Annotated in this window: 49 protein-coding genes and 1 pseudogene (1 of these 50 running past the window's edge); 30 read left to right on the top strand and 20 right to left on the bottom strand. The window is 44.6% G+C overall.

Features of this window, described 5'->3' with window-relative positions; all coding sequences use genetic code 11:
• Both RDN79_RS02085 and RDN79_RS02080 read right to left on the bottom strand, forming a co-directional pair.
• Positions 1 to 2,056, bottom strand: the 5' portion of a protein-coding gene (locus RDN79_RS02085; protein ID WP_298546565.1) for a hybrid sensor histidine kinase/response regulator transcription factor. 1,964 nt of this gene lie to the left of the window's left edge; 2,056 of the gene's 4,020 nt are visible here — the first part of the coding sequence; its start codon is at positions 2,054 to 2,056; its stop codon lies off the left edge, out of view.
• The gene (locus RDN79_RS02080; RefSeq protein ID WP_298546563.1) at positions 2,053 to 4,362 is read right to left on the bottom strand and encodes a cation:proton antiporter; all 2,310 of its coding nucleotides are present in this window, start codon (positions 4,360 to 4,362) and stop codon (positions 2,053 to 2,055) included. Before RDN79_RS02080 ends, RDN79_RS02085 begins: the two co-directional genes overlap by 4 nt.
• Positions 4,363 to 4,838: 476 nt before the next feature.
• Here RDN79_RS02080 and RDN79_RS02075 point away from each other — a divergent pair, with 476 nt between their 5' ends.
• On the top strand, positions 4,839 to 6,854 hold the full coding sequence (locus RDN79_RS02075; RefSeq protein ID WP_298546561.1) for an alpha amylase C-terminal domain-containing protein: 2,016 nt from the start codon (positions 4,839 to 4,841) through the stop codon (positions 6,852 to 6,854).
• Between the two features lie 57 nt (positions 6,855 to 6,911).
• Positions 6,912 to 7,886, top strand: a complete 975-nt coding sequence (locus RDN79_RS02070) for a type I phosphomannose isomerase catalytic subunit (protein ID WP_298546559.1) — start codon at positions 6,912 to 6,914, stop codon at positions 7,884 to 7,886.
• A gap of 120 nt (positions 7,887 to 8,006) precedes the next feature.
• Here the strand turns inward: RDN79_RS02070 and xyl3A are convergent, their stop codons facing one another.
• Entirely contained in the window at positions 8,007 to 10,613 is a 2,607-nt protein-coding gene (gene xyl3A / locus RDN79_RS02065) for a xylan 1,4-beta-xylosidase (protein ID WP_298546557.1), read from the bottom strand.
• A gap of 205 nt (positions 10,614 to 10,818) precedes the next feature.
• Here xyl3A and RDN79_RS02060 point away from each other — a divergent pair, with 205 nt between their 5' ends.
• Complete coding sequence (locus RDN79_RS02060) at positions 10,819 to 11,697, top strand: DUF5032 domain-containing protein (RefSeq protein WP_298546555.1); 879 nt, start codon at positions 10,819 to 10,821, stop codon at positions 11,695 to 11,697.
• 5 nt (positions 11,698 to 11,702) lie between these two features.
• On the opposite strand, the gene trmD is transcribed toward RDN79_RS02060, so the two are convergent.
• Positions 11,703 to 12,377: a tRNA (guanosine(37)-N1)-methyltransferase TrmD gene (gene trmD, locus RDN79_RS02055; protein ID WP_298546780.1), complete on the bottom strand. Its 675-nt coding sequence runs from the start codon at positions 12,375 to 12,377 to the stop codon at positions 11,703 to 11,705.
• A gap of 133 nt (positions 12,378 to 12,510) precedes the next feature.
• Positions 12,511 to 13,299 carry a class I SAM-dependent methyltransferase gene (locus RDN79_RS02050; protein WP_298546553.1) on the bottom strand — a complete coding sequence of 263 codons (789 nt, stop codon included), beginning with the start codon at positions 13,297 to 13,299 and terminating at the stop codon, positions 12,511 to 12,513.
• 390 nt (positions 13,300 to 13,689) lie between these two features.
• On the opposite strand from RDN79_RS02050, the gene pheT reads away from it, so the two are divergent.
• The 3 genes from pheT to RDN79_RS02035 all read left to right on the top strand — a co-directional run bounded on the left by pheT (position 13,690) and on the right by RDN79_RS02035 (position 17,834).
• The gene (gene pheT, locus RDN79_RS02045; protein WP_298546551.1) at positions 13,690 to 16,152 is read left to right on the top strand and encodes a phenylalanine--tRNA ligase subunit beta; all 2,463 of its coding nucleotides are present in this window, start codon (positions 13,690 to 13,692) and stop codon (positions 16,150 to 16,152) included.
• 44 nt (positions 16,153 to 16,196) lie between these two features.
• Positions 16,197 to 16,931: a YebC/PmpR family DNA-binding transcriptional regulator gene (locus tag RDN79_RS02040; protein ID WP_298546549.1), complete on the top strand. Its 735-nt coding sequence runs from the start codon at positions 16,197 to 16,199 to the stop codon at positions 16,929 to 16,931.
• Between the two features lie 147 nt (positions 16,932 to 17,078).
• Positions 17,079 to 17,834: a hypothetical protein gene (locus RDN79_RS02035; RefSeq protein WP_298546547.1), complete on the top strand. Its 756-nt coding sequence runs from the start codon at positions 17,079 to 17,081 to the stop codon at positions 17,832 to 17,834.
• A 35-nt stretch (positions 17,835 to 17,869) separates the two neighbouring features.
• Here the strand turns inward: RDN79_RS02035 and RDN79_RS02030 are convergent, their stop codons facing one another.
• The 3 genes from RDN79_RS02030 to RDN79_RS02020 form a co-directional block, all read right to left on the bottom strand.
• Complete coding sequence (locus RDN79_RS02030) at positions 17,870 to 18,925, bottom strand: 6-bladed beta-propeller (protein ID WP_298546545.1); 1,056 nt, start codon at positions 18,923 to 18,925, stop codon at positions 17,870 to 17,872.
• A 78-nt stretch (positions 18,926 to 19,003) separates the two neighbouring features.
• Positions 19,004 to 19,768, bottom strand: a complete 765-nt coding sequence (yaaA, locus tag RDN79_RS02025; protein WP_298546542.1) for a peroxide stress protein YaaA — start codon at positions 19,766 to 19,768, stop codon at positions 19,004 to 19,006.
• Positions 19,769 to 19,801: 33 nt separating this feature from the next.
• Positions 19,802 to 22,480 carry a family 78 glycoside hydrolase catalytic domain gene (locus RDN79_RS02020; protein ID WP_298546541.1) on the bottom strand — a complete coding sequence of 893 codons (2,679 nt, stop codon included), beginning with the start codon at positions 22,478 to 22,480 and terminating at the stop codon, positions 19,802 to 19,804.
• 231 nt (positions 22,481 to 22,711) lie between these two features.
• On the opposite strand from RDN79_RS02020, the gene RDN79_RS02015 reads away from it, so the two are divergent.
• The 6 genes and pseudogenes from RDN79_RS02015 to RDN79_RS01990 all read left to right on the top strand — a co-directional run.
• Entirely contained in the window at positions 22,712 to 22,975 is a 264-nt protein-coding gene (locus RDN79_RS02015) for a carboxypeptidase-like regulatory domain-containing protein (RefSeq protein WP_298546539.1), read from the top strand.
• A 592-nt stretch (positions 22,976 to 23,567) separates the two neighbouring features.
• The gene (locus tag RDN79_RS02010; protein ID WP_298546537.1) at positions 23,568 to 24,617 is read left to right on the top strand and encodes a linear amide C-N hydrolase; all 1,050 of its coding nucleotides are present in this window, start codon (positions 23,568 to 23,570) and stop codon (positions 24,615 to 24,617) included.
• 44 nt (positions 24,618 to 24,661) lie between these two features.
• Positions 24,662 to 25,429 carry an ADP-ribosylglycohydrolase family protein gene (locus RDN79_RS02005; protein ID WP_298546535.1) on the top strand — a complete coding sequence of 256 codons (768 nt, stop codon included), beginning with the start codon at positions 24,662 to 24,664 and terminating at the stop codon, positions 25,427 to 25,429.
• Positions 25,430 to 25,714: 285 nt separating this feature from the next.
• A complete protein-coding gene (gene clpB / locus RDN79_RS02000; RefSeq protein WP_298546532.1) occupies positions 25,715 to 28,303 on the top strand; it encodes an ATP-dependent chaperone ClpB in 2,589 nt (862 codons plus the stop codon).
• A gap of 139 nt (positions 28,304 to 28,442) precedes the next feature.
• On the top strand, positions 28,443 to 28,883 hold the full coding sequence (locus RDN79_RS01995) for a helix-turn-helix transcriptional regulator (protein ID WP_298546530.1): 441 nt from the start codon (positions 28,443 to 28,445) through the stop codon (positions 28,881 to 28,883).
• A gap of 54 nt (positions 28,884 to 28,937) precedes the next feature.
• Positions 28,938 to 29,327 (top strand): annotated as a pseudogene (locus RDN79_RS01990) (GyrI-like domain-containing protein); the annotation flags it as partial.
• 4 nt (positions 29,328 to 29,331) lie between these two features.
• On the opposite strand, the gene RDN79_RS01985 reads toward RDN79_RS01990, so the two are convergent.
• From RDN79_RS01985 to RDN79_RS01975, 3 genes are read right to left on the bottom strand one after another with little or no spacing between them, the layout of a single operon-like run.
• Entirely contained in the window at positions 29,332 to 29,889 is a 558-nt protein-coding gene (locus RDN79_RS01985; RefSeq protein ID WP_298546528.1) for a hypothetical protein, read from the bottom strand.
• A 15-nt stretch (positions 29,890 to 29,904) separates the two neighbouring features.
• Positions 29,905 to 30,054, bottom strand: a complete 150-nt coding sequence (locus RDN79_RS01980) for a hypothetical protein (RefSeq protein ID WP_298546526.1) — start codon at positions 30,052 to 30,054, stop codon at positions 29,905 to 29,907.
• A gap of 35 nt (positions 30,055 to 30,089) precedes the next feature.
• Positions 30,090 to 31,271, bottom strand: a complete 1,182-nt coding sequence (locus RDN79_RS01975) for an agmatine deiminase family protein (RefSeq protein WP_298546524.1) — start codon at positions 31,269 to 31,271, stop codon at positions 30,090 to 30,092.
• 73 nt (positions 31,272 to 31,344) lie between these two features.
• Here RDN79_RS01975 and RDN79_RS01970 point away from each other — a divergent pair, with 73 nt between their 5' ends.
• The 7 genes from RDN79_RS01970 (at position 31,345) to RDN79_RS01940 (ending at position 37,712) form a co-directional block, all read left to right on the top strand.
• Positions 31,345 to 33,099 carry an ATP-dependent DNA helicase RecQ gene (locus RDN79_RS01970; RefSeq protein WP_298546522.1) on the top strand — a complete coding sequence of 585 codons (1,755 nt, stop codon included), beginning with the start codon at positions 31,345 to 31,347 and terminating at the stop codon, positions 33,097 to 33,099.
• 80 nt (positions 33,100 to 33,179) lie between these two features.
• A complete protein-coding gene (locus tag RDN79_RS01965) occupies positions 33,180 to 33,506 on the top strand; it encodes a hypothetical protein (protein WP_298546520.1) in 327 nt (108 codons plus the stop codon).
• 45 nt (positions 33,507 to 33,551) lie between these two features.
• Entirely contained in the window at positions 33,552 to 34,232 is a 681-nt protein-coding gene (locus RDN79_RS01960) for an OmpA family protein (RefSeq protein WP_186930361.1), read from the top strand.
• Positions 34,233 to 34,468: 236 nt separating this feature from the next.
• Complete coding sequence (locus RDN79_RS01955; protein ID WP_298546517.1) at positions 34,469 to 36,154, top strand: leucine-rich repeat protein; 1,686 nt, start codon at positions 34,469 to 34,471, stop codon at positions 36,152 to 36,154.
• Positions 36,155 to 36,319: 165 nt separating this feature from the next.
• The gene (locus RDN79_RS01950; RefSeq protein WP_298546515.1) at positions 36,320 to 36,649 is read left to right on the top strand and encodes a hypothetical protein; all 330 of its coding nucleotides are present in this window, start codon (positions 36,320 to 36,322) and stop codon (positions 36,647 to 36,649) included.
• Complete coding sequence (locus RDN79_RS01945; RefSeq protein ID WP_298546513.1) at positions 36,649 to 36,948, top strand: hypothetical protein; 300 nt, start codon at positions 36,649 to 36,651, stop codon at positions 36,946 to 36,948. Before RDN79_RS01950 ends, RDN79_RS01945 begins: the two co-directional genes overlap by 1 nt.
• 230 nt (positions 36,949 to 37,178) lie before the next feature.
• The gene (locus tag RDN79_RS01940) at positions 37,179 to 37,712 is read left to right on the top strand and encodes a fibronectin type III domain-containing protein (protein ID WP_298546511.1); all 534 of its coding nucleotides are present in this window, start codon (positions 37,179 to 37,181) and stop codon (positions 37,710 to 37,712) included.
• 208 nt (positions 37,713 to 37,920) lie between these two features.
• Here RDN79_RS01940 and RDN79_RS01935 read toward each other — a convergent pair whose 3' ends face one another.
• Positions 37,921 to 38,214 (bottom strand): nucleotidyltransferase family protein, encoded by a 294-nt coding sequence (locus RDN79_RS01935; protein ID WP_298546509.1) that lies wholly within the window; start codon positions 38,212 to 38,214, stop codon positions 37,921 to 37,923.
• A 256-nt stretch (positions 38,215 to 38,470) separates the two neighbouring features.
• On the opposite strand from RDN79_RS01935, the gene RDN79_RS01930 reads away from it, so the two are divergent.
• A complete protein-coding gene (locus RDN79_RS01930) occupies positions 38,471 to 39,124 on the top strand; it encodes a DUF4136 domain-containing protein (RefSeq protein ID WP_298546507.1) in 654 nt (217 codons plus the stop codon).
• A gap of 33 nt (positions 39,125 to 39,157) precedes the next feature.
• The gene (locus RDN79_RS01925; RefSeq protein ID WP_298546505.1) at positions 39,158 to 39,787 is read left to right on the top strand and encodes an outer membrane beta-barrel protein; all 630 of its coding nucleotides are present in this window, start codon (positions 39,158 to 39,160) and stop codon (positions 39,785 to 39,787) included.
• An 80-nt stretch (positions 39,788 to 39,867) separates the two neighbouring features.
• Here the strand turns inward: RDN79_RS01925 and RDN79_RS01920 are convergent, their stop codons facing one another.
• From RDN79_RS01920 to RDN79_RS01890, 7 genes are all read right to left on the bottom strand, one after another.
• Positions 39,868 to 40,509 carry a hypothetical protein gene (locus RDN79_RS01920; RefSeq protein WP_298546503.1) on the bottom strand — a complete coding sequence of 214 codons (642 nt, stop codon included), beginning with the start codon at positions 40,507 to 40,509 and terminating at the stop codon, positions 39,868 to 39,870.
• A complete protein-coding gene (locus RDN79_RS01915) occupies positions 40,490 to 41,296 on the bottom strand; it encodes a metallophosphoesterase (RefSeq protein ID WP_298546501.1) in 807 nt (268 codons plus the stop codon). The genes RDN79_RS01920 and RDN79_RS01915 overlap by 20 nt, the downstream gene beginning before the upstream one ends.
• 156 nt (positions 41,297 to 41,452) lie before the next feature.
• The gene (locus RDN79_RS01910) at positions 41,453 to 42,388 is read right to left on the bottom strand and encodes a phosphatase PAP2 family protein (RefSeq protein WP_298546499.1); all 936 of its coding nucleotides are present in this window, start codon (positions 42,386 to 42,388) and stop codon (positions 41,453 to 41,455) included.
• Positions 42,385 to 43,068 (bottom strand): CDP-alcohol phosphatidyltransferase family protein, encoded by a 684-nt coding sequence (locus RDN79_RS01905; RefSeq protein WP_298546497.1) that lies wholly within the window; start codon positions 43,066 to 43,068, stop codon positions 42,385 to 42,387. The genes RDN79_RS01910 and RDN79_RS01905 overlap by 4 nt, the downstream gene beginning before the upstream one ends.
• Before the next feature lie 17 nt (positions 43,069 to 43,085).
• On the bottom strand, positions 43,086 to 43,592 hold the full coding sequence (locus RDN79_RS01900) for a GtrA family protein (protein ID WP_298546495.1): 507 nt from the start codon (positions 43,590 to 43,592) through the stop codon (positions 43,086 to 43,088).
• Positions 43,577 to 44,050: a phosphatidylglycerophosphatase A gene (locus tag RDN79_RS01895; RefSeq protein WP_298546493.1), complete on the bottom strand. Its 474-nt coding sequence runs from the start codon at positions 44,048 to 44,050 to the stop codon at positions 43,577 to 43,579. Before RDN79_RS01895 ends, RDN79_RS01900 begins: the two co-directional genes overlap by 16 nt.
• 182 nt (positions 44,051 to 44,232) lie before the next feature.
• Positions 44,233 to 45,525 carry an inositol-3-phosphate synthase gene (locus tag RDN79_RS01890; RefSeq protein WP_298546491.1) on the bottom strand — a complete coding sequence of 431 codons (1,293 nt, stop codon included), beginning with the start codon at positions 45,523 to 45,525 and terminating at the stop codon, positions 44,233 to 44,235.
• 402 nt (positions 45,526 to 45,927) lie between these two features.
• Between RDN79_RS01890 and RDN79_RS01885 the strand changes: the two genes are divergently transcribed.
• The 8 genes from RDN79_RS01885 (at position 45,928) to RDN79_RS01850 (ending at position 55,803) form a co-directional block, all read left to right on the top strand.
• Complete coding sequence (locus tag RDN79_RS01885) at positions 45,928 to 46,173, top strand: RNA-binding protein (protein ID WP_298546489.1); 246 nt, start codon at positions 45,928 to 45,930, stop codon at positions 46,171 to 46,173.
• Positions 46,174 to 46,282: 109 nt separating this feature from the next.
• Complete coding sequence (locus RDN79_RS01880) at positions 46,283 to 47,533, top strand: hypothetical protein (protein WP_298546487.1); 1,251 nt, start codon at positions 46,283 to 46,285, stop codon at positions 47,531 to 47,533.
• 150 nt (positions 47,534 to 47,683) lie between these two features.
• Positions 47,684 to 48,283 (top strand): RNA polymerase sigma-70 factor, encoded by a 600-nt coding sequence (locus tag RDN79_RS01875; protein WP_298546485.1) that lies wholly within the window; start codon positions 47,684 to 47,686, stop codon positions 48,281 to 48,283.
• A 79-nt stretch (positions 48,284 to 48,362) separates the two neighbouring features.
• Complete coding sequence (locus RDN79_RS01870) at positions 48,363 to 48,935, top strand: FecR domain-containing protein (RefSeq protein WP_308572800.1); 573 nt, start codon at positions 48,363 to 48,365, stop codon at positions 48,933 to 48,935.
• Positions 48,863 to 49,405 (top strand): FecR domain-containing protein, encoded by a 543-nt coding sequence (locus RDN79_RS01865; protein WP_308572848.1) that lies wholly within the window; start codon positions 48,863 to 48,865, stop codon positions 49,403 to 49,405. The genes RDN79_RS01870 and RDN79_RS01865 overlap by 73 nt, the downstream gene beginning before the upstream one ends.
• A gap of 163 nt (positions 49,406 to 49,568) precedes the next feature.
• Complete coding sequence (locus RDN79_RS01860; RefSeq protein ID WP_298546481.1) at positions 49,569 to 52,898, top strand: TonB-dependent receptor; 3,330 nt, start codon at positions 49,569 to 49,571, stop codon at positions 52,896 to 52,898.
• 11 nt (positions 52,899 to 52,909) lie between these two features.
• A complete protein-coding gene (locus RDN79_RS01855) occupies positions 52,910 to 54,604 on the top strand; it encodes a RagB/SusD family nutrient uptake outer membrane protein (protein WP_298546479.1) in 1,695 nt (564 codons plus the stop codon).
• 23 nt (positions 54,605 to 54,627) lie between these two features.
• Positions 54,628 to 55,803 carry an FN3 domain-containing metallophosphoesterase family protein gene (locus RDN79_RS01850; RefSeq protein WP_298546477.1) on the top strand — a complete coding sequence of 392 codons (1,176 nt, stop codon included), beginning with the start codon at positions 54,628 to 54,630 and terminating at the stop codon, positions 55,801 to 55,803.
• 482 nt (positions 55,804 to 56,285) lie between these two features.
• On the opposite strand, the gene RDN79_RS01845 is transcribed toward RDN79_RS01850, so the two are convergent.
• Positions 56,286 to 56,921 (bottom strand): outer membrane beta-barrel protein, encoded by a 636-nt coding sequence (locus RDN79_RS01845; RefSeq protein WP_298546475.1) that lies wholly within the window; start codon positions 56,919 to 56,921, stop codon positions 56,286 to 56,288.
• Positions 56,922 to 57,084: 163 nt separating this feature from the next.
• Between RDN79_RS01845 and RDN79_RS01840 the strand changes: the two genes are divergently transcribed.
• Positions 57,085 to 57,654: a hypothetical protein gene (locus tag RDN79_RS01840; RefSeq protein ID WP_298546473.1), complete on the top strand. Its 570-nt coding sequence runs from the start codon at positions 57,085 to 57,087 to the stop codon at positions 57,652 to 57,654.
• Positions 57,655 to 57,671 lie beyond the last annotated feature (17 nt).

Below are 57,671 nucleotides of genomic sequence, written 5' to 3'. Positions count from 1 at the left end.
TGTAATCGAGTTCCAGTCCGTTTCCGGAATCTGATGACGATAGCATTTCCTGTGTGTTGGCCTGGACGGAAGTAATATAGACAGGAGGTTTATAGGGATTGATTCTTTTTTGTTCGAGAGACAGTGTCAGGACTCCTTTGTTACCGGGAAAATAGAGTTGCCCGTTATGGAAGGCTGTACCGGCAAATTTGGTGAACTCCATCACATAGGGTTGCTCGACCGGTATGAAAAGGTCTTTCGCAGGCTCTAACTTATAGATATCTTGTGTGGTCGTTACCCATACATTTCCATTTTCGTCTTCTATCAGTTGGGCGATATAGCTGTCGGAGATGCCGTCTTCCTTTTTATAATGTTTTATGACGTTCAGGGAATGGTCGAGGCGGAATAAACCGTTTTTAGTCGTGGATATCCAGATTTGGTTGTTTCTGTCCTGAAGAATTCCGGTGATCTCGCCTGATTGCGTTTTGGAGTTCCTGTGAGACAGTTTGTAAGTCAGGTTTTCCCGTCTCGCCTTTTGCATATCATAGAGATAAAGGCTGTCCAAGCTGGTCCCGATCAGGAACACATCAGGCGATATCTCATTCATGACGGACACATGCTTGAAAAGTTGCGGCCCGTTTTGCGTCGGGAATAAATTGAGGCATCGGCCTTTGTCGGCCAGCACGAGTGCCTTATTGCTGTTGGCCGGAATCCATAGCCTGTTCTTGCTGTCGATGAACAGCGAATTGATATCGTTAAAAGTAAAATCATATAGAAGGGCAAATCGTTTCCGGACCGTATCGAAAGTATATACGGTTCCATAATGGGTGGAACAGTATAGGATATCTCCGTCTATTTTAATGGATTTGATGATATTATCATTTCCTTTGCCGTGTGACTTTTGTATTGGATATAAAGCCTGTTCCCGGGTGTCCGGGTTATAGAAGAACAGTCCGGCTCCTTCTGTGGCAAACCACAGATTTCCGTTTTTATCCACTTCTCCTTTCCCGATGATCAGGTTGGGAAAGTCCTTGGGAGAGATCATGGTTACATCATTCTGGAAGGGACTGTAATAATAAGCCCCGTTCGTATAAGTCCCGATCCATAAAGTCTGGTTCCTGTCGACCAGAAGACTGTGGATGGAGGAGATCTCGGATTCATTATTCGCATTGGTACGAATCGGGAACGGTTTTATCTTCATTGTGGTCAAGTCCATGATGTTTAATCCGTCGAATGTGCCGATTAATAGCGTGCTGTCGTTTAAATAAACGAATTTCCGGACGGCCGGGCTGGACAGGTTCGAATTGGCATTGTCGAAATGGGTGATTTGCCGTGTCCGGGAATTGTATAGATAGATCCCGTGGGCATACGTCCCCATCCATACCAGGCCGTCAGGACCGGCCAGTATCGTGTTGATAATGTCCTGCTGCGTATGGCCTTTTGCCAGTTGTGGAAGTTTGACCTGGCTGACGAATCTCCAGTCGGAAGTATAGATGAACATTCCGTGCTGGGTGGTTCCGATATAAATGGTTCCGTCTTCGGATTGTGAAACGGCATTTATTTCTCCTTGTATCTCTTTTAATGTGTTGAGGGGGCTTAGTGTGTTGTCGCTTCGGCAGACATACACTTTGTTGCCGGAAAAGGTGTATATCGACGAATCGTTCCTGTGAAGCAGAAAACAGCGTATTTCCTGGTTGGGGGAGGCTTCGTTGGGGTAATGGCGGAAGACTTTCTTATCGGCATACCGGATCGAGTTGAGGCCGTTGGTCGTTCCGATCCATATATTCTTTGCTTTATCTTCGGTGATTGCCAGGATATGGCTGTCGCTGAGTGTTGTCGAATCGCTTACTTCGTTTCGATACACCTTGAACTCGTATCCGTTATATTGATTGATCCCATTTCTCGTTCCCAACCATAAATAACCATCCGAATCTTGGAAAATATCCAGGACCGAGAGCTGGGAAAGCCCGTCTTCTATCCCTAAATGATTGAAATAGTCATATTTGAGATTTTCCCCTTGTATTATATATATGACATTGGATAATAGGAGGGAAAGGTATAGGAAATATCGTCTCATTGCTGTTCATGCCGATTTTTATTCAAAATCAATGTCGACGGCATTTTTTGAAGTGCTTCTTTACGGTGTTCGGATACGTCGTTCCAAGTGTCGTAGCTGATCAGCATAAAATTATAACCGTTGAACAATCCCGGCGTCAGGTCTTTGTCCGCCAATATCTTTGCTTGCGGGACAGAAGCTGTAAATTCATCGATCGCTTCGATGATCTTGTCGTATCCGGGAGTCGTCGTGCTTGCTTTATTGACGATGCCGACAGAGCCGTGGGTCGTCTTCAGCAATGTCCTTGTATAGTCAAGCAGGAAGAGGTCTTCTTCGGAGCTGATGATGACCAATGCATTGGAGGCCTTTACGAAATTGCGGTTGATGAACACGCCGACATCGCAATTGCTGCGGGCGATAAACATCTTGGTCTTGTCTTTCAGCAAGGCTCCGGGATAAAACCAGGATTCGGGGGCTTTGAAGCGTTTGAAATAACGGTTATAGAAAGAAGTGCGGTAGCGGGTAGCCTCGATATCGTCCGGCGAGTTGCTCATGGAGATACCGGAACCGACCAGCAGGAAGTCGAATCCTTCGTTGTTGACAATGTCGCAAATATCCTGCCCGGCGTTGTTCGACACCTCGTAGCGCGTATGGATGTGCATGCCTAATTTTTTGGCTCCATACAAGATAGGGCCGAAGCTCACCTCCTCGAAATTGTCCGTATGCAACGGATTGACATCGGAACCGACAGTCAGGTGAAGCGCCGTCAGGTCCAGTTTGTTCTTTCCACGGGCAAACATCTGGTGGGCGACATCGAGCATGATCTGACCGTTTCCGGCACGTCCGAACGAAAGAAGCACCTTGAATGTCCCGTCGGTCGGCTCCGAATAGACCAGATGTTCCTTGATCTTTTCGCGGGTCTTGAAGCATAATTTAATGAAAGAAACCAGCGGTATCGTCATAAAGGTCGTGACCAATGTCATCAAAACCAACATCACGAAAATGGAAGGCGGCAATATCTTCATCTCATAGCCGATCGTCAGCACGACCAGCTCCATCAAACCGCGCGTATTCATCAAGGCCCCGATGTAGAGGCTGTCTTTCCAGCTTTCCCCGACAAATCGGGCGGAGAACATGGCTCCTCCGAACTTTCCGATGATGGCTACGGCTATAAAGATACCGCACATGGCCCAAAGTTCCGGTGTGTTCAACAGGCCGATCTCCGTGCGCAGTCCGGTCGATACGAAGAAGAGCGGCAGGAAGAGCGCCAATGACACGTCTTCCACCTTTTCTGTCATGATCTTGCGGAATTTGATATTTCCCGGCATGACCACGCCTGCAATAAAGGCGCCGAAAAGCGCGTGCAACCCCAATATCTCGGTAAAATAGGAGGATACGATCAGCAACAGGAACATCAAGGCTACCAGCGCTTTGTCGATTACCTCTTTATTATGGTATATGTGCCCGATCATCCGCAAAAAAGGACGAACGGCAAAAAACATGAAGAGGATATACAGGATAGAGAATAATATGTTGTAAACGGCGCTCAGCATACTGCCTGCCTGGGCGATGGCTATCACGACGGCCAGCAGGCACCAGGCCGTAATGTCTCCATTGGCGGCGCTTGCCAGCGAAATGGTTCCCAAATGCGTTTTGGTCAACCCTTTTTCCTGGATAATACGGGCCAGGACAGGAAAGGCCGTGATGCTCATGGCAATCCCGATGAACAGGGCGAACGAGAGGAACGGCGTCCCTTTATGGGCGTAGGATTCATAGACATAATAGGCTGTCAGCATACCGAAGAAAAACGGAACGATCGTGCTGGTATGGCTGATCAGGATAGTCTCTTTCAACTTTTTGCGGACTTCGCCGATGTCCAGTTCCATACCGATGGCGAACATGAAAAGGATCAGGCCGAATTGGCTCAATATGGTAATGTTGCCTAATGATTCGGGGGGAAAAAGAAATGCGGATGCTTCCGGCAGGAGATGGCCGAGCACAGACGGGCCGAGTACGATCCCGGCTACGATTTCACCGATGACGGTGGGTTGGCCGATCTTTTGGAACATCCAGCCGAACAGGCGGCAGACGATTAATATCGTAATGATTTGCAAAAGGAGGATTCCGATTGAAGATTGGATATGATGAGTGACCGAATCCCAGAACACAAAAAATCCTTCCCCCATATTCTGAGGGGCGTTTTGCATCGACTGGATAGCCGTATCGACTTGACGACTTTCTCCTTCTTTGACTATGAAATACATGAGTGAGCCAAAGACCAGGATCATCATCAAATAAAAGGCTATGCTTTTTGTTCCCTTACTCATCTGTTATCTTTAAACGGTTTCTTGCAAAAATAAGAAAAGGAATTAAATATAACTCCTTGTGCGGTGAGAATTTTTATTGGCGATTTTGTTTTTTTGTCAAAATGCCCGATTTTCATTGATATGCCTTTTTTCTACCCTTATTGTAATATAGTAAAAAAAGCCATTGGTCCGAATCGAAACTACTACCGCATCTAATTCGATTTTCTACCCCATATAGCCTCAATTAGTAGCAAGGGTAATATTTTTTAACAAACAGCTGATTTTGTTATGGCGTTAAAAATCAATTATTTATTGTGAATGTTGATTTCAAGGGGGGATATTGTCAGATTTTTACAGGATTTTGATGTGGTTGTATTGGTAAATGAAACTTTGAAGATGGAAAGTTTATATCTGTTGAAAATAGGAAAGTATCCGGACTTTTTGTATATATGTTAGTTTTTTCTTCTATCTTTGTGCGAAACCAATCTCAATAAATCATGGAGTCGCTAAATCTAATAAAGAATGACCCTTGGCTGGCCCCCTATAAGGAGGCAATAGAAGGACGGTACCAATACGTGGTAAACAAAGAGAAGAGCCTGACCGGTAACGGCAAACAGACGTTGTCGGAAATGGCCTCCGGGTATCTTTACTTCGGATTGCACAAGACAAAGAGTGGATGGGTATTTCGTGAGTGGGCACCCAATGCTACCGCTATGTACCTGATCGGAACTTTCAACGGATGGAAGAAAGACGGCCGGTATAAGTTACGACGGTTGGGCAATGGCATTTGGGAGATCGCGCTTCCGGAAGATTTGCTGCATCATGAAGACCTGTTCAAACTTCTGGTCGAGTGGGAAGGAGGCAGCGGAGAACGCATTCCTGCATGGACACGGCGTGTCGTTCAGGATGAAAATACCAAAATTTTCAGTGCGCAAGTATGGAATCCGGAGAAACCGTATGTATTCAAGCGTAAACGGTTCAAGCCCGATGTCTCTCCTTTGCTGATTTATGAATGCCATATCGGTATGGCTTCGAATGAAGAGAAAGTCGGCAGTTACGACGAATTCCGCCGTATGGTGCTACCCCGTATTGCAAAGGAAGGGTATAACGCCATTCAGATCATGGCTATCCAGGAACATCCTTATTATGGCTCGTTCGGTTATCATGTCAGCAGCTTTTTTGCCGCATCTTCCCGTTTCGGTACGCCGGAAGAACTGAAACAGTTGATAGACGAGGCTCATGGCATGGGGATCGCCGTGATTATGGATATCGTCCATAGCCACGCTGTCAAGAACGAAGTAGAAGGCCTCGGACGTTTCGACGGGTCTTACACGCAATATTTCCTGGGCGGTACCCGTCGCGAGCATCCGGCATGGGATTCCCTCTGTTTCGATTATGGAAAGAATGAAGTGCTTCATTTCCTGTTGTCGAACTGCAAGTTCTGGCTGGACGAGTATAAATTCGACGGTTTCCGTTTCGATGGCGTGACCTCGATGCTTTATTACAGTCACGGGCTGGGCGAGGCATTTTGCAATTACGGCGATTATTTTAACGGTCATCAGGATGGTGATGCCATTGCCTACCTGACATTGGCGAATAAGCTTATCCACGAAGTCAATAAGAATGCGATTACGATTGCCGAAGAAGTAAGTGGAATGCCCGGCTTGGCTGCCAAATATGAAGATGGCGGTTATGGCTTCGACTACCGCATGGCAATGAATATCCCCGATTACTGGATCAAGACGATCAAGGAAAAGAAAGACGAAGACTGGCATCCTTCTTCCATCTGGTGGGAGACGACGAACCGCCGTGCCGATGAAAAGACAATCAGCTATGCGGAAAGCCATGACCAGGCGTTGGTGGGTGACAAGACGATCATCTTCCGTCTGATCGATGCCGACATGTATTGGCATATGCAGAAAGACGATCACAATTTTATGGTGGAACGCGGTGTGGCGTTGCATAAAATGATCCGCCTCGTTACGGCATCCACGATCAACGGTGGTTATCTGAACTTTATGGGGAATGAATTCGGCCATCCGGAATGGATCGATTTTCCGCGCGAAGGAAATGGCTGGTCGCATAAGTATGCACGCCGCCAATGGGATTTGGTCGATAATATGGATTTGAAATATCATTTCTTGGGCGATTTCGACCGCGAAATGTTGGAGTTGATCCGTAGCGTGAAGAATTTCCAGTCCACTCCGATACAGAAAGTCTGGGATAACGATGGGGATCAGATTCTGGCTTATAGGCGGAAAGACTTGGTGTTCGTTTTCAATTTCAGTCCGACGAAATCGTTTACCGATTACGGTTTCCTTGTGCCTAAGGGTGAATATGAAGTGGTGCTGAATACCGATGCCACCCGTTTCGGAGGTTTCGGGCTCGCGGATGATTCCATCCGCCATTTCACACAATTTGATCCATTGTATAAAAAAGAGAAAAAAGAATGGCTCAAATTATATCTTCCGGCACGCAGTGCTGTTGTATTGAGGAAAGGAAAAGAAAATTAAGAAATAAGGTTCTTGGCTCTTAATTTTTAAATTTTAAATTTTTAATTCAGAAAAGTCATGTTATATCCAATGACATTTAAGCCTATCCTCAAGAAGATTATCTGGGGGGGGGCTGACATCTGCCCGTTTAAGGGCATCGCTCCGGTGCAGGAAGGTATCGGCGAAAGTTGGGAACTTTCACATGTTGAGGGTAATTATTCCGTTGTAGATAATGGTGCACTCGCGGGTAAAACGCTGGATGAACTGATCCGTACATATGGCAAGCAACTGTTGGGGGAAAAGGTGATCGAACAATTCGGTTCCACATTCCCATTGTTGATCAAGTTTATCGATGCACGTGATGATTTGTCTATCCAGGTTCATCCGGATGACGAACTGGCTAAGAAACGCCATGATTCCTTCGGCAAGACAGAAATGTGGTATGTGATCAATGCAACCAAAGGCGCCGGTTTGTATTCCGGTTTTTCAAAGCAGATCGATGCGGATGAATATGTGAAACGTGTCGAGGACAATACGATCATGGACGTGTTGCAGCGTTACGAGGTCAATCCGGGGGATGTTTTCTTCCTGCCCGCGGGCCGTGTACACGCGATTGGGGCCGGTTGTTTCATCGCTGAAATCCAGCAGACGAGCAATATCACCTATCGTATATATGATTACGACCGTAAGGGACCGGACGGCAAAGGGCGCGAATTGCATACCGAACTGGCAAAGGATGCGATCGACTATACCTTGTACCCGGACTACCGCACCCATTACAAAGCGCATACGAATGCGACCGTAGAACTTGCCGCCTGCAAGTATTTTACGACTAATTTGTTGGATATCGATACGATCATGGTCCGTGATTTTTCCTATTTGGATTCTTTTGTCGTTTACATCTGCATGGAAGGCAAAGCTTCTATCCGTGACAATAAAGGCAATGAAATTTATATTCACCAGGGACAAACGGTCCTGATCCCGGCTGATACGGACGTCGTGACAATTTCACCGGTTCCGGGCGCCAAGTTTATGGAGACGTATATTGGATAAAAACCCATAGGGTTAAAGGGCGTAACCCTATGGGTTAGGAGGTGTAAAGCATAGGGTTATGGAATAGATAGAATGCCGCAGGCTTTTCCGGATGATCCGGAGGCCTGCGGCATTTGTTTTTTATTCGATTGTCAGCTCTAATTGCTGCAACGCTTTGTCGTCGGATGAACCGCCGTAAAGTATCTGGTACTTTCCGGGACGGACTTCCATCGTTTGCGTATTGTCGTTAAAAGAGTGGAAGGCTTCGGGAGCCAGTTCTATGTTGGCTTCCTGGCTTTCGCCGGCTTTTACGTGGACACGCAAGAATGCCTTCAACGCCTTGATCGGCCCTGCCGGATCGTTCGGGTTTTTAATATAGACTTGTGCGACTTCATCGCCATCCGTTTTACCGGTGTTGGCAATGTCGAATGTCAGTGTGACGGATTGGTCTTTGGCGATCTTGCCGGAAGACAGCTTTGCATTCCGATAGGCAAAGTCCGTGTAGCTCAAGCCGTATCCGAACGGATAAAGCGGCGTTTCGGTCATATAGCGATAGGTACGGCCTTTCATGCTATAATCTTCGAAGTCCGGCAACTGGTCGATCGACTTGTAGAATGTGACCGGCAGGCGGCCTGACGGGTTGTAGTCGCCAAACAGGATGTCGGCAACCGCTGTCCCGGCTTCCTGCCCGCCATACCAGGCGTTCAGGATGGCGTCGATGTTGGCGTCTTCCCAGTTCAAAGCCAGGGCGCTACCCGTACAAAGCACGTAAACGATGGGTTTACCCGTCGCTTTCAGCGCTTTTACCATTTCTTGCTGCACTTTCGGTATTTCGATATTGGTTCGGTCTCCTTTTTTGAAGCCTTCCACGTTGACCGGCATTTCTTCGCCTTCCAGGCGGGGAGAAATACCTCCGACATAGACGATCACATCCGCATCTTTGACTTTGGCGGCCGTGGCGGCATAATCGACAGGTCGCCGCGTACCGATCTGGAAATTGAGGTCGGCGCTTCCCGCGCGTTGCATATATTCGATCTTGACAGGGTATTTCTTTCCTTTTTCCGCATTCAGCGTGTAGGTCTTTTCCGCTCCGTATTCGTTTTCCCATACTTCGGCGACTTTTTCATCTCCGATAAAGAGACGGAAGGCGTCGTTTCCCGACAACTTGATCTCGACCTGTTCCGTCTCAGGCGCTTCAAACTCGCCGGTAAAACGTGCCGTGAAATTCGTCAGGTTTACGTTCGGTGCGAACTGCGTGTTTCCACCTGTCGTATAATGCAGCTGGCTTGCCAAACCTTTGTAAGCGGCTTCCCCCTTGAATTCCGTATTGTTGAAGAATTCGGAGGCGAATCCCTGTCCGGCTGGAGAGGTGATGTGGTTGCCCAAGTCCTGGATAACGAAGTCGGCGGCATGATTGCATCCTAATTCGTAGATTACTTCAGTATCGGGCACTTTGTTGCGGATCCCTTCCAGTATCGTTACGGTATGCGTCGGGAAACCGTTGTAGTTGGCCCAGAGCATGGTCGAGTCGGCGGCATTCGGACCGACAACTGCAATTTTCCGGATTGTTTTGCTCAGCGGCAACGTGTTGTTCTTGTTCTTCAGTAATACCATGCTCTTATGTGCCATTTCGAGCGCTTGTGCCACATGTTCGGGGCTTTCCACCACGCTGTACGGGATTTGGGCGTATGGAACCCGTTCGTCCGGATCGAACATGCCCAGTTCGAAGCGACCTTTCAGCAGGCGGCGGAGGGAAACATCCAGATCGTTTTCGGATATCTTCCCGTCCTTCAGGGCTTTGATCAAAGCCCGGTAGCTGTTGCCGCATTCCAGGTCCGTTCCGCTCAGGACGGCATCGGCCGAAGCGCTTTCCGCATCGGGATGGGTTTCGTGGCGGGGCGTACGTTCGTCCCGTTGCCAGAAGTCGTTGATCGCACCGCAGTCGGAAAGGATGATGTTTTCATATCCCCAACTGTTCCGAAGGATGTCGATGAGCAGTTTGTCACTGCTGCAACAGGGCTTGCCTTGATAGCGGTTGTAGGCGCACATGACTTCCTGCACATTCCCTTCTTTTACCAGAGCCTCGAAAGCCGGCAGGTAGGTTTGCCATAAATCGCGGGGCGTCACCGTGACATCAAATTCGTGACGGTTCCATTCCGGCCCGCTATGGACGGCATAATGCTTGGCGCATGCATGTGTCTTGAAGTATTTCGGATCGTCTCCCTGCAAGCCTTTCACTACGGCAACGCCCATCCGTTCCGTCAGGTACGGGTCTTCTCCGTATGTCTCCATGCCGCGGCCCCAGCGGGGATCACGGAAGATGTTGATGTTCGGGGTCCAGAAGGTCAAGCCTTTGTAGCGGTCGTATTCTTTATCCCTTTGATACTGATGGTATTTGGCGCGAGCTTCGTCGCTCACCATCGTGAATGTCTCGTATAGGGCATCGTCATCGAAAGTTGCCGCCATCGCGATTGCCTGCGGGAAAACGGTCGCTTTTCCGGCGCGTGCGACACCGTGCAAGGCTTCGTTCCACCAATCGTATTCGGGAATACCGAGGCGTTCGATTGCCGGAGTCGTATTCATCATTTGTCCGACCTTCTCTTCGGCGGTCAGACGCTTCAAGAGGTCGTCTATGCGTTCGTCGATAGGGAGATCTGGGTTGCGAAACGGATACTCTTCTTGTCTTTGGCTACAAGAAACAGACAGCAATAATGTTAGTGCTGCTACCGTCAGATGTTTCATTCTCATGTTATTAAATTTTAGATATTGTATGATTTACGTTTTATCTTATTGTAAGATGTTTGTTATTAGCTATTTATTATGATAAATTATGTTGCAAAGCTAATGGTTTACTTGCATTACTTCAAGTAGAATTACTTAAAATAGGTTACTTCGTCCGTTATTTTTGCAAATGTCCTATTTTTGTAAGATCGAATAATAAAAAGAAAGAGAGATGAAGAAATTTTTAAGCATGCTTTTGATAGCGGCGGGACTTGTGTCTTGCGGAGATGATGATAAGCCGTCTGTTCCTGAGTTGAATAAACTGACGAACGTAACATGTACGAAAGACGGAAATGCTTTTTTTAGCGCGGATATTACTTACGACCAGGACAAACAAATCAATCGGATAGTATTGAATACGGAAGGAAATCAGTTTACCGATAATTATATTATAGTTGACAAGACGATTTCCGTAAGCGGCGTGAAAATGGTCGACGGCTCTATGACTAATCCGTTTGTTCATACGGTTTACACGTTGAGCGGAAATATGATTGCGACCAAGGAAGAAAAATCCGAAAACAAGTATATGAGTAATGTTGTCTATACGGCGGCAGAAAACAGGTACACGTATAATTCCAATTGGTTGAAATCGGTCTCACAGGTTATACAGTGGCCGAACGAGAACGGTTCGGGATATCAGAAGAGAGAAATGGGTGAAGTGGATCGCTATTCATGGGAAAACGGAAACGTGGTGCACTACGCTTTCCTGCCACAGAAAGAGATTACATATGAATATAATTCCCAATTGCGTCCGGAAAACTTCCCGTTCCGGGTTGTCAATTCATTTCAACCGGTCGGTTTTGATGTGATTTCACCGATCAACCTGTTGTATGGGAAGATGAATCGGGATCTGCCGACCCGCGCCTATTGGTATAATGTCTCCGAGGCAACGGATATCTGCGCCGAATATACATTCCGCTATACGTTGACCGGCGATTATATCACTGGCATGACGATTGAAGAAAAGATCAACCCCGTGAACGGCGCTACTGCGGAAAAGCACACGTATGAATATGCGTTTATCTATAATCTCGTGGTAGAGCAGAAGTAGAACGTCTACTTCAATAAATCGGGGCGTAACCGGGCAGTCCTTTCCTGGGCTTGTTGCAAGCGCCATTCTTCAATCTTGCGTTGGTGTCCGGACAAGAGGACTTCGGGTACTTTCCAACCGTTGTAATCGGCTGGCCGGGTATAGACCGGAGGAGCCAACAAATCATCCTGGAATGAGTCGGAGAGGGCGCTTTGTTCGTCGCCGATTGCTCCGGGGATGAGGCGTACGACAGCATCTGTAATGATGGCGGCAGCCAGTTCGCCTCCAGTCAGGACATAATCGCCAACGGATATTTCTTTTGTGATCAGGTGCTCGCGGATGCGGTAGTCGATCCCTTTGTAATGCCCGCAAAGGATGATCAGATTCTCCAGCATCGACATGTTGTTTGCCATCGGCTGGTTGAAGGTTTCCCCGTCCGGTGATGTGTAAATGACTTCATCATATTCCCTTTCGCTTTTCAAAGCCGAGATGGCCCGGTCGATAGGCTCGATCTGCATTACCATGCCGGCTTCACCTCCGAAAGGATAATCGTCCACGCGCCGCCATTTGTTGGTCGTGTAATCCCGCAGATTATGTAGATGTATTTCAGCCAGACCTTTGTCCTGTGCCCGTTTCACGATAGAGCAGTTCACCATTCCTTCGATCATTTCGGGAAGTACGGTCAGTATATCTATGCGCATCATATATTATTTCAGATTTAGGATACAAAGGTAGGAGATTTATGGTAGTCCGCAAAATATAAGGAGGTATAGCCATAATTTAGGCACGGATTACCGAGTGAATCCGTGCCTAAAAGATCGTGAGCACTTTCACTTAAATACAGTCATCGTCAGTCTTCTTTGCGATGAAGAAGGTATATCCGTAAAATTCTTTATACTTGCGATATAGAACTTCTTCTGAAGATTGAAGTGCGCTGAATTCTTCGGCGGTTTTATTTCCTGCATATTTACTAAGAAAGATCTTCCGGGCTGCAATCTTGGGAACAAAATAATGCTCCGTCCAGCAGGTCTCAGGCAGAACGAATGTGGCAACAGGCAGATATCCAGCCTTGTATATCTTGGCAACCTGGTTGGGAATCGTGTCTATTTCAGGATATGCATCTACCCAGTAATCGTTGATTTCCTTAGGACGTTCGTCTGTAAACCACGAGCTTTCAGAAACAGCGATATAACCTCCTTTTTTCAAATATTTACGCCATTCCTTCAAGCCCCGTTCAAAGCCGATATTATAAATGGCACCTTCCGACCAGATCAGATCAAATTCCTCTTCCTGAAAGGGAAGGTTATCCATTGATCCGACGATCCCTTTTACTCTGTCTTGCCAGCCCGACCGTTTCGCATTACGATTGAAGATCTCAATAAAGCCGGGAAAGAGGTCGACCCCGGTGATTTGTCCTGGTGCATGTCCGGCCAATACCATTGTTTGGCCGCCTGTCCCGCATCCGATGTCGGCGATAAGGGATGTATCGGTGAGATTATCTATAAAGCTCAATGCTTTCAGTGTCACTTCGGGACTTCCGGGTCCCTGCCGTTCCATATTGGAAAAAAAGTCACAGATTAAATTAAGTTCGAAATCGTGAATCGTTTTATTTTCGTTACTCATTGCCTTGATGAATATTGTGCATACGGAAAGCATAACAATGCTCTCTTTATTGTACACAGATTAAACTTGAATTATCATAATAAAAGAAACACTCTCAAAAGAATTTCCGAGAGCAAACGAAGGGACAATCCGTATCGGAAGAACAGATTGTTTAAAGAACCGAATCCGATTTAAATGTCTTTCTCATGCCGCAAAGATACAAATTTATTCATTCTAATTTTCTTCCGCATGGAATTTTAGTTCCATGCTCGTATAATTTTAGTTCCATGGGCATGGAACTATATTTTCGTTTTGCTATTGTCCCATATTTTAAATAATTATTTGTACTTTTGTCCGTCAATTTGGCGTCGGCCGGACGGCCCGTCTCTTTACTGAATAAATTTTAAAGCGATGAATATATCTTACAATTGGCTGAAAGATTATCTTGATTTTGATTTACAGCCTGATGAAGTAGCAGCAGCACTTACCTCTATCGGTTTGGAAACCGGTGGAGTAGAAGAAGTTCAAACCATTAAAGGCGGATTGGAAGGACTTGTCATCGGTGAAGTTCTTACTTGCGAAGAACATCCGAATTCCGATCACTTGCACATTACAACCGTGAATGTAGGCGGCGCGGAACCCCTTCAGATTGTTTGTGGCGCGCCGAATGTGGCTGCCGGACAGAAAGTGGTTGTCGCTGTAAACGGCACTAAATTGTATGATGGTGACGAGTGCTTTACGATCAAGCGTTCCAAGATCCGTGGCGTTGAATCGAACGGCATGATCTGTGCTGAAGATGAAATCGGTATCGGGACGGATCATGCAGGCATCATCGTACTGCCGGCTGATGCGGTAGTCGGTACTCCGGCCAAAGAATACTATAATGTGAAGAGCGACTATGTGCTGGAAGTCGATATCACGCCGAACCGCGTGGATGCCACTTCTCATTTCGGTGTAGCCCGCGACCTGGCCGCTTACTTGAAACAGAACGGTAAGCCTGCCCACCTGAAACGTCCGAGTGTGGATGCTTTCAAGATTGATGACGAAACTCCGGCTATCGAAGTAGTCGTTGAAAATAAAGAAGCCTGCCTGCGCTATTCTGGCATCACGATCAAAGGCGTAACCGTTAAGGAAAGCCCGGAATGGCTGCAGAACCGCTTGAAGGTGATCGGCATGCGTCCTATTAATAATGTGGTGGATGTCACGAACTATATCCTACACGGCGTGGGACAGCCTTTGCACTCTTTCGATGCTGATAAGGTCAAAGGCAATAAAGTCGTGGTGCGCTCGGCGACGGAAGGCTCCAAGTTTGTGACGCTCGATGGTGTGGAACGTACGTTGACCGACCGTGACCTGATGATTTGCAATGTGGAAGAGCCGATGTGTATCGCCGGTGTATTCGGCGGACTCGATTCCGGCGTGACGGAACAGACCAAGAATGTATTCCTGGAAGCCGCCACTTTCCATCCGACCTGGATTCGTAAGACAGCCCGTCGTTTCGGCCTGAATACGGATGCTTCTTTCCGCTATGAACGCGGCCTCGATCCGAACCAGACGGTTGAGGTGATGAAACGTGCCGCCCTGTTGATTCAAGAAGTGGCAGGCGGAACGATTACGGGCGCCATTCAGGACATCTATCCGGCTCCGGTTGCCCCCTATCGTGTGGAACTGACTTACAACAAGGTCAATACGTTGATCGGCAAGGTGATTCCGGTTGAAACGGTCAAGAGCATTCTGGATAGCTTGGAAATGAAGATCGTTTCCGAAACGGCTGAAGGTTTGGTGGTCGATGTGCCCGTATATCGTATCGATGTACAGCGCGATGTCGACGTGATCGAAGATATTCTCCGTATTTACGGATATAATAATGTGGAATTCAGTGACAATGTGAAGTCCAATCTGAGTTATCAGACTCCGACCGACCGCAGTTATAAATTGCAGAACCTGATTTCCGAACAACTTTGCGGTTGCGGTTTCAACGAGATTCTGAATAACTCGCTGACACGCTCGGCTTACTATGACCATCTTTCCACTTATCCGGTTTCTCACTGTGTGATGTTGATGAATCCGTTGAGCGCTGATCTGAATTGCATGCGTCAGACGTTGTTGTTCGGAGGCTTGGAAAGTATCGAACATAATGCGAAACGCAAGAATGGCAATATCCGTTTCTTTGAATTCGGAAACTGCTACGATTACAATATCGACCATAAGAAGGAAGGTGAAACATTGGCCGAATTCTCGGAAGAATACCGTTTGGGCTTGTGGGTGAGCGGTAGCCGTGTGGATAACAATTGGGCGCATCCGAATGAAAAGTCTTCCGTCTACGAACTGAAAGCGTATGTGGAAAATATCTTGGTTCGGCTCGGTGTGAACTTGCAGAAGGTTATCTTCGGCAATCTGGCTAACGATATCTATTCGGCAGGTTTGAGCATTACCACTTCGTCCGGTCGTCAGTTGGGTACGATGGGTATCGTCAACCCGAAGATCTGCAAAGAAATGGATATTGAAACGGAAGTCTATTATGCAGAACTTTCCTGGACATTGTTGATGAAAGAAATCAAGAAGAGCAAGGTTACCTTCTCTGAAATCTCCAAGTTCCCGGCTGTAAAACGCGACCTCGCCCTGTTGCTGGATAAGAACGTCCAATTTGCCGAAATTGAGAAGGTCGCAACCGAGAGCGAACGTAAACTGTTGAAAGGCGTTGCTTTGTTCGATGTGTACGAAGGAAAGAACCTGCCGGCAGGAAAGAAATCGTATGCAGTCAGCTTCTATCTGCAGGATGAAGGGAAGACTTTGAATGATAAGCAGATCGACGCTATCATGAAAAAGATCAGGACGAACCTGGAACAGAAGTTGGGTGCACAATTGAGATAATTGAAAATTAAGAATTAAAAATCAAAAAATAAAGATCATAAATCATGGGAAGAGCGTTTGAGTTTCGCAAAGCGAGAAAGTTTAAGCGTTGGGGCAATATGGCCCGTGTATTTACTAAGTTAGGTAAAGAAATTACGATAGCCGCAAAAGCAGGTGGTCCGGATCCTGAGAACAACCCGCATTTGCGTGCATTGATGCAGAATGCCAAGAAAGAGAACATGCCGAAGGAAAATGTGGAACGCGCTATCAAACGTGCGGTCGAAAAAGATTTCTCCGGTTATAAGGAAATGACTTACGAAGGTTATGGACCTCACGGTATCGCTATTTTCGTAGAAACGGCAACCGACAATACGACCCGTACGGTGGCAAACGTTCGTAGCTATTTCAACAAACACGGCGGTTCACTTGGTACGAGCGGTAGCCTCGAATTCTTGTTCGATCATAAGTGTGTATTCCATATTGCCAAAAAAGAAGGTATCTCGCTGGAAGATCTGGAACTGGAATTGATCGATTACGGTGTAGACGAATTGGATGAAGACGAAGATGAAGTAGTCATTTACGGTGAATTTGCACAGAACTCCGCTATTCAGAAATACCTCGAAGAAAATGGCTTCGACATTACAAGTAGCGAATTTGTACGCATTCCGAACGACTTGAAAGAAGTTACAGCCGAACAGCGTGAAGCAATCGAAAAATTGATCGAGAAGTTGGAAGAAGACGACGACGTCCAGAATGTGTTCCACAATATGAAGGAAGACGAAAGCGAAGACGAAGAATAAGTTCGTCATTGTTATAAAATAAAAAAGAGAGTGCTGGGATTATTAACCCTCAGTACTCTCTTTTTTATTTTATATCCGCCTTTATATCGAAAATTCTTCTTTCCTTTGTCATACTTTATTTCAATACAAATACATTTTTTAGAAATTATGAAAAGTTTTAGAGCTCTACTTTGTGTTATTTTGTTGGCCTTCTCAGGCGCGATTGTGAGTAATGTGATGGCCCAAAAGGAATTGGGAGTGTTTAATTCTTTAGCAGTAGGCGTGGGCGTCGGTACTACCGGTATCGATGTGAATGTGGCGACTCCCATCACTCCCCACTTCGCTTTACGTGGCGGCTTTTCCATTATGCCGGATTTCAGCATGAGTACGGATGTGGATGTTGAAGTGGATGCTGTTCAAGGGATAAGTGTCCCTTCTTCAATCGATCTGGAAGGAAGTATCAAGCGGGTTTCCGGTGAATTGCTTGTGAATTATTATCCCTTTAACAAGGGCGCCTTCTTTTTGACTGCCGGTGCTTACTTCGGTGGGGGTACTTTGCTGAAGATAAGCGGGCATAGTGATGAATTGAAGGAATTGGTAGCCGAAGCCGGCAAGGCCGGTATCGTTATCGGTGATTATACGATTCCGGTAGACAAAGACGGTAACGTGTCAGGCGGCTTGAAGGTCTCAAATTTCCGTCCGTATGTAGGACTGGGGTTCGGCCGTGCCGTACCGAAGAAACGGCTTGGCGTGATGTTCGAATTGGGTGTCCAGTTCCACGGCAAACCGGATGTCTATACGGACTATGGCAATGTAGACAATTTGTTGGATGAAGTCGATCCGGACGATACGTTTTCGAAAGTCATGGATAAGCTGACTGTTTATCCGGTTATGAAGATACGCCTTTGTGGACGGATTTTCTAATTCTGATTTCTAAAAATGAAAGCCTGGCCGTGAAGTCAGGCTTTCATTTTTACTATAAATAAGACGGGATTGCCTTTGTCTGTCCGGTCGGGAAAAGAGTAGGCGAGCTCTTTGCCGCTTTTACAATAACAGTAGGTGTTGCTCTGAAGGTCTATGGATTGAAGTTCGGGGATCTTGCCTGTCTTGTAGAAATTGTCTTCCAGTCCTCCTTGCACGTTATATGCCTTTGTCTTTAGTTGGTCGTAACAAAATGTATAGCTGCGTTCCGGCAAGGTAGGATCGTAGTGTGTGGAGACTAAAAAACGTGTCCCGATCTGCAAGGGAAGAATCTTAGCATAGTCCTCCGTGACAGCCAACTGGTTGCAACTGATAAGATAGAGCGTGTCGTTCAAGATGTGGGCCGGCTGTAAGGATGGAGCTTGTACATACACGTGCCCGTCCTTGACGGCTATTTCGGGACCTGTCTTGTGATTGATATCCATCCGCCCTAAGTCGGCTGCGTCCAGTTTGCGTTTCCCGACTTCTTTAAAACCGAGATCGAACTTATAGAGCCATTGTTCGACTGTCGGAGCTTGCCTGTTTTCTGAATTGACCAAGTCGATTGTCGCCCACAGGTGGTTGTCAAAGTAAGCCATATGCCCGAACGTTTTCCATGAAGCATCTTGAGGGAGAATGCTTTGGAAAAGGAGTTGCCCGTCGTAATCGTAATAATACACCTCATGTCCGGTGCCGATCACGATCAGCCGGTCGTGGACGGGATCGACCGCGTAATCGGCCAGTTCGACAGGCTGTCCCGTTCCCGGCCGGTGTGCCGTTATTTGTCCGAGAAATTGGCCGGAACTGTTGAAATGATAAAGTCGACGATCACTGACAAGGAAGATGTCTTCCCGGTCGCGCTTGATCATCTTGATCTTTTTCAAGGGACAATGTTCATTTGTTTCCAAAGGAATGGCGATCACCTCCTCGGCAACATCGGACAGGCTTCCTTCCGGTTGGCATTGAGGCAAATCTGTATTACAGATCATTTGATATCCGATCCGGCCGTATAAGGCCATCAGGCATATAAATAAAAGATTGAAGGTTTTTCTCATCTCATTTCTAATTTAAAATACTATCCAACCATTCCTTTGTATAAACGGACGATACTGCCGGTTTATTGCAAGGATATTTTAATCTTGCAAGAAAACCCAGTTGCTTTCGGAGGACAATTCTTCCCGGTACCGGAATCCTTCCCAGGTAAAACCTTTTAATGCTTCCGGATCGGTAATCCGGTTTTTAATGATGTAACGGGTCATTTGTCCACGCGCCATCTTGGCGTAGATCACGATTGTTTCGGCTTTACCGTTTTTCCAGACTTTAAAATCCGGTGTGATGATACGGACGGATTGTTCTATCTTTTTCCAGTCGAATGATGGTTGCAGGTCCATGCTGCCCAGGTTGACCAGCAGGTTGTCGTCGGCTTTCACCTCTTCGATAAGCGGTTCTGTTTGCCGGCTACGCCAGTAAGCATACATATTCCCTTCTCCTAATTCGGGCAGTTTTACATCATATTCCATCCGGTAAGGTTTGATCAGGTCTAACGGACGAAGGAGACCGTAACAGATGGAAACGAACCGCAGGTGATCCTGGGCAAAGCGGAAGTCCGCCTCAGTAAAATCTTTGGGATGGATGTTCTTGAATACGACACCCGTATAAGCTAACAAAGCCTGTAGCGGTTTCTCTTCCGCAGAATGGAAATGCTGAAAACGGTTATAACTTTCCAGCATCAACTTGGGGCTGAGCTTTAGCATCCTGCCTAATTCTTCGGCGGGATATTGAGCCATGTGCAATGCAATCTCGATCGCTTCCTGGTTAAACCGGGGTATTGTACCGCCGGGAGCTTTTATTTTGGATGTTCCGGCCATCGTCTTGGCCGGAGATAAGATGATATGCATACTTGTGAATGTCTTTGGTTTCTGTCAGTAAAATTAGTTATTTTTTTTCATAGTGAAGGAATAATGCCCTGATTCGACTTTCACAATACATTCTTTTCCTCTTTCCTTCAAGATTGTGATGCCTTCGGAGCTTGCCAGAGGTTGACCGTTTTCCCGGATGTGGGAACTCCCTTCCGCAGGAAGATAAACGGTTGCTTGTGTATTGATCGGGATCGATATATCCAATTTAAGCAGATTCTCTTTTTTGCTCCATTCGCTTTTGATCGTGCCGTAAAGAGATTCGGTTTCCGTCCGGGCAAATTTCAGGCAGCTGACGGGCGATGGCTTGATAATGAACTGTTGATATCCCGGATGAGCCGGATCGGGACGGATGCCGCCTACGCATTTAATGAACCAGGATGCGATTCCTGTATAACAAGTATGAATGCGGCTCGGCACATCGACATTCCAGTATTCCGGCCAGGTCGTTTCGCCCCGTTTCAGGAAATAACCGTAGCTGGGTTCATTGGTCTCGGACAGGTGACGAGCCATCGTTTCGTTATATTCATGTTTTTCGGTCAGAAATTTCAGCAAGACTGGGAGACCGGAACTTCCCATATCCAAGTACGGGTGGTTGTGGGTGAATTCCTTTTCGAAATGGGAAAGAACGTTTGTGTAGAGGCTGTCTGGAGTAATTTCTCTCAACAGAGGGAAGGCAGTTTGCACTTGATTCCCTTCCATATATAAGCCGGTTTCTTTGTCGAAGAATTGGGATTGTATCTTTTTTTTCAGTGCGTCCAGCCTTTTCCGGTAAAGGGCGGCATCTTCGGGTTTCTCCAACCGTTCTGCGATTTGTGCAACGGTTTCCAGGTTCATGGCATAGACGCAGTTGTTAAAGAAGAATGACTCCGGTGTTCCGCCAAATTCCTTCCTCTGTTCGGGAGCTGCCCAGTCACCCAGGAATTTACCCCCGCCGGCATAGGCTTCAAGTAATCCCCATGCACTGTGTTGATACAGGTATTCGAGCCATTGCCTGGCAGAAGTATAGACTGTTTCCAGAATCCGTCTATCTCCGTATGTCAGGTAATATTCCCAACTGATATTCAATCCGGCACTGCTCCACATCGGTCCGCCATAATGCTCGTTGATTTGCGGGGCCGTATGATGTATCCAGCCGGTCCACTCCTGTACATCTGTCCAGTCGCGGACATGTTTGGCCAAATAGGCGGCAGAACGGTAGTTGGGAAGGGCGATCCCCCATGCTGTGGCGAAAGCGACTTCCCCGTATCCCAACCTTTCGCGATGCGGGCAGTCGGAGGTGTAACCTTCCGTCGTGCACATGCGGTATGTCCATAAATCCGTTTCATATATCCGGTTGAACAAATCATCGGAACAGTTGAAATACCCGCTCTGTTGCAAGTCGGTTGCAATTACATATCCTTTGATATCCGACGTGTGGGGCTTTTGTTTCAAGCCTTCGATATTGATATAGCGCCCGGCGATAAAATTGAAACGGTTGCGGAATGATTCGCCCGGTTCCCCACGGCAGATGTAGAGGTTGCGCTGACCGAAATCCTGCAAGGTTTCCGGATCGTCGGCAACCATGATCACTACGGTGTCGCCGGCAGCCATCCCGTTCATCTTCAGTTCCAGCCATCCGGTGAAGTTCTTTCCCATATCGACTTTGTAAATTCCGCGAATCGTGTCGGTTATCTTTTGCGCCGGGAGTGTTTCGATGATGCGGCTTGGTTCCATCATCTGGGCGGACAGGGCGACATTCAGGGAGGTCTCTTCTGCTGCTTTCCATTGTCTGTCGTCAAAAGCAGGACTGTTCCAATCTGTCTCGTATCTCCGGCCGTCAACACATTCGCCTCCCATATCGGAGTATTGATATTTACCGATGTTCCGGCTGTTGCTGGTGCAGCATTTCCAACTGTTGTCCGTACGAATGGAGAGATGGTTTCCGTCTTTTGTACGGATATCGGTCTGTGCCCGCAGGGCCGGATGAATGCTGCCGGAAAAATAATTATAGCGTGCCCAGCCGGGACCGAACCAGATCGCAATCGTGTTCGAACCGCTTTTCAGTAGCCGGGTAATATCGTAAGTGACGTATAATACCCGTTTGTCCAGCCGTGTGAGGGCAGGAGCCAAAACACGGTCATCCGCTTTCTTGCCATTGACATACAGTTCGTGATATCCCATCGAAGCAATGTGTAATAGTGCTTCCTCTGCCGGTTGTGCCAACGAGAAATTTTTCCGGAACCAGATGTGTTGCTCGGCGGGTGCGTCGGGATGCTTTATCCATTGGCTTTTCCAATCGGAGGATGAAAACAGGCCGGTAGAGAAACGGGCGGTCGGGCTCCAGTCGGTCGCTTGGTTGTCCTTGTCGAACGCCCGGACCTTCCAATAATAAGTTTGATCGGAAAGGAGCTTTTTCCCTTCGTAGGCGATAAGAGTGGATTGATTGGAAGAAATTGTTCCGCTGTCCCAGATATCAGCTTCGTCCCGGTCGAGCAGGGCGGGGCTGCTGGCTATCAATAGCCGGTAGGCGGTTTGCTTTTGTCCGCGGGTTAGTACATTGTCGGACAGTTTCCAACAGAAACGTGGCGTTTCCGTGTCGATGCCTAAAGGGGCGGTTTGATATTCGCACTGCAGGTCGTATATATGCATGCTGCTTTCCGCCATACCGTAAATGGGGAACAAGCTGATTAGTAAAATCCAGAGTATTTTCATGACGGTTGATTTGTCTGTTAAACAAAGAAAGATGATTTATATACAAATATAGAATTTCCCTTTGGACTCTTACTCATCTATTGGATTATATTCTTTAATACTTGCTGTTCTTTTCGATTAATTATGTATGTTTACGGCGTATTAGAAAATGATGGACAGCTGATTATGTCCGGTGAGTGATGAATACCCCTTGTTAAGGGAGAGTGGAAATTAATACAAACTTTATATTAGATGAAAATCGGGATCGGTATTTTACTATTATTCTTTGTTGCCTCCTTGCAGGCACAGAATATCACAGGAAAGGTTACGGACAATGAAAACCAACCGGTAGACGGTGCGACCATCGTTTTGCAGGCAATAGATTCTACTTATATAAGCGCTTCTATTTCAGAGGTAGACGGGACTTTTATGCTGGAGAGCCGGCCGGAAGAATATCGCTTGATCGTGCAACATAAAAATGCAGGTAGGATTAATTGTATCTCCCCCTTATTGTAAATAAAAGATTATTTCACAATTGGACAGCCTCCCGGTTGTAAGATTTAGAAGCTTCTTTTTAGAGGGTGAAAAACGGCTTTTTTTATTTATTTGCCGGTTTGCTGCCGTGAAGACGGTCTTCATCGCTCTGATGAGGGACTTTGTCGCCATGAAGACGGTCGTCATTACTGACAATCTCGGCACTTCGCGGCACTGACGACCGTCTTCGTGGAAATAAACTGCGCACCTCACAGGAAAAAGGATGGAAAAATCCATTGGCATAAATTGGGGACGTTTCCTCTTTGTCCGGGAATATTCGATTCTCCGGGAGTTAAGTTTTACCACATTGTTACATTTATTACGTTTAGACTGACAAAACAAAAACGACGTATGGATGAGATGCCTGCTTCATGATGCCTGTGTTATCTCGTAAATACTTGAACCGGACAAAATGTAAGAACAAAATGAGCCGGAATTCTCGATGAAATAGAAAAATGGCGCAAACAGGGGTTATTGTCGATTTTATTCTGTTATAAGTTGTTCTGAACAACCGGAACTATCATGCACGTATCCCTGTTATAGGTATAGTTTGGAGATATTTAAAATTATAGTTATGACAAAGAGAAATAAGTTGGCAGCCTTATCTGTGGCGGTTGTAGGCCTGATGTTTTTGGCAGAGCAAAGCAATGCCTGTACGCGTGCGGTCTATCTGGGCCCGGATGATATGATCGTGACCGGAAGGACGATGGATTGGAAGGAAGACCCGCAGTCGAATATTTATCTCTTTCCGAGGGGAATGGAGAAGCGGGGAGGGATTACGGATAATACGGTAACGTGGACTTCCAAATACGGGAGTGTCGTGACCGCCGGATATGATATCGGGGTTTGTGACGGTATGAATGAAAAAGGCCTGGTGGCGAACTTGCTTTTCCTGACCGAATCTTCCTATCATCGTCCGAATGATCATCGTCCGGTGATGGGGCTGAGCATCTGGACACAATATGTCTTGGACAATTTTGCGACGGTGGACGAAGCAGTGAATGAACTGAGCCGGGAAATTTTCCGTATCGACGCTCCGGATTTACCCAACGGAGCCAAATCTACCTTGCACCTTTCCATTTCGGACGCGACCGGGAATAGCGCCATCTTTGAATATATTGATGGCAATCTGATTATTCATGAGGGACGTGAATGCCAGATAATGACAAATTCTCCTACCTATGACAAACAGTTGACTTTGAATGATTACTGGAAGCAGATCGGCGGTTTGGTTATGCTACCCGGAACCAACCGCGCTTCCGATCGTTTTGTCCGTGCATCGTTTTATATCCAGGCACTGCCGCAAACCGGTAATTTCCGGCAGGCTGTCGCCGGTGTTTTCAGTGTGATGCGCAATGTTTCGGTTCCTTTGGGGATATCTATTCCCGAACAGCCCAATATCGCTTCGACACGCTGGCGTACGGTGGCAGATCAAAAGAATAAAGTGTACTATTTCGAGTCAACGCTTAGTCCCGATATTTTCTGGATCGACTTCAAAGACCTGGATTTTAGGGCCGGAGCTCCGGCGAAGAAGCTGACGCTCACGGATGGGGAGATTTATGCAGGCAATGCCGCCGGAAAGTTCCAAGCCGGAAAGACACTTCATTTTCTGTTTGGAATATAAGAAACTGTTTTGTATTTTTATATCCAAATAAAAAAGAGAGCAATATGATAGGAGCAATAGCCGGGGATATTGTCGGTTCCGTATATGAGTTTGATAATATAAAGACAACGGCTTTTCCGTTATTTACCAGAAAAAGCAGTTATACGGATGATACGATTATGACGGTCGCCGTGGCCGACTGGCTATTGCATGGAGGGAATCTGGTGCAAGTTATGCACCGTTACGGCAGGGAGTTCCCGTGTCCGATGGGTGGCTATGGGGCACGTTTCGGGCAATGGCTTTGTGAAACGAATCCGCAGCCTTATAATAGTTGGGGCAATGGTTCGGCTATGCGGGTTAGCGCAGTGGGATGGATGTTCGATTCGTTGGAAAAGACGTTGCAAGTGGCTGAAGAGACGGCTGCCGTTTCCCATAACCATACGGAAGGGATCAAGGGGGCTCAAGCTGTGGCTGCCGCTATCTATCTGGCTCGTACAGGAAAAAGCAAGCAAGCTATCCGGGAATATATTGAAGCGACTTTCTTCTATGATTTGAATTTTACCTGTGACGAAATCCGGCCGGATTATCACTTTAACCCAAGCTGTCAGGGAACCGTCCCGGAGGCAATCGTCGCCTTTTTGGAAAGTACGGATTTTGAAACAGCAATCCGTTTGGCCATTTCTCTCGGTGGTGATTCAGACACGTTAGCCTGCATTACGGGAGGAATAGCAGAAGCCTTTTATGGAATATCCGAAGACTGGAAAATCGAAGTGTTGAGACGGCTGCCGGAGACTTTTGCCGAAGTTATTGAAGAGTTTTATCGAAAAATATGATTATCGGATTTTTTCGTATATCTACGATATTCTTTATTGATGATCAAAAGTTAAGTAGAAAAAGTCCCATCTTGACAAGGCAAAAGTAAACCTTTTTCCCTACCGCCTTGTTCTTTTCCCGACAACATGTAAAAAGCGGCGTGAAACGAGACTGTTCGACAGGTTCGTCAAATACGTAGTTTTAAAATATGTGACAAAATGACATATTTTGTTTCTGGTATTTGTTTTGTAGGAATGTATGTGAGAATTAGAAATGAAAAATAGAATTGAAAGGAGTATAACTATATGAATTTAAACAATTTTACAATTAAAGCACAGGAAGCCGTTCAGCAGGCCGTGCAACTTGCTACTCAGAACGGGCAGCAGGCGATTGAAGCCGTGCATTTGCTGAAAGGTGTCATTATGACGGGTGAAAGTGTGACCAATTTCATCTTTCAGAAACTGGGTGTCAATATCCAGAATCTGAACCGTGTGTTGGATGCACAGATCAGTTCGTTGCCGAAAGTATCAGGCGGAGAACCTTACCTGTCGAGTGAAGCGAATGCCGTTTTGCAGAAAGCAATCGACTATTCATCCAAAATGGGAGACCAGTACGTTTCTCTGGAGCCGATCATTTTGGCCTTGTTCACGGAAAAGAGCACAGCTTCCCAGATTCTGAAAGATGCCGGTGTGACGGAAAACGAATTACGCCAGGCCATTGAAGAGTTGCGGAAAGGAAATAAAGTAACCAGCCAGTCTGCCGAAGATACATATGATGCGCTGGGTAAATATGCAATCAACCTGAACGAACGTGCCCGTAGCGGCAAGTTGGACCCGGTGATCGGCCGTGACGACGAAATCCGCCGTGTACTTCAGATCCTGAGCCGCCGTACGAAAAACAATCCGATCCTGATTGGCGAACCGGGTGTCGGTAAGACGGCGATTGCCGAAGGTCTTGCACATCGTATCGTGCGGGGCGACGTGCCGGAGAACTTGAAATCGAAACAGATTTTCTCTTTGGATATGGGGGCTTTGGTTGCCGGTGCCAAATATAAAGGTGAGTTTGAAGAACGTCTGAAAGCCGTAGTCAATGAAGTGACTAAATCGGATGGGGAAATCATTCTTTTTATCGATGAGATCCATACATTGGTCGGTGCCGGCAAGGGCGAAGGCGCAATGGATGCCGCCAATATCCTGAAACCAGCTTTGGCCCGTGGCGAATTGCGTTCGATCGGTGCTACGACACTGGATGAATATCAGAAATATTTTGAGAAGGACAAGGCGCTCGAACGTCGTTTCCAGATTGTTATGGTAGACGAACCGAACGAATTGGATGCCATTTCCATCCTGCGTGGTTTGAAGGAAAAATACGAGAACCACCATAAGGTTCGTATCAAAGATGATGCAATCATCGCCGCCGTCCAACTGTCTACACGATACATCACCGACCGGTTCCTTCCCGATAAGGCGATCGATCTGATGGATGAGGCCGCAGCCCGCCTGCGTTTGCAGATCGACTCCGTGCCGGAATCCCTCGATGAGGTATCCCGTCGTATCAAACAGCTGGAAATCGAACGTGAAGCGATCAAGCGTGAAAACGATAAAGGAAAACTGGAACAACTCAATAAGGAAATTGCTGACCTGAAGGACGAAGAAACGAAACAGAAGGCCCAGTGGCAAAGCGAAAAAGAGCAGATCAACAAGATCCAGCAGAATAAGATCGATATCGAAAACCTGAAGTTTGAAGCCGATAAGGCCGAACGTGAAGGCGACTACGGTAAAGTAGCCGAAATCCGTTACGGAAAGATCCAACAGAAAGAAGCGGAGATAGAAGAAGTTCAGGAAAAACTGAAGACGATGCAAGGCGCCGCCGCCATGATCAAGGAAGAAGTAGACAGTGAAGATATCGCGGATGTAGTATCTCGTTGGACCGGAATTCCCGTCAGCAAGATGATGCAGAGCGAAAAGGAAAAATTGCTCCATCTCGAATCCGAATTGCACACGCGTGTGATCGGGCAGGAAGAGGCGATCAGTGCGATTTCCGATGCCGTGCGCCGTAGCCGTGCGGGATTGCAAGACCCGAAACGACCGATCGGCTCATTTATTTTCCTCGGTACGACAGGAGTCGGTAAGACGGAACTTGCCAAAGCGTTGGCTGAATATCTGTTCGACGACGAGAACATGATGACACGTATCGACATGAGCGAATATCAGGAAAAGTTCAGTGCGACCCGTTTGATCGGTGCGCCTCCGGGATATGTCGGCTATGACGAAGGTGGCCAGTTGACGGAAGCGATCCGCCGTAAACCCTATTCGGTCGTTCTGTTTGATGAGATTGAGAAGGCCCACCCGGATGTTTTCAATATCCTTTTGCAGGTGTTGGATGACGGACGTCTGACCGACAATAAGGGACGTGTCGTCAACTTCAAGAATACGATCATCATTATGACCAGTAACATGGGTTCGTCCCTGATTCGTGAAAACTTCGAGAAGATGACACCCGAAACACACGATCAGGTAGTGGATGAAACGAAGATCCAGGTGTTGGAATTACTGAAGAAGACGATCCGTCCGGAGTTCCTGAACCGTATCGACGACATCATCATGTTTACTCCGCTCAACGAAGAAGAGATCCGTAAGATCGTCACCGTTCAGCTGAATAGTGTGAAAAAGATGCTGGCTCAGAACGGTATTGCCCTGGAATTTACAGATGCAGCTCTGGCGTTTATCTCGGACAAAGGGTTCGATCCGCAGTTTGGCGCCCGTCCTGTAAAACGTGTTATCCAGAAATACGTGCTGAACGAACTGTCCAAAGAATTGTTGGGCGGAAAAATCAACAAAGACCGCCCGATCACAATCGACAGCGACGGCGCAACTTTGGTCTTTAAGAACTAAAGATGGTTTGATTGATATATATTATGTGAAAGGCTCTGCTCCCGAAAAGGGGGACAGGGCTTTTTTTGTTACTTGTACGTAAATAGATTAGAGAGGGTATCGTGGATATTACTTATATTTGTCTGGTTAATAAATTACCATGAACTACAAATCACATATAGAGACCGTGTTGCATTATATAAATATGCAAATACACCGTGATTGGTCTTTGGAGCCTGACGGAGCCTTTAATGAATCAATCTGCATCAATGCGCTTTCCAAAGTGGCTTGCTTGTCAAAACGTAATTTCCAATTAGTTTTCAAATCCGTTATGAAGGAATCTCCGGGGCGGTATATCAATCGTGTCCGGCTTGAATATGGATTACAATTGTTGAAAGAAAAGCGTTATACTCAAAAAGAAATCGCTGAACGTACAGGTTGGACGAACGATACCGCTTTCTATAATGCTTTTAGGAAAAGATATTGGCAGTCGCCAACAAAGTATAAATTGGATAAATTTGCTTCGGATGTGGTTTTGGACAAGATAGGCTGTTCTCTTCTTGAATTGACGGAGAGACCTATTATCTTTCTCATTTATTAAGGTAGTTATGTCGATTGTGCTTCCGAATGTTTTGAAGAAAGAAGTTGGGAAAGGCTTTATGAGTATGCCCTGTCGCACGATTTACTACCAGAGGCGGTAGAATATTGGGGTATATGTTATGATGACCGGGAAATAACGGTTGATGAAAAATGTCGTTTTTATGCTGGACTGACGGTTCGTCATTTACCGAAACTGAAAGTGACAGATGAAATAAAAACGATGCTTTTGCCTAAGTCCCGATATGCCTTGTATGTGCATAAAGGGGCTTATGACGAACTTGATTCTTTTTATGATGCTATCTTGCAACAAATTCCTGATGGTTATCTATTGGGTGAAGACTTGATTTTAGAACGGTATTTGAACAGTGTCGCAGATACTCCGGAAACGGATTTATTGACCGAAGTCCTGCTACCTGTCGTTGAAGTCCGTTCTGAATTATTGTAAATAGTTATTTTTTACAATAAAATAGATATTCAGCATCAATAAAATGGACGAAATTTAGATAGTCCTCTTTGTACTTGTTTTGGGCTTTTGCTTGGTTTGTTTCGTCATCTTTATTGAAGTTGATTTTTCTCTTTTTGCTTAAGATCTCTTTCTCTATTTTTTCATTACATACGATTAATGGATATTCATCTCGTGTCATGTTGAATGCATCGAAAAGATCAAATAGTATCCAAGAACATTTTAAAGGGCCTAAAATAATTTCATCGCCGTGTTTGAGGCTTTTGATCAGAATCCCGCCATAGTTTTCAGAATCACTTTTGAATGTCAGGTCTACACCACTCTGGTGGAAAAACCACTTACCTGCTTCTGTGATTCGTGGATAAGTTATGGCATCTTTATGTCCATTTGTGTAGTAATAGAACTCTATTTCGTGAAAGTCATATGCCTCATTTCCTTTTTGGATGTGATACTCTTGAAATAATAATTGGGCAATATTTTTGAATCTGTTTTCGAGTTCTTCAACATTGACATCTCTCAAATCTAATAAACTTTGCAATTTCATATTGTATTCTTAATTTTAGTGTTTATCATCTTGTTTTTTCAACTCATGCAAAAGCTTTTTCTGGTTCTTGGCAATTTTATCAGTGCCGTTTATCCAGCGTTGTAGCTTAACTCCGATTCGAAATAAGACAACAAAAATAACGATAAATAATAGTAACTCTTTCATTTTTCTTCTGTGTTTATATATTTTTTGTATTCCTGTTATTGAACAATGAAAATCTCGTATTGATGGGTGTTTTTCATATATTCTAAAATCAAATCAATGGTTTGGTCTACAAGCTCCATTGGGATAGGATTGGGAAAATTTTGATAAGTCTGTTCTTGTTCAAGAAAGAGATGTACTTGGCTTTTTATATTTTCATGTCCTAATTCAATCCCTGGTGCTATGTTCCAAACGGCTTCAAAACATTTTACTATCTGCAAGTAATCGAAAGTAGACAAATAAGTACCCAATCTGCTTAATACGAACAGTCCTTGCTCTGACTTGTCAAGTCTTTTTTCGGGTATATTATTTTGAGGAAGAAAATAGGGATTTGTTTTTATATTCCATGCAATACAATTGAGGACACCTCCGTCAACAGCAATTTCGTTGGATTTTATAGGAATGACTCTGCAATGCGGGAATAACTTTCTTGTTTGTGTTAAAGCATAGTCGTCTGTTTCCAAATCGAATAAAGGAAATAATAAACAATTTTCAATCTGTAAAAAATTGATATATGTTCCTTTGGCGGTGTAATCTCCATCTTTATTTTTTTCGTTTATAGTTTGGGATGAATATGGAATGATGTTTAATCCGGTTTTTTCCAAAGCCTTGTCCATTTTTATGCGCCAACTTTTGCTTTCGTTGGAATAATCGGCAACGAGCAGGTCTGTATCGTTCATGAACCGAACCATTCCATCGGCGTGTCCGGTTATGTCGTAGGGCAACTGGGGGATTATAAAGACATTATCAATATCGATTTCTTTTTTCAATGTGCTACAAATTGTTTCTTTACTGAGTTTCAGATTTTCTTTCAGGACTTTTTCTGTTAGTATGACATTCGATGCCGATTTGACGAAATTACCTCCGTCAATAACCATGTCGATATGCTTGGGTGTTATTTTGTGGTGAATCCTGATTTCGTCTTGTATTGTCAGCTTGGAAATGTGCTGCGGCGTAAGGCAATAATCCGGAAAGAAGTTGAATTGTATGAATTTATCCGTGTCTACCTGAATGGGCATATAGTCTCTGCACCAGATATCGCGTGTGTTTCGGATAAAACCGTAACCGATTCTTTTTCTAATTAATATCCTTTCCAACCTTTTCCAAAGCGGGGCATATTGTTTGTTCTCTTTTATCAAGGAACTGAAATAAACGAAATTTGTTTCTTTGTCTGTTATCATGTTTTCAAAGTTTGATGAGGCTAAGTTCGGTTCAAATGAGATATTGAAGGCTATTCAAAAGTGCAAAAAGAATATGGGTTTTGCGACAAACCATCCTATCTTTGCAGAAACGTTCGATAATATGCACAATCCATTACAAGTTCTGAAGCACAACTGGGGCTATGACGGGTTCCGGCCGGGACAGGCGGAAGTCATAGATAGTATCCTGTCCGGGCATGATACATTGGCGCTTATGCCGACGGGAGGTGGTAAATCTATTACTTTCCAGGTTCCGGCATTGGCGATACCGGGTATTTGCCTTGTGATCAGTCCGCTTGTCGCTTTGATGAAGGACCAGGTGAAGAACCTGCAAAAGCGAGGGATTTTGTCGGCGTTTATCAGTTCGGAAATGCAGCATTGGGAGATTTTGCAACAACTGGATAATTGCATCTTGGGAGATTATAAGTTTCTTTATATCGCCCCCGAACGGATATCTTCTGATCTCTTTCAGGGGAAATTAAAGTTTTTGTCTGCAAAAGTGAATTTGTTGGTTGTAGATGAGGCGCATTGTATCTCACAGTGGGGGAATGACTTCCGCCGGGATTATCGTCTCATCGCTGATATTCGTGATGCCATTCCCCGTGTTCCGGTAATAGCCGTTACGGCTTCTGCTACGGCTTCTGTAGTCGCAGATATCTGCGAACAGCTTCATTTTCGTCGTGGTTATAAGATTTTTAAAACCTCTTTCCAGCGGAATAACCTTTCCTTCGTGGTTCGTAAAACGGATAATAAATTGATGGAGATTTGTCATATTTTATCTTCCGTCCCCGGTTCCGCAGTGATCTATAGCCGTACGCGCAAAGGGGTGGAAGAGTATGCCGGAAAACTCCGTGCGGCGGGTATCTCGGCCGAATATTTCCATGCCGGATTGGAGCCGGGCATAAAGACGGAGCGGCAGGCCGGTTGGCAGAAAGGGGATATCCGCGTATTGGTTGCCACTAACGCTTTCGGGATGGGGATCGACAAAGGTGACGTGCGGGTGGTCATCCATACGGAGTTTCCCGATTCGATGGAAGCCTATTACCAGGAGGCGGGGCGTGCCGGTCGTGATGGAAAGCGGGCCTATGCCGTGGCTTTGTTGGGACCGCAGGATATTACAGACATAAAGGGGCGCCCTTCCAAAACTTTCCCTACAATCGAGTATATCAAGCGAGTATATGAGGCTCTTTGTAACCGCTTTCAGATTGCAGAAGGAGATGGGGAAGGGACTGTCGTTTATTTGGATGAACAACAGTTTTTGCGGGATTGGCATTTCGATAAAGGCCGTTTGCGTGCTTCTCTTGAAATATTGTCTTTGTCGAACTATCTTCGGTTCGAACCTTATCCGGATTCCCACCCTTATTTAAGGTATGACCAGCCCCGTTGGACGCTTGACCGCTTTCTTGAAGATGATTCTCCGGCTGCCCAAATACTTGTTGCCGTTCTGAGGAATTATGAAGGGCTTTTTTCCGATGGCGTGTTTGTCAGTATAGACCTGCTGGCAAGAAAGACAGGATTGGAACCTTTGCAGGTTGCGAAAGTATTGGGTTATCTTCGGAACATCGGTTTTTGCTATGTCCCTCCTCGCAAGAATCCCCGGATCACTTTTAAGATGATCCGCGTTCCCTTGGAACGCCTTTCTATTTCGACAGCTTCTTACGATGACCGTTTGGCTGCATTCAAAATGCGAATCGAAAAGGTAGTGGAGTATCTTGAGACACAAGGTTGCCGCCAGGAGTTTATTTCCGAATATTTCGGCATGGAAGGGACACGGTGCGGGTGTTGTGACAATTGCTTGCATAAAGAGTGAAGATTTGTAAGGAAAATAATGGGCAAAGTTCGATTATTCCAATATCTTTGCAGCATCTATCAACCAAAAATTAAAAAGATATGAGTGACAAAGACGATTTGATTTACGATGAAGACGATTCTGTAGCATTTATCCAGAACTATCTTCCCCAGGAATTGAAAGGGAAATTCAGTAATGACGATATTAATTATATTGTGGATCTGATTTATGAGTTTTATGAGTCGAAGGGTTTTCTTGATGAAAATTCTGATGACAATGCCGAAATTGATATTGATGAAGATGAATTGATCGGGTTTGTTGTAAAAAATGCGCAAAAAGACGGTGTAGGCAAGTTCGCTCCTGAAGACATCACTTTTATTGTACAGGGAGAACTTGAATATTGCGATTCCATCAACATGTTCGAATAATAGACTGTTGTATAATTACAATATAGTTTACAAAAGAATAAGAAGATGAGAAATTTTAAGTTGTTATCAGTTTTGCTGCTTTGTATGGCAGTCGTTTTTACGAGTTGTGGAACATGGAACAATACCGCTAAAGGTACGGCTATCGGAGTCGGCGGAGGTGCGGCGGTAGGTGCCGGAGTCGGAGCTTTGGCTGGTAATACCGCTTTGGGTTCGATAATCGGTGCTGCCGTGGGTGGGACTGCTGGTGCTCTGATCGGTAAGAAGATGGACAAACAGAAGAAGGAACTGGAAGCTACGCTGCCGGAAGAAACGACTGTCGAAACCATCAACAACGGTGAGGCGCTGAAGGTCACATTTGATTCAGGTATCTTGTTTGCTACCAATTCGAGCACTTTGAGCGATGCCTCCAAGAGTGCTTTGCGTAATTTTGCAAACAGCCTGAAAGCCAACCCCGATACGGATATCAAGATTGTCGGATATACGGACAATACTGGTAAAGTCGACTATAACCAGACATTATCCGAGAAGCGTGCAAAGAGCGTGTATGACTATCTGATGCTGCAAGGCGTCAGCAGCGACCGCATGGTTTATGAAGGTAAAGGCGTTCATGATCCGATTGCCTCTAACGATACTCCGGAAGGACGCGCACTGAATCGCCGTGTCGAAATTATCATCCTGGCTAACCAGAAAATGATCCAGGAGGCACAGCAGGGAACATTGCGTTAAGAAGTAGTAAATTGGAATTTATAAAAGGGATGTCCGGCTTTCGGATATCCCTTTTTTTGAGATTATATAATTATTAAGTTTTGTTGTTTTTTCTATCATATTATCTCTATCTTTGTCTGTATGCTTGAAAATAATTGTTGATAAACAATAGGTATCATGATGAAACCGCCTCCTTTGCGATCAGTCATATTTGAGGCGATGCCTTGTACAATTGTTAAACCATAAATAATAAGAGTATGAATGAATTTTTACACATTGGAGCAGGACATAAGATGAATGTCTTATTGGTATTGGCCGGATTACTGTTGTCATCGGCACATGTCGCGGGAAGTACCGGATTGGCTTCCTCCGAAGCCGCTGATGCCACCTTGAAATCCCTTTCTTACAAAATAGGGGAAGATGGCTATAGTGTACCGGTCAATAATTTTAAGCCGGACACTTATAACTACGAAGTCCCTTACAACAGTAATGAAGATGCAATCAGTCAGGGAATGCCCCCTGTTTACACGGATGCGCAAATGGATACGTATAGGATTTATCCGGTTGCCGAGCCGAATGATCCGGATGCGACGCTGGTCATTACGGATGTCCCGTTGAAGCAAGGCGGTTTGGCTAAGGTACAAGTGACATCGGCAGATAAGACGAAAACAAATACTTATACCTTCTTTCTGGTCAGCCGGAAGGATGCCGGTAAAAAATATTATGTGGTTTCCGAGTTGGAGCATTTGACATTAGAAGCCGATTCGTTTAAAGTCAGCAGAGACGGTCGGTTTGTTGGTAAATTGGTACCGGAAAGCGGATACGAACTGCCCCAAAATATCACAGTCGAATATGGAAGTGATGTTCAGAAGGTTTCTGGCGACATTTATTCTTCTGCAACAGGAGAAATTAATTTGAATGCATCCTGGCATATGTTGATTCGTGCGAAAGGAGTGAAAGAGTCGGATTTCTTTGTGGCAGACCATGTGAAATACCAGATAACAAGTTCGGAAAATGTAGCTGTTATAGGTACGGATGTCGAAGATAATGCCACATGGACCGTAACGGATTGTATCATCCCTGCAACTGTTTCGAAGGACGGTAAGAGCTATCGGGTGACGGAACTCGGCGAAGAGGCATTTATCGGATGCGAAAAATTAAAGTCGATCACATTGCCTGCCGGCTTGACTACGATCGGAGAACGTTGTTTTGCCGGATGTGTCGGTACGTTGACGGAAATGCATTGCCTGAATCCCGTCCCTGCTGTTTTCCCCCAATTGTTTTTCCATGCAACAATGGAGGATTTATTTAATTCCTCACCGGTGTATGACTGTGTCTTATACGTTCCTTCAGGCTCCAAAGCACAATACGCGCAGGCGGAAGGTTGGAAAAACTTTGGTGGAATATTAGAAGAAGGGGAAATAATAGAACCGGTAGTTGGCGAAACAACCGATAGTACAATGACTGTAACCTGTAATACATTTGAACAGGCAACCGGTTATATTGTAAAGGTGTACGAGGACGCGGCTAAGACCCGGCTGAAGGATGAATATCAGTTCGATGCCGACGGCAAACTCCGTTCGTCTTCATTCTCTTTTACAATCGAGGGACTGTCAGCCGGTCGAACCTACTATATTGAGACAATGGCTGTCCGGGAAGGAGATTATCCGACTCCGATTATCATATCACAAAATACGATAGAAGTCAAAACGACCGGCACGGCGACCGGTAATGAAGGCGTAACGGTCGATAGACCGGTTGTCTGTGTACAAGGCGACGAGGTCGTGATTTGTGCAACCGGCGAGATCCTTGTTCGCATCTATGACCTTTCCGGACAATGTATTGTCGCCGGCAAGGTCGCCGGATATGGCTCTTTCCAACTTGCAAAAGGCTTGTATATCGTGGTGGCAGGTGATGAAAGTCATAAGATTGTAATACGATAAGATCGGCTGCCAACAAAACTCTATAAATAAGGAGAGTCTATCGAAACTTGTTTTTGATGGACTCTCCTTTTTGTTGAGAGGGGCAAATGGTTATATGTAGGTGATGGCCAGCGTGTAGCATTTGTTCGTGTTGGTGACGAGAGTATGCCTGCTACAGCGGAGCAAATGGTCAGACTGGTGCTCAAAGGCTCAAATAAAACCTATGACTCCTTGCTGACAAATTATAAGGCAGAAAATAATACTTTCATCATACTGGCAAATGAGTTTAAGAAACGTACTGAACAAGATTGGGATAAGAAATACCTGTTGTCTTTTGGTCTCGTTTTAGGCAATGGCTATCTAACAAATGCAGGGGCTTTGTTTGCGGACGATTGCCCTTTATGGCAATCACGTCTGTATTGTACTCGTAGGGATGGCAAAGACAAAAGTGATGCTATCAATGATGCTGAGTTTACAGGTAACCTGAAAGACGTAATCCGATACTCGCAAATGTGATGGCGCAGTTGGACTATATGGAGAAGCGAGGTAGTGGACTTACACGTATCTGTAATGAGACTAAGGCTTTGGAAGGATACAGGGATGAATTGAAACCTGTATTTAAATCTACTCCAACTCAATTTCAGACGATCATTTTTGCCTCTGCCGACACATTGAATGTCGGAGACCATGACAGAGATGTGTCGGAGATTAAACTCGCTGAGCGTCAGCAGAAAATTATCAGTCTCATCAAGAAGTCACCGACAATCACCGCCAAACTAATGTCGGAGACTTTGTCGGTGAGCCAGCGCATATAGAACGTGATCTTTCTGCTTTGAAGGAAATGGAAATCCTGAAGCGAGAAGGTAAGGATAATGATGGGATGTGGGTTATTTAAATAGAATTTGGATGACAAGAAGTAGGGCAATATCCGGAATATGCTTTCTTCTATTATTCGAAACAAAGCGACATTTGTACTCTCTATGTCCCGAAAGGCTCTAAAGGCAATTATTCGAAGGCTGCCGGCTGGAAGAACTTCAAGCGTATTGTGGAAGAGGGAGAAAGCATGAACCCGGAAGTTCCGGAGGTGACCGACAGTACCCTCACTGTCGTTTGGGAACCGGTTGCCGAAGCGACTGATTATGTTCTTAATATTTATCGGGATGCTGCTAAAACAGAGTTGATAGCGACTTATACGTTTGATGCCAACGGAAAATTGAAGTCTACAGGATTCTCTTATCAGTTGAAAGGCTTGGAAGCCGGTTCGACCTATTATATCGAAACGACAGCTGTCAAGCAGGCCAATGGCGAAACGGTTATCCTGGCACAAAGTACGACGGTTGCAGAAACAACCGGGAGTTCTGTCGACAATGAGGATGTCTCTGTGAACAAGCCGCAGATTCGTATAGGGAATGGACAAATATGGATACAATCGCCTTTGGAAACTGAGGTTAGGATTTACAATCTGTCCGGCTATTGTGTCTGCGCCAAACGGATATCCGGAACGTCTTCGATCCGCCTCTCTTCCGGAATGTATATTGTTCTGATAGGAGAGGTGCGTTATAAGATCGTAGTCCGGTAGTTTATTATTCTATTTGCAGACATAAGAGGATAGAATATTTTATAGAGCGGAGTCTTTCATTAGATTCCGCTCTTTTTTGTCGTATCTTCGATGTCAGTAATTATGCGTTTGATAACCTTATGGAGGATAGGAATATCATTTTTGCAAATGTTGAATAATGGATAAAGACTGGTCTATCAGACCTAATGTGTGTAATACAAGCTCTCTGTCAAACATATATACCCTCCTTTATTATTCTTTGTTTCAGGAAAGCATCCATTTTATTTCGCAAACGGACTATATCGACAGAACAGCCCAATAATTCTTCCAAATCATTTTTTATACCGGACAAGGCGAAAAAACCTTTTAGTTCTCCTTCTATATAAATATCAATGTCACTATTTTCGTTTTGTTCCTGACGGGCAACAGAACCAAATATACCCATTCTGATAATTCCATATTTGGAGGCATTATTTTTCATATACTTTTTTAATAAGGCGATATATTCTGTTGTCGTTTTCATTTTTATTGATCTGGATGTCTAATGGCAAAGATAGTAATTGTTTACAAATATGCAATATAGCTGTTGTGGGAATCTTTTTATGTAACATAACGAACTACTTTAACAGTCGTTTATAACCGTTCCAAAATCTTCAGACAAGTTAATTAACACTCTTGAAAAGGGAGAATGCAAACCTTTTTTAGTTCATGTTGTTTAAATAGTAACTTATATATAAGTGCACAAATAATAGTATAAACTGTTTTAAACGTTGAATGAGATGAAAAAGATTCTTCCTTTTTTCTTATTGGTTCTTTTACTGGCGTCTTGCCAGAAGGACCCGGACATGTCAAAACTAAGCGATGATTTCGTAGTATTCACAGATCACAACAAGGATGCTAATTTCGAATCGTTTGCAACTTTCTACATTCCTGATAGTGTAATGGTTATCGGTAATAGTGAAAAACCGGAATTCTGGAGTGCAACTGAAGCTGACGATATCGTCTCTACTTTGGTTAATGGCATGGAAGGTCGTGGTTACACACGTACACTGGATAAAGAAGCCGCAGATCTGGGTTTGCAGGTTTCTTTCGTGAAAAATGTAAATTACTTTACCAACTATCATGACAATCCTTACTGGTGGTGGGGATATCCGGGATATAACTGGTGGTATGGTTACTGGGGTAACTGGACCGGAGCATGGAATGGATGGTACTATCCGTATCCTGTCGTCTACAGCTATAGCGTAGGTTCTTTATTGGTTGAGCTGGTCGACTTGAAAGCTCCGCAGCCAAAATCTACAGATGCTAAACTTCCGGTTCTCTGGACTGCTTACATGACTGGCTTGCTGTCCGGTTCCGACAAGGTAAATATCCAACTTTCTACCCGTGCCATCGAGCAGGCTTTTGTACAGTCACCGTACTTGAAAAAATAATTAAACGCGAATTAAAAGATAAATTTGAGTCTTATGAAAAAGATATATAAATCAATAAAATTAATCGCTTTACTTGTTGCCTGTTTAGCGATACCTTCTCTGGCTGGAGCCCAGGTTGTAAAGAACATGTATTTTAATGTGGACTGGCAGATCAACTCGCCGTTCAGCCAGAATTTCTCTGACAAGACAAGCGGTTGGGGTGCACATGCTGAAGCCGGTTATTATGTAGTTCCTAATTTCTCGGTAGGTGCATTTATCTCTTATCATACCAATAATAAGTATATCGATCGCCAGACATTGCCGGTAAGTTCTACATCGGCTATCACTTCCGATCAGCAGCATTCTATCTTCCAGTTGCCTTTCGGTGCGGCTTTCCGTTACAACGTGGCTCCCGAAAGTCAGTTCCAGCCTTATGCCGGTGTGCAGTTGGGGGCAAGCTACAGTGAAATGTCGACTTATATGAATGTGATGAAAGTTTACGACCGTAACTGGGGTTTCTACGTATCTCCCGAAATCGGTATGAATATGTATTTTACTCCTCAGAAACAGATCGGTCTGCATATCGCTGCCTACTATAATTATGCAACCAATAAAGGTGAAGTCCTGAGTTATTCGATCGATGGGTTGAATAACTGGGGTATCCGCTTAGGTCTTGCATTCTAATGCGAAGTTTGTTCTTTTAAGTGTTTTATGTAGTTTATGGGGAACGGGAGGCTGTCGTAATGGCACCTCCCGTTTTTGTTTTACAGGATTTGCAGTTTGAGGCCGAACGAGAGGCTCAGATAGTCTTTGGGTTTCAGGTAACCGTTTCCGATCTTGTTTATCAGATACAGGTCGCAGGTGCTGAGTTCGTAAAAGAAAGAGATGGATTTGTGCCAGCTCTTATTGGTATCTAACTTCAATGTGAATCGCTCTCCTATGAAGACATGGGTACGGATACGGGTGGAAAACCAGTAGTAGCCTTGCGGATATTTGTCCGGCTGCTTGCCCCAGAAGTCGCGGTCTAACAGAGTATTGATATAGACACCGCAGGCGAGAGGTTCGAAAGACAACTTGTCGGCGATATGGATGTTCCAGGGGTAATAATTCTGTTTGAGCGTAAGGGTTGCCATAGCGTGGCGATCCGAATTGCGGGGAACTATTCCCAAATATACGTCTGTTTCCCAGTGATTGCGATAATAATTCCAGCCTGTTCCGAGTGAAAGCATACCCATCGATCCGGCAAACTGGAATTTGGTATAGCGGGGAATGAGCTTTTCCCATCTGGAAATGTATTTTTCCACACGTTTCTTATATCGCATATCTTCCTCGATTTCCTCCTGTGCCTGTAAAGTGCCGGCCAGGAAAAGAAATACTATCGTCCATTTAAAAATCGATAACTTCATACGTGTAGTTGTCCGGGGTTAGGGTGAATAATAGGTAGTTGCGTTTGGCTATATTGCTACAGCCGTAGTAAATGATCCCGTCGTCAAAAAGGTCTTCCACTTGCAACTGATGGTTATGCGCATTCAGGCAGAATAGCAAAGAGGGAAATTCGCGGATATACAGCTGAAATACGTCTTTTACGTTATTGTCGAATTGTTCGCTTCCGGGGCGTGCATGCATGGCGACGACCGTGCGGCTGTAATGACGGCTACTGTCTTGCAGTTCCTCTTTCAGGAAACCGAAGTCGGGGACAGGATGGGAATAGTCGTATTCGATCGCATTGGTGTTGAGGCAAACGAATTTGATGTCCCGGACGATAAAGGAAAAGTTCTCTTCTCCGAACAGATTGTTGAAAACCTGGTCGCCATTGCCGATTACGTCATGGTTGCCGATCAATCCGACATACGGGATATTGAGCTTCGACAGGATATCGACAGCCCACTCATATTCTTTCTTCATACCGAACTCGGTATAGTCTCCTCCGTGTATGATGAAATCGATGCTGTCTTTTTTAGTATTGATATGTTTTACGAAATCTTCCGTCTCGTCGTAGCTGCGTTGTGTGTCGCCCATCAGGATGAAGCGGATCGTGTCTTTATCTTTTGTCGCCGCCTCGATAAGCGGGATGTTGTTGCCGTTGATATCGCGTTCGGAAATGGTGAGCCGGCCGTCATACGGATGGTAATCGATCAGGTCGCATGCGGATAAGAGCATGCTTAGGAATAATGACAGAGTTTGTTTATACATGACATCCTAACTTTTAGTTGCGGCAAAGTTAAGATGTCATGCCACTTCAAAAATGGTCGGGATGCAATGAATAATGTGCCAATAAACTAATATGCCAATATGCCAATGAAAGATTCTTTCATATTGGCACATCCGGCATATTGTTTAATTGGTATGCTATTTAATGTAATGATAATACCGGTTGAAGAAGTTCTTGAACCAGCCTGTCTTCATCAATCCTTTCTCGAAAAGCAGGATTCCTAAGAGGGCGCAACAGATTCCCAATGTTACATCTATAATATAGTGATGTGAGGTGTAAACCGCCGTTCCCCAAATTCCCGCCATGATGATGGCAAACAGGATGATCACAAATTTATTGCATTTATCGATAACCGCATAGCATAGCGCCACGACCATATATGCGGCATGTAATGACGGGACTGCCGCGAATACGTTCGCGTTGCGGCCATAGATGGAATCGAAGATCGAAAGGCCGGTCAATGCGTCGAACCTGCCGAGGCCGGCAACATTGCCCGGTGTGTCGAGTATCGGTTCGAATCCATAATTGATAGCATACCACGGTGGCGCTGCCGGATGGATATAATACCCGGCAAAGCCGATCAGGTTGACGAACAGGAATACCATCGAGAAGCGGAGATACAAATTACGGTCTCCCTTGAGATAGAGCCACAACCCGAAAGCGATCGGAACCGGGACCCAGCAGAGGTAAAATATACCAGCAAGGAAGTCCGCTATCTGGCAATTATGGATCGCGAAATACTCGCAAGGAATCAGGATATTCCCATTATCGTTTATGCCGAACAGGCTTTTTTCCAGATTATACAGGCTTTCCACATCGATCGGGTTCGCCTCGTAGTTCGGGAAAACACGCATCCAGTCGTATGAAATGCCGAAAAGAGCGAACGGCAACAAGGCGACAGCCAACTTACGGGTTGTCTTGCTGGCAAAGAAGAGGAGCAAGTACAGGCCGACCATGAACACATGCTCCGGACGCAATCCGATACATACGGCTGTCAGTAAAAGAAACAGCGCTGTCAGGCCGATAACAGTCCCTGCCTCCTTCTTTGACGGGAGTACAATTGTGTCTTTCATTCGTTCCCTTTGCTGCTCAATAGTTTACGACAATGGTTCAGGCGTGCGAATGCCGTGATGTTGGAGAATATCGCAACGACCAGCAAAGGAATGACGAATATCATGATCGGTTCGAACGTTTCGTTGTTCTCCATCATGGGTGCGAAGATACCGCAGCAAAGAGCGCCTAATCCGGTCAATACCACGCGTTCGGGACGTTGCATGAAGCCGACTTTGCATTCAAGTCCCAGCCCTTCGGCACGGGCGCGGACATAGCTTACCATCAGTGAACCGATCAGAGCAATGAAGGCAACGATCGAACTGATGACATATCCCTGGTTGATCAGATAGAAACAGATCCCGAAGAAAACCGTCAGTTCGCTGTAGCGGTCCAGGACCGAATCGTATAAGGCGCCGAACGTGGAACTCATTTTTCCAATACGCGCTACCTGTCCGTCCATCATGTCGAACAGCCCGGCAAACAGGATGATGCCGCCACCCCAGCCGATATAGTAGAAATCACCTCGTTCTCCCTTCATTCCGGCATAAAGGAATATGCAGGCAGCCACAATATTCAGGATTAATCCTGTCGTCGTAATAAAATTGGGGGTGATCCCAATTTTAATCATTCCATGTACGATCGGGTTGATGATCTTGTAGATCGTCTGTTGCAACCAATCTCTAAAAACTTTGAATTTCATATTTTACTATTTTGTTTCTATTTTGAATTCGCTTTCTGGAAACGGCCTTTGATCCTACAGTTCTTGTAGACAAAGACACGTTGCATATTATAGTTCCAAAGAAATCCGACAAGCAGCGAGACGACTATCTTGGAGAAGACGAACAAGTCGTCGATATAGTGTTTCAGCGTCTCCTGGACCCAAGGATTCCTGCTGATCGTTTCCGTCATGAAGTAGATCCCCCAGGTATTCAGCAAAATACTACCGATCCAGACCAATATGTATTTTACCATCACATGCCGTTTCTTGCATTCTTTGGATTTGAATGTCCATTTATAATTGATGATGCAGTTCACGATCCCGCCGCAGACAGATCCCGTGAAGGTCGCATACACGTAATAAATTCCAAATAATTTGACCAACAAGATTGTAACCAGAAAGTCTGTTGCGCTGGCGATCTGCGAAGAAAATTGGGCGCGTATGAACATGAATATCCCGCCTTTCTCCGAAAACGCTCTTGCACTTTTCTTTATCCAATCAACCATCTTGCACCGATTAATAGGATGAGGCTGTATATTCCAGCCAAAATATCATCCATCATGACTCCGACTCCGCCTTTGAAGCTTTCCATCTTGCGGATGCCCAACGGCTTGAAAATATCGAACAGGCGGAATAGCGCGAATGCCGCCAGTGCATACCACAGGTTACCTGCCGGGGCTGCCAGAAGCGGAATCCAGACACCTACCATCTCGTCTACCACTACCCGCGAAGGATCTTCTCCCCAAATGGGTTCGACTGCGTTTGCCGAACGGATGCCGGCAATCGTAAAAACGCCGACCAGTAAAGCGGTTATAATAAGAAGCAGGGTAGGAGATACGGCGCAAGACAATGCAAGCCAGATCAGCGTAGCTAATAAGGCCCCTGCCGTTCCCGGAGCAAACGGAGAAAAGCCGGAGCCAAAGCCTGTTGCTATAATAATATGAATTAGTGGAACTCTTTTCATCCTGTCAGTAAAATGTGTGCAAAGTTATAAAAATAATAAAACTTTCCCCCTTATCCGGGAGAAAGTTATATCGAGAATTCCATGCTGATGGAATTTTAGTTTCATAGGCATGGAACAAAAGTTTCATAGGCATGGAACAAAAGTTTCATCCCTATGAAACTGAACTTGTATTACCTTGAATTTTAGTCCAGATAGTTAGGAGCCTTTTCTCCGATCATATCGCGCAACGTCTGTTTAACCATTCTCCATTGCTGGAACAGGTCATGTACGGGCTGATGTTCGAAGTCGTGCATCGGGCTCTTGCAGAAGAACGACAACCAAGTCTGTATGCCACACATGCCGGCACGCAGGGCCAGATCGCTGAACAACACCAGGTCAAGCGCGATAGGAGCAGCCAGGATGGAGTCGCGGCAAAGGAAGTTCACCTTGATTTCCATCGGGTAGCCCATCCAACCGAAGATGTCGATATTGTCCCATGCTTCTTTATTGTCCTTGCGGGGTGGATAGTAGTTGATGCGTACCTTATGATATACGTCTCCATACAGGTCCGGGAATTTTTCGGGTTCGAAGATATTGTCAATGACAGACAGCTTGCTGACTTCCTTTGTCTTGAAGTTTGCGGGGTCATCCAATACTTCGCCGTCGCGGTTCCCTAAGATATTGGTGGAGAACCAGCCGCTTACGCCTAACATACGGGTTTTGAACATCGGAGCCAGTACCGTTTTCATCAAAGTCTGTCCGCTCTTGAAGTCCTTACCTGAGATAGGCACATTCATTTTCTTGGAGAATTCCCACATGGCGGGAGTGTCCACACACAGGTTGGGAGCACCCATGATGAACGGAGCGCCTTCTGCGATGGCGGCATAAGCGTAGCACATACTTGGAGAAACGGCTTCCGTATTGTTGTCCTTCATCGCTTTTTCCAAAGCGGCGAGAGACATGTGCTCGTCAGACAGCGGAATATAGATTTCCGTACTTGCAGCCCACAGGACGGCAATGCGTTCGCAGTTGTTGGCAGCCTTGAATTCGCGAATGTCCTGGCGGAGCTGTTCAACCATGTCCCAGCGGGTGGCAGCTTGTTTGATGTGCGTGCCGTTCAAACGCTTTGCCCAGTTATGGTCGAATGCGGCCGGCATCGGCTTGATTGCCTCCAATTCGTCTTTTACGCCGTTCAGGTCTTTTTCTTTCAGAACTTCTGCGTACATAGCCGCTTCGTATGCATTATCGGGGAAAATGTCCCATCCGCCGAAAACGATGTCATTCAGGTCGGTCAGAGGAACAATATCTTTGATCGCTTTTTCTTCTCCGTTTTCTAAACGCATTGTCGCTAACTGTGAGATTGAGCCGATAGGCTTTGCCAATCCTTTACGTGCAGCTAACGTACCTGTAATCATGGTAGTGGCAACTGCACCACCTACCCCAACAACCAGAATACCAAGTTTACCCTTGGCTTCTTTAACTTCGATTTTTTCCATGTCAAATTAAGTTCAAAATGATTGGGGACAAAATTAGGCTTTCTGGGTGAGACATAAAAGGCTATATGTCGGCTTAATTGGTCTGAAATACTATAAAATAGGCTTGTATTACTTATAATTGTACCGGAGCCTCTTTTTCCGGCTCCCCTTGATTGTAGGTCGATTCCCGGGGAAAAGTATGTTTAAAGAATCTTTTTTTGGATTGTTATGAATATTTTTTCCACTTTTATAGTGCATTATCCATTTTAAATGCTTTCCTTTGTAACCGACAAGCAAAACTGTTTGTGTAGTTCTTTATCTCCGACTTAATATTCATAGCAGAATATGATTTAGCAGACATTGATCTTTCCTAAAAGTTTTATTGTTTCAATTTTTTTATTAATTATTTTATATCATTTTTGTATGAATATTTACATTGGTAACCTGAACTATCGGGTTAGAGAATCAGACTTACAACAGGTTTTGGAAGAGTATGGTACAGTTGAATCAGTTAAATTGATCATTGACCGTGACACTCGTCGTTCTAAAGGTTTTGCTTTTGCAGAACTTCCTAACGAAAACGAAGCAAAGAACGCTATCGAAGAATTGAACGGCGCTGAATACGAAGGTCGCCAGATGGTTGTAAAAGAAGCAACACCGAGACGCTAATAAAAGAATAGCATCAAAGTATATGAACGGGGATATGGACAAGATTCTATATCCCCGTTCTTCGTTTATTCCTTTTTAATTGTTACGTTTGCACTTAAATTAGCAGTTGATGAAAAGTGTTTTAAATATTTCCTGTTTGCGCATTAGCCTGTGCTTCCTGTTCTGTTTGACGGGAACTTCAATTGTCTCTACACTTCATGCTCAGATTCCGGAACGCGTTTTCAAGACGGATTACCGGATCGATCCGGTAAAGAAGGGGGAACTTTCGGTCGAAATAGATAACCTGAGTTTCTTCAAGGATGACGAATATACCGGTTCGTTTATGAAAGGCTATACGTTGCCGGGGCTTTGGTTGCAGGCGAAGGCGGTCTATTATCCGTTGGAAATGCTGAAACTCGAAGCCGGTGTGCATCTGCAACGTTTCTGGGGGGCGAATCGCTATCCGAATATGGCTTACCAGGATATTGCGCATTGGAAAGGTGATCAGTACCAGAAAGGTTTTCATGCACTTCCCTGGTTCCGGGCGCAGGTGGCTTTGTCCGATCATGTGAATATCGTGCTGGGCGATTTGTATGGGGCGGCCAATCATAACCTGATAGAGCCGTTGTACAATCCGGAACTGAATATGATTGCCGATCCGGAGATGGGATTGCAATTGTTGTATAGTTCGCGCCGGTTCGATTTGGATGCGTGGGTGAACTGGGAAAGTTTTATTTTCAGGGAAGATGTCCACCAGGAAGCATTTACGGTCGGGTTGTCCGCCCGTTTCAAGTTCAACGATCCGGATTCGCGTTTTCATTTTTATGCTCCTTTGCAGGCTTTGGCCCAGCATCGGGGAGGAGAGATCGATACGATCCTGACCAATTCTGTCCAGACATTGATGAACGGTGCTGTCGGAGTCGGAGGCGTGTGGAACACAGGTCATGAGATATTCAAGAACGTGAATGTGGAGCTGGATGCTACCGGCTATTATCAGCAGGCCGGTAAGTTATGGCCTTTCGATAACGGTTATGGTGTATATGTACGCGCGTCTGCCGATATTTATGATTTCCGTGTGAAGACTTCCTATTGGAGATGCCATCAGTTTATTTCCATGTTCGGCAGTCCGTTTTACGGGGCTGTCTCGACATCTGATGAAGGTCTTGCCTTCGATGATCCTTCCTGTGTTTACTTTGGCTTGGAGTATTCGCGTGAATTGGCAAAAGGTTTCTCGCTTGGCATCGATCTGGATATATATGAACATCTGCCTGTCGTTTTTCGCGGTACGGAGCAGGATGGCTATAAATCGTTTGCCAAAACCAGTTTCTCTGCCGGAATTTATCTGCGGGTAAACCCGTCTTTCCTGATAAAGAAATTCTAAGGGTTAATAGTAATCCCGATTTCTGCCCAAACGGAACAGGGCGAAAAGCAGGGCTGCAATAATCGCCCTTGTTAAATAAGCAAAGTTTGTAAAAATATTATTATTTTTGTAGGCGGGATGTTAATAGAATGATCTTAAATCACTGGTAATATGTTCGATATTTCTTTATTGTATGAATTGAAGAAAGGGAGTAGAGAAGCCTTTAATGGTGTTTTCCGTTACTACTATCCCCGGATGATGGCTTATGTTGCTTCTATGGTTGAGCAAAAGGCAGCTGAGGATATTGTTCAGGATGTTTTCTTGTATGTTTGGGAAAACCGTGAAAAGCTATATGTCGGTGATGGTTTCCATTCCTATCTTTTTCAATCCGCTTATACCCGTTGCCTGGACTATTTCAAGAAAAACCTTTCGATTGAAAAATACCATTCTTATACTTACGAACAATATCTGGAAGATTATCAGAATCTGCTGAAAAGCGACAATCCCGTTATAGAGGAGCTTTCCGTTAAGGAGTTTTACCGCCATTTGTATGAATTGCTGGAACACCTGCCAGCACAGCGTCGTGAAGTTTTCATCCTTGCCTATATAAAAGGGTTGACGACAAAAGAAGTTGCGGAACAGACCCGGATACCGCAACGCACGGTAGAAAACCATTTGTATTTAGTCCTCCGGTTTCTGAAGGGGCGCATGTCCAAGAATGATTATTATATGTTTTGTGCCGTTTTTCTTTCTCATGGCATACATGCTTGATAAGAATAAACAAAAAAAAGTCATTTTTGCTCAGTAGTTTTTCGTTGTCGGTCGTTTAGCTTATATAACAAAGTATAAAATGGAGTTCAATTACGCACTTTTGGCAAAATATTTGGTTGGCAACCTCTCCTCGGAAGAAATGGAGGAGGTGATGAGATGGCGTGATTTGTCGACTGAGAATGAAACTGTTTTTTCTGAAGTATTCCGTTTACGTCTTTCGTGGAATGCTGCGAAGTATGCGGACAACGAGCGGATAGATAGGGCTTTGGAAAAGATAAATGCCCGGATTAATCGGACAAGGCGTTATGGAACTGTCCGTTCTTTGTTGAAATATGCAGCTGTTATTCTACTGCTTGTTTCGTTTTCGTCTGTCGGATGGAATTATTTTAAGCCGGAAACTTATATGACTATAGCTTTAGGCGATAGTGAAGGCGTGAAAAAAGTAGCGTTGGATGATGGTTCGGTTGTTTGGTTGAGGGGGAATTCGGTATTGAAAATACCGCAGTCATTCAGTGTCGTCAACCGAACGGTCTCCCTGCAAGGAGAAGCATTCTTTGACATCGCAAAGAATGCTTCTCCCTGCAAGGAGAAGCATTCTTTGACATCGCAAAGAATGCAAAATCACTATTTATCGTTGCTACCGATTATGTGAAGGTTGAGGTACACGGAACCTCCTTTAATGTTAATGTCGACGCCGCGAATAAGACTGTCGAAACTATTTTAGTAAGAGGCAGTATCAGTTTACAAACCCTGAACGGAAAGAATATTTTAGAAATGAATCCGGGAGAACGAGTTACTTTTTCCCTGAATGAAAATACTTGTTTTACGGAGCATGTCGATGTGAATGTCTGTGCTACATGGCGCTTTAACCAACTGGTTTTCGAGAATACTACACTTCGTGAAATCGCCAACCAATTATCAATCAAATATAATGTAAATGTAAATATCGAGTCGTCGAAGTTGGCTCAACGCAGGTTTCGTTGCGTGATCAATGAAGACGAGCGTTTGCCGGATGTCCTGGAGCAACTGTGCTATCTGGCGCCGATTACCTATCGGATTGAGAATTCCGAAATTTATATATCTGAAAAACAAACAAAAAAATGTATGTCTATGGGAAATTGAAATGTAATCTGATGTAAACGGTTCCGTAATATCGGAGATGTTTCTTTGCAGCGGTTAATTAAAAAACGCTGTCCGGTATGGGAAGTGTTATTGGCGGGTACGAGAGAACCCGTTAAAAAGTTAACTCATTTTTAATAGTACTAACAAAAACGAATCACATGGTATGAATAAAAAAGTATCTATTGCGACATTATCTGCATTCTTAGTCGCAGCATCGCCTGTAATGGCGGCAAATGAAGCGAATACTTTGTATGTGAATCTGGAATTGTCTTTGAATAGGACAACTGTAGGTAGGGTCATACAAAGCATCAGTCAGCAAACGGGTTATGAATTTTCTTATGATGAATCCATCTTGAGTAAAGAAATCTCAAGAGTATCTGTCCGTGTAAAAAATGAACACATCGAAAGTGTTTTAAAGAAAGTATTTAAGAATACGGATATTTCTTATCGGATAGTCGATAACCGGATTTTCCTGCAAGATAACGTCAAGACAAAAAGTGTGTCTTTGGCAAGTGTTCAACAAGTCAGAAAGACAATCAGAGGTACGGTCGTCGATAATACCGGCCTTCCCGTTATCGGGGCGAATGTCATTGTGAAAGGAAGTGCCGGGGTCGGTACGGTGACAAATGTCGACGGTGATTTTACATTGGAAGGCATTGAAGACGGTGCGATATTGATGATTTCCTATATCGGTTATGTAGACCAGGAGGTTGCCGTCGCAAAAGGAAAAAACAATTATAAAATTACGATTCACGAAGATACTCAGAATCTGGATGAGGTGGTTGTTGTCGGTTATGGTACACAAACAAAAGTGAATCTTACCGGTGCAGTGAGCACGATTGGCAAAGACGAATTGATCAACCGGCCGGTGACGAATGTATCTTCCGCTCTCCAAGGATTGACTCCGGGGGTTACGATAACATCCGGAACGGGAAGGCCCGGTGATGACGGTTCGACTATCCGTGTTCGCGGGGTGGGTACCTTGAACAACGCCAATCCGTATATTTTGGTGGATGGTATTGAAACCGGAACTTTCGATTCGATCGATCCGAACGATATCGAATCTATTTCTGTTTTAAAAGATGCAGCCTCGGCTGCCATCTATGGTTCTAAGGCTGCCAATGGCGTAATCCTGGTTACGACCAAACGGGGGAAAACCGGTAAAGCGACAGTCTCTTACAATGGTAATGTCAGTTTTTCGAATGTGTCGACTTTGATCGATCGCCTGAGCTCTTATGATTATGCTCGTTTGTATAACCAGTTGTTGACACAGGACGGCGCATCTCCCCGTTTTACAGATGACGATCTCCGTTTATTTCAGGATGGAACAGACCCTTATGGCCATCCGAATACGGTTTGGACAGACTATATTTACCGGACTGGCTTTCTGCATAAACATAATCTTAATGTCAGCGGAGGTTCCGAGGATGTGAAATACATGGCTTCGGCCGGCTTTTTAGGACAGGAGGGAACGATGAAGAATTCCGACCGTTCCCAGTTCAATCTGCGTACGAATTTGGATATTAAGTTATCGGATAAATTTACGATGCGTACGAATATGGCCTTTATCCATAATCAGTATTCCGAACCAAATGCATCTTATGGAGGAGGTTCTAACCAACTTATATGGCAAGCCAATCGTATAGCTCCCTGGATTCCATATAAAAAAGAAGATGGTTCTTACGGTTCGATATCGGATGGAAACCCGGCTGCTTGGTTGGATATCGACAGCCGGAAATATCATTTGCAGCAGAACTTCTCTGGGGTGCTGGCCTTTGACTATCATATTATAGACGGCCTGACTTTTACATTGCAGGGCGCTTATGTGACGAATATTAAGGAAACAAAAGATTATCGCAAGGAATGTTGGTATGACGACGTTAATTATCACGGACCGGATCAGTTGACGGAAACGATTTCGAGATGGAGCCGTTATACGTTGGATGCATTGTTGAATTACGACAAGACTTTTAACCAGGACCATCATTTCAAAGCGATGGCTGGTTATAAGATCGAAAAGTATGATTACCGGAAATTAGAAGCCTTCCGTAAGAGTTTTCCGAACAGTGAAGTAACCGATTTGAACGGTGGCGATTCTTCGACGCAAACCAATAGCGGTTATTCTCGTGAACTGGCTTTATTGTCTTACTTCGGACGTCTCAATTACGACTACAAAGGCAAATACCTGTTGGAAGCTAATTTCCGTGCCGATGCTTCTTCCCGCTTTGCAAAGGGCTATCGTTGGGGATATTTCCCGTCTTTCTCTGCCGGATGGCGTATTTCGGAAGAAGATTTTATGGAAAATACGCGTAGCTGGTTGCAGTCATTGAAGTTCAGAGGATCTTGGGGATTGCTCGGAAACCAGGATGCCGTATCGGATGAATATTATCCCTATTTGCCTACTTTATATATTGGTAAAAACTTCCCGTTCGGTGGAACGGTTCACCAGGGTATCACGGTTGTAAGCCATAAGGTAACGACTATTTCCTGGGAAAATTCGACAAACTGGGGGATCGGTTTTGATGCCAATTTCTTGAACGAGTTTATGTTGAGTGCCGAATATTATAACCGTAAGACATCCGACATCATTATGGATATTCCCGTTTCCGATACATTCGGTATATCGGGGACGTATCAGGACAACAAAGGTTCTTTACGAAACAGCGGTGTGGAAGCAAGTCTCGCCTGGAACCATTCCTTCAATAAGGATTGGAGAATGGGTGTCAATGCGAATTTTTCCTATAATAAGAATAAGTTGTTGGATTTGGCCGGTGTCAATGAGATTATCGACGATTATCTGATTAACCGTGTCGGTGCACCCTATCAATCATTTTATGTCTATGAGGTAGACGGATTATTCCAGAGTGATGAAGAGGCTGCTGCTTATGAAAAGCAATATGGTAATCCGTGGTCCGCTCCTTTCAAAGCGGGTGATTTTCGTATTAAGGATGCAGACGGAGACGGGAAACTTTCCTCAAAAGATCGTGTGATCAAAGGTACACAACAACCGAAAACGACTTATGGTCTGACGTTGAGTGCAGGATGGAAAAATTTTGATTTGTCGGTATTTATGCAAGGTGTGACAGGCACAAATCGCTATTTCACAAGAGATGTTGTCGGTTCCTTTATTGGTGATACTTCTCATCCGAGTACGAACTGGCTGGAGGCTTGGACTCCTGAAAATACGAACACAGAATGGCCTCGTTTGTTCTTGGAAGAAAATTCCGTTAGTGCACCTAATAAATGCCGTTCTTCTTTCTGGGCTATGAATACGGATTATTTGCGTATTAAGAATATCAATTTCAGTTATACGTTCCCGAAGGCTGTTACGAATAAATTGGGTATCGCCAATGCGAAGATTTATTATACAGGCGAGAATCTCTTTACTTTTGACAGTCTGCCTTTCAATGCAGATCCTGAGTCTTCTTCTGGCAATTTGGATATTTATCCGATTAATAAAAGCCATTCAATCGGTGTTAATGTAACGTTTTAAATGATTGTAATATGAAACTAAAACAAATATTAAGTCTCGCTCTTTGTCTTGCCGGGGCAGGAGCCTTTACTTCTTGTGATGATTTCTTTGATCTGAATCCGAAAGATCAGTTGACTACAAACACATTCTGGAACACTTCCGAGGATGTCGATGCCGCTGTAACTGCCGCCTATAATTGGTGGGTCAATAACTATGTCGGCTCGAAGTTTATCTTCTACGAAGACAGCTATTCGGATATCGGTTTCAATTATACGAACGCTTCTAACATGAGAAACATGGGGAGAGGCAGCGTTTCTCCTACTGCGGCTCCGAATTATTGGAGGCAGTATGAAACGATACGCCGTTGTAATTTCGTAATTGAAAATATCGATTTGGTTCCGGCTTCCGCTATGACGGAAACGGAGAAGAATGATTTTCTGGCGCAAGTGCGTGCAATTCGGGGATATAGCCATGCTTATCTGGCTACCTGGTATGGGGATGCCGTTATCATGGATTTTGTTCCTGCAACGGCCGACGATGCCAAACTACCGCGCGAACCGGAAGCAAAAGTGAAAGAACATGCTATGAATGACTTGATGTGGAGTGCCGAACATATAGCAGAGAAACCGGCTGCAAAGGGACGTATTGCAAAAGGTATAGTCCTTTCGATGATCGCTCGCTTCAATTTGTTGTGGGGGAATTATGAAGAGGCTTTGGATGCTGCTAATAAAGTAATAGCATTGAATCAGTATGAGTTAGATCCCGATTTCCTGAATATGTTTTCTATGGCAGGACAGGATTCGAAGGAAATTATTTGCACTTACGAACATGTTCAAACTACCTATAAATATGGTGATGTGATCCGTTTCTATAACAATTCGGATGGCGGTTGGGCCTCTTTTGTACCGACTCAAAACATGGTTGATATGTTTGAAATGGCGGATGGCAAGTTGATCGATGAAGCCGGTTCCGGCTATGATCCGGTCCATCCGTTCTATAATCGTGATCCGCGATTGAAAAATACGGTTATCTATTCCGGATTGGATTGGGTTGGACGCAATGGCGTGCCACGAATTTTCAATACGCTTGATAAGACCTTGCCGGATGGTTCTTCCAATAAGGATTATTATACGGCGGCAGATAATGCCTCTCATACCGGAATGTTGTGGGCTAAATATTTGTATCCTAACCAAGGACAATATTCTACTTCCATGAACGACGATGCCTTGTGCCCGATCATCTTCCGGTATGCGGAAATATTGTTGACGAAAGCCGAATGTTTGGTCGAACTGAACCAAGATTTGCAGGAAGCAATGAATATCATCGACCGGTTACGTTTGCGCGGAGGTCATATCGCTGTCGACCGTTCCAAATACGATACGCAGGCCAAAGTACGCGAACTGGTAAGAAGGGAACGCACGATAGAATTGGCCGGTGAGGGGTTCCGTTTTGAAGATATCGTTCGCTGGGACGAATACGACAAGACCGGAGCCAAGACCGGAAGAAAAGTGGCAGAGACTGTTATGCCGGGTGACTTGTATCGTTTGTGCGGAACCGTCGATTATGACGAACCGGATCCGGACCGTCGTGCCGTGATCGATGTGAATGCTTCTCGCGAAGACCGTTTGGTCGAAGTGCGTTATTTCGACAAGAAGCAGTTCCATCTGCCTATTATGCAGGCGGAAATGGACGCGAACCCTCAATTGGTTCAGAACGATGGTTATTAATAGATCAATAAAACGTATTTACAATGAAGTATATTAAAAAATTGATATATTCCCTTCTACTCACAGTTGCCACTCAGGTGGCAACTGCGCAGATAAAGATTCTTTACGGACCTTATTTGCAGAATGTAAAAGAGAATGAAGCGACCATTGTCTGGGAGGCGGATAAACCTTCCATCGGTTGGGTGGAATTGGCTCCGGATGATGGAACGCATTATTACGGAGAGGAACGGCCTAAATATTTCGATACGACTAACGGAGTTAAGAACACCTCTTTACTTCATACAGTTAAGGTCAAAGGCCTGACGCCCGGTACGACATACCGGTATCGCATCTATGCGCAGGAAGTCTTGTCGCATGAAGGTATTTCTGTCATATACGGACGTGTAGCAGCCTCGGATGTCTATAAAAAGAAAGCATTGACGTTTACAACTTGTGATTCGCAGAAGAAAGAGACAAGTTTTGCGATGATTAATGATATTCATGGTCGTGAAGGTATTATCACGAAACTGCTGAATGCTGCCGGCTATAAAGATAAGGACTTGATTATTTTTAATGGGGATATGGTCTCTGTGTTTCAGGATCGGGAAACTATTTTCAACGGGTTCATGAAAGAAAGTATTGATTTGTTTGCTTCTGAAAAGCCAATGTACTATGCACGTGGCAATCATGAAACCCGGGGAGTATTTGCTACTTCGTTTCAGAAATATTTCTCTCCGAAAGAACCGTTCCTGTATTATCTTTTCAGGCAGGGACCTGTATGTTTCATTATGTTGGATACGGGGGAGGACAAACCGGATTCCGATATCGAGTACAGCGGTATTACCGATTATGACGGTTACCGTACGGACCAGGTGGAATGGATGAAGGAATTATATAAAAATGAAGATTTCAAACAGGCTAAATTTAAAGTTGTCATTGCACATATGCCTCCTTCTGCCGATCTTAATATCTGGCATGGTCAGAAAGATGTCTTGAAGAAATTCGTACCTATCCTGAATGAACTTGGAGTGGATCTGATGCTATGCGGACACCTCCATCGGAACAAATATGAGGAACCGAGTACCGGTATCAAATTTCCGGTATTGGTAAATTCAAATAACAGTGTGGTTTCTGTGGAGACTGATGGTAGTCAGATGAATCTGGTGGTTCTTGATTTGGATGGTAAAGTCGTTACAAAAAAGTCATATACGGCAAAATAATCTCTGTTATTTTGATCTTTCAATGTAATTTAAGTGCGGTTATTCTGGATGAAATTCGGGTAACCGCATTAAAATTTGTAGCTGCATGAAAAACGTTTCAGTGTGGTTGCCTTGATAGCAAATTGACAATCTGTTATGTTAGCCGTACAGAGATTGGCTTTCATCCATACCTTTCTAAGGTAACTGTAAATAGAGGAAGGAGGAGTGGCTTGGAATTGTTATTTTGCTCGTATTATCCCTGATGTTGTTTCTTTTATTTGTTATATAAAATGATTGGTGTGAAAAAAAAGCTGCCTGGAAGGTCGAAGATGTGATTAAAATGTCAGTAGTGAAACTGCCTTTTTTAAGAGCTTCCAGTTCTTAAAATGGTATTATTGGAACTTTCACAGGTATTTTAGACAAGTAATCATGATATATTTGTTTACCCTTTCGCATAAACCATCCCCCAAACTATTGTCCACCTCCTTTCCCATGTCAGCCCATCATTTGAAAAACGGGACAAAAATCGATAATTGCAGGTCTCTTGTTTCCGTATTGCCGACTACATGATTCCAGTAAATCCGTTTAAATCCATTTTTGTAAGACAGATCGACTTGGAACCAGTTGAAATCATAACCGACTTTCATAACAAGAGGTATGTCGAATTTATTATTCTCCAAATTGTCTTTGGCTTTCGTATTAAAATAAATAGTCGGTTCCATTCCAATTCCAGCCTTTAACCCTTTCCAAAGTTTATAACCGGTAACAATATTTAACGATAACCCGTTAAATAATTTTGTTTTATCGTAAATAGCACCTCCCGGTTGCTGTTCACCATAATCAAGGTTAGGATAAATTCTTTGCTCTTGGAAAGCTATGTTCACTCTCCTTGCTTGATACAATAGAGCTGCATCAATTAAAAAATGATTTTTAAATTCATATTGGAATTGATATCCGACATTAAAACTAAAACGATGGTCCCATTTCAAATTTCTTTCTCCTGATGATAACAGAGTATTGATTTTCGATTTATGCATCCAACTATCACCTCCACCGGCTACAATTCCCGATTTTAGCTGTGATTGTGATAACATAGGAAACAATAATAAACATGCAAGTAAAATAAATGTCTTTTTCATATCACTCTCTTTTTATAGTTGTATCAAATATAATGAAGTTATTAACGCAATGTGTTTATTTTTGCAAATTTAACTTTTGTTGCCTATCATTACACATGTAAAAGTTTGTATTGAATAAATTTGATATAATATTGCATAATATTTAATTTAATACGGAAAGTGTATGGGAAAAATTTTGTTACCAGCAGTTTTATGTTCTATTTTATTCTTTTCTTGTGAAAAGGATAGCTTGCAGCAAGACATTGATAAGAATGCCGAGTTGTCAACAGAATTAGAGCAACTCGTTGCCTGTTATGAAGAATCATTGGATGGCACGAATGATTTTACGCTAAAAGGCTACCAAGTTTTGGGCGAAAAAGATGAAATTACACCTACTCAAGAGACTGAAACAAGAGCAAGCGAGGAAATTATTAATTATTTGAAAGCTAAAATTGATTTGGCTAAAGTTAGTGGATATAGTAAAACGGCAAGGGCTGATTATCCTAAACCTGTTACTAATAGTTATTTGGCCGGAGTTTTTAAAATAACAACATGTGGGTCAAATAGGGAATTTGTCTATTTTATGGATTGCGAAGATGGAGGATGGACAAATATAAGTAATCCTCAAAATAAACCATTTGCTACTACAGTAGATAAGAATAAAAACATAGAGTTTCATAGGGTCTTGTTCACTTTTGCTGTATGGTTGCTTTTTGTGTATTTAATTAATAAAAGAGCACAGCTTAAAAAATAAAAGTCTATATTATAAGT

The sequence above is a fragment of the uncultured Parabacteroides sp. genome, assembly GCF_902493135.1.
Classification (GTDB): Bacteria; Bacteroidota; Bacteroidia; order Bacteroidales; family Tannerellaceae; genus Parabacteroides.
This window is presented reverse-complemented; position numbering and strand designations above follow the sequence as displayed.

Excerpts from the sequence above, each read along its gene's own strand:
- RDN79_RS02030 (WP_298546545.1), bottom strand. The coding sequence starts at position 18,925 with ATGAGAAAAACCTTCAATCTTTTATTTATATGCCTGATGGCCTTATAC.
- RDN79_RS01850 (WP_298546477.1), top strand. The coding sequence starts at position 54,628 with ATGAAGTATATTAAAAAATTGATATATTCCCTTCTACTCACAGTTGCC.
- RDN79_RS02005 (WP_298546535.1), top strand. The coding sequence starts at position 24,662 with ATGATAGGAGCAATAGCCGGGGATATTGTCGGTTCCGTATATGAGTTT.
- RDN79_RS02070 (WP_298546559.1), top strand. The coding sequence starts at position 6,912 with ATGTTATATCCAATGACATTTAAGCCTATCCTCAAGAAGATTATCTGG.
- RDN79_RS01975 (WP_298546524.1), bottom strand. The coding sequence starts at position 31,271 with ATGATAACAGACAAAGAAACAAATTTCGTTTATTTCAGTTCCTTGATA.
- yaaA (WP_298546542.1), bottom strand. The coding sequence starts at position 19,768 with ATGCATATCATCTTATCTCCGGCCAAGACGATGGCCGGAACATCCAAA.
- xyl3A (WP_298546557.1), bottom strand. The coding sequence starts at position 10,613 with ATGAGAATGAAACATCTGACGGTAGCAGCACTAACATTATTGCTGTCT.
- RDN79_RS01950 (WP_298546515.1), top strand. The coding sequence starts at position 36,320 with ATGGTCAGACTGGTGCTCAAAGGCTCAAATAAAACCTATGACTCCTTG.
- trmD (WP_298546780.1), bottom strand. The coding sequence starts at position 12,377 with ATGCGCATAGATATACTGACCGTACTTCCCGAAATGATCGAAGGAATG.
- RDN79_RS01935 (WP_298546509.1), bottom strand. The coding sequence starts at position 38,214 with ATGAAAACGACAACAGAATATATCGCCTTATTAAAAAAGTATATGAAA.
- RDN79_RS01985 (WP_298546528.1), bottom strand. The coding sequence starts at position 29,889 with ATGAAATTGCAAAGTTTATTAGATTTGAGAGATGTCAATGTTGAAGAA.
- clpB (WP_298546532.1), top strand. The coding sequence starts at position 25,715 with ATGAATTTAAACAATTTTACAATTAAAGCACAGGAAGCCGTTCAGCAG.
- RDN79_RS01970 (WP_298546522.1), top strand. The coding sequence starts at position 31,345 with ATGGGTTTTGCGACAAACCATCCTATCTTTGCAGAAACGTTCGATAAT.
- RDN79_RS01980 (WP_298546526.1), bottom strand. The coding sequence starts at position 30,054 with ATGAAAGAGTTACTATTATTTATCGTTATTTTTGTTGTCTTATTTCGA.
- RDN79_RS01890 (WP_298546491.1), bottom strand. The coding sequence starts at position 45,525 with ATGGAAAAAATCGAAGTTAAAGAAGCCAAGGGTAAACTTGGTATTCTG.
- RDN79_RS01870 (WP_308572800.1), top strand. The coding sequence starts at position 48,363 with ATGGAGTTCAATTACGCACTTTTGGCAAAATATTTGGTTGGCAACCTC.
- RDN79_RS01910 (WP_298546499.1), bottom strand. The coding sequence starts at position 42,388 with ATGAAAGACACAATTGTACTCCCGTCAAAGAAGGAGGCAGGGACTGTT.
- RDN79_RS02010 (WP_298546537.1), top strand. The coding sequence starts at position 23,568 with ATGACAAAGAGAAATAAGTTGGCAGCCTTATCTGTGGCGGTTGTAGGC.
- RDN79_RS02020 (WP_298546541.1), bottom strand. The coding sequence starts at position 22,480 with ATGAAAATACTCTGGATTTTACTAATCAGCTTGTTCCCCATTTACGGT.
- RDN79_RS01895 (WP_298546493.1), bottom strand. The coding sequence starts at position 44,050 with ATGAAAAGAGTTCCACTAATTCATATTATTATAGCAACAGGCTTTGGC.
- RDN79_RS01965 (WP_298546520.1), top strand. The coding sequence starts at position 33,180 with ATGAGTGACAAAGACGATTTGATTTACGATGAAGACGATTCTGTAGCA.
- RDN79_RS01860 (WP_298546481.1), top strand. The coding sequence starts at position 49,569 with ATGAATAAAAAAGTATCTATTGCGACATTATCTGCATTCTTAGTCGCA.
- RDN79_RS01945 (WP_298546513.1), top strand. The coding sequence starts at position 36,649 with ATGGCGCAGTTGGACTATATGGAGAAGCGAGGTAGTGGACTTACACGT.
- RDN79_RS01960 (WP_186930361.1), top strand. The coding sequence starts at position 33,552 with ATGAGAAATTTTAAGTTGTTATCAGTTTTGCTGCTTTGTATGGCAGTC.
- RDN79_RS02035 (WP_298546547.1), top strand. The coding sequence starts at position 17,079 with ATGAAAAGTTTTAGAGCTCTACTTTGTGTTATTTTGTTGGCCTTCTCA.
- RDN79_RS01930 (WP_298546507.1), top strand. The coding sequence starts at position 38,471 with ATGAAAAAGATTCTTCCTTTTTTCTTATTGGTTCTTTTACTGGCGTCT.
- RDN79_RS01875 (WP_298546485.1), top strand. The coding sequence starts at position 47,684 with ATGTTCGATATTTCTTTATTGTATGAATTGAAGAAAGGGAGTAGAGAA.
- RDN79_RS01995 (WP_298546530.1), top strand. The coding sequence starts at position 28,443 with ATGAACTACAAATCACATATAGAGACCGTGTTGCATTATATAAATATG.
- pheT (WP_298546551.1), top strand. The coding sequence starts at position 13,690 with ATGAATATATCTTACAATTGGCTGAAAGATTATCTTGATTTTGATTTA.
- RDN79_RS01925 (WP_298546505.1), top strand. The coding sequence starts at position 39,158 with ATGAAAAAGATATATAAATCAATAAAATTAATCGCTTTACTTGTTGCC.
- RDN79_RS01885 (WP_298546489.1), top strand. The coding sequence starts at position 45,928 with ATGAATATTTACATTGGTAACCTGAACTATCGGGTTAGAGAATCAGAC.
- RDN79_RS01855 (WP_298546479.1), top strand. The coding sequence starts at position 52,910 with ATGAAACTAAAACAAATATTAAGTCTCGCTCTTTGTCTTGCCGGGGCA.
- RDN79_RS02050 (WP_298546553.1), bottom strand. The coding sequence starts at position 13,299 with ATGAGTAACGAAAATAAAACGATTCACGATTTCGAACTTAATTTAATC.
- RDN79_RS02075 (WP_298546561.1), top strand. The coding sequence starts at position 4,839 with ATGGAGTCGCTAAATCTAATAAAGAATGACCCTTGGCTGGCCCCCTAT.
- RDN79_RS02015 (WP_298546539.1), top strand. The coding sequence starts at position 22,712 with ATGAAAATCGGGATCGGTATTTTACTATTATTCTTTGTTGCCTCCTTG.
- RDN79_RS01955 (WP_298546517.1), top strand. The coding sequence starts at position 34,469 with ATGAATGAATTTTTACACATTGGAGCAGGACATAAGATGAATGTCTTA.
- RDN79_RS01900 (WP_298546495.1), bottom strand. The coding sequence starts at position 43,592 with ATGGTTGATTGGATAAAGAAAAGTGCAAGAGCGTTTTCGGAGAAAGGC.
- RDN79_RS01920 (WP_298546503.1), bottom strand. The coding sequence starts at position 40,509 with ATGAAGTTATCGATTTTTAAATGGACGATAGTATTTCTTTTCCTGGCC.
- RDN79_RS02080 (WP_298546563.1), bottom strand. The coding sequence starts at position 4,362 with ATGAGTAAGGGAACAAAAAGCATAGCCTTTTATTTGATGATGATCCTG.
- RDN79_RS02040 (WP_298546549.1), top strand. The coding sequence starts at position 16,197 with ATGGGAAGAGCGTTTGAGTTTCGCAAAGCGAGAAAGTTTAAGCGTTGG.
- RDN79_RS02060 (WP_298546555.1), top strand. The coding sequence starts at position 10,819 with ATGAAGAAATTTTTAAGCATGCTTTTGATAGCGGCGGGACTTGTGTCT.
- RDN79_RS01905 (WP_298546497.1), bottom strand. The coding sequence starts at position 43,068 with ATGAAATTCAAAGTTTTTAGAGATTGGTTGCAACAGACGATCTACAAG.
- RDN79_RS01915 (WP_298546501.1), bottom strand. The coding sequence starts at position 41,296 with ATGTATAAACAAACTCTGTCATTATTCCTAAGCATGCTCTTATCCGCA.
- RDN79_RS01840 (WP_298546473.1), top strand. The coding sequence starts at position 57,085 with ATGGGAAAAATTTTGTTACCAGCAGTTTTATGTTCTATTTTATTCTTT.
- RDN79_RS01845 (WP_298546475.1), bottom strand. The coding sequence starts at position 56,921 with ATGAAAAAGACATTTATTTTACTTGCATGTTTATTATTGTTTCCTATG.
- RDN79_RS01880 (WP_298546487.1), top strand. The coding sequence starts at position 46,283 with ATGAAAAGTGTTTTAAATATTTCCTGTTTGCGCATTAGCCTGTGCTTC.